This is a genomic window from Arthrobacter sp. CAN_A212 (assembly GCF_015752345.1).
GTDB lineage: Bacteria > Actinomycetota > Actinomycetes > Actinomycetales > Micrococcaceae > Arthrobacter_D.
In genome coordinates, this window is sequence record NZ_JADOUT010000018.1 from 1 (window position 1) to 56569 (window position 56569).

Annotated in this window: 57 protein-coding genes and 2 pseudogenes; 26 read left to right on the top strand and 33 right to left on the bottom strand. The window is 60.4% G+C overall.

All coding sequences use genetic code 11. The features are described 5' to 3' along the window. Positions 1 to 177: 177 nt before the first annotated feature. From IWX64_RS12960 to IWX64_RS12995, 9 genes and pseudogenes are all read right to left on the bottom strand, one after another. Positions 178 to 1749, bottom strand: coding sequence for a GmrSD restriction endonuclease domain-containing protein (locus IWX64_RS12960; protein ID WP_196867547.1), 1572 nt, complete (start codon positions 1747 to 1749; stop codon positions 178 to 180). Positions 1750 to 2148: 399 nt separating this feature from the next. Next, positions 2149 to 4125 (bottom strand): AAA family ATPase, encoded by a 1977-nt coding sequence (locus IWX64_RS12965; RefSeq protein WP_196867548.1) that lies wholly within the window; start codon positions 4123 to 4125, stop codon positions 2149 to 2151. Positions 4126 to 4388: 263 nt separating this feature from the next. Further along, positions 4389 to 5195 (bottom strand): annotated as a pseudogene (locus IWX64_RS12970) (AAA family ATPase). Continuing rightward, the gene (locus IWX64_RS12975) at positions 5195 to 6658 is read right to left on the bottom strand and encodes a Mu transposase C-terminal domain-containing protein (RefSeq protein WP_334683287.1); all 1464 of its coding nucleotides are present in this window, start codon (positions 6656 to 6658) and stop codon (positions 5195 to 5197) included. The pseudogene IWX64_RS12970 and the gene IWX64_RS12975 overlap by 1 nt, the downstream one beginning before the upstream one ends. 2 nt (positions 6659 to 6660) lie before the next feature. Next, positions 6661 to 7284, bottom strand: coding sequence for a recombinase family protein (locus IWX64_RS12980; protein WP_196867549.1), 624 nt, complete (start codon positions 7282 to 7284; stop codon positions 6661 to 6663). Between the two features lie 208 nt (positions 7285 to 7492). Next, positions 7493 to 7957 carry a helix-turn-helix transcriptional regulator gene (locus IWX64_RS12985; RefSeq protein ID WP_334683288.1) on the bottom strand — a complete coding sequence of 155 codons (465 nt, stop codon included), beginning with the start codon at positions 7955 to 7957 and terminating at the stop codon, positions 7493 to 7495. Positions 7958 to 8017: 60 nt separating this feature from the next. Further along, positions 8018 to 8185: pseudogene (locus tag IWX64_RS17310) on the bottom strand (HTH domain-containing protein); the annotation flags it as partial. Further along, on the bottom strand, positions 8182 to 8559 hold the full coding sequence (locus IWX64_RS12990; RefSeq protein ID WP_196867551.1) for an MmcQ/YjbR family DNA-binding protein: 378 nt from the start codon (positions 8557 to 8559) through the stop codon (positions 8182 to 8184). The pseudogene IWX64_RS17310 and the gene IWX64_RS12990, both read right to left, overlap by 4 nt. Continuing rightward, the gene (locus IWX64_RS12995) at positions 8556 to 8948 is read right to left on the bottom strand and encodes a VOC family protein (protein ID WP_196867552.1); all 393 of its coding nucleotides are present in this window, start codon (positions 8946 to 8948) and stop codon (positions 8556 to 8558) included. The genes IWX64_RS12990 and IWX64_RS12995 overlap by 4 nt, the downstream gene beginning before the upstream one ends. A gap of 1322 nt (positions 8949 to 10270) precedes the next feature. On the opposite strand from IWX64_RS12995, the gene IWX64_RS13000 reads away from it, so the two are divergent. Further along, the gene (locus IWX64_RS13000; protein WP_196867553.1) at positions 10271 to 10771 is read left to right on the top strand and encodes a DinB family protein; all 501 of its coding nucleotides are present in this window, start codon (positions 10271 to 10273) and stop codon (positions 10769 to 10771) included. A 107-nt stretch (positions 10772 to 10878) separates the two neighbouring features. Then, positions 10879 to 11481, top strand: a complete 603-nt coding sequence (locus tag IWX64_RS13005) for a class I SAM-dependent methyltransferase (RefSeq protein ID WP_196867554.1) — start codon at positions 10879 to 10881, stop codon at positions 11479 to 11481. Between the two features lie 39 nt (positions 11482 to 11520). Here the strand turns inward: IWX64_RS13005 and IWX64_RS13010 are convergent, their stop codons facing one another. Then, positions 11521 to 11934: an ASCH domain-containing protein gene (locus IWX64_RS13010; RefSeq protein WP_196867555.1), complete on the bottom strand. Its 414-nt coding sequence runs from the start codon at positions 11932 to 11934 to the stop codon at positions 11521 to 11523. A 110-nt stretch (positions 11935 to 12044) separates the two neighbouring features. Between IWX64_RS13010 and IWX64_RS13015 the strand changes: the two genes are divergently transcribed. The 5 genes from IWX64_RS13015 (at position 12045) to IWX64_RS13035 (ending at position 15792) form a co-directional block, all read left to right on the top strand. Next, on the top strand, positions 12045 to 12557 hold the full coding sequence (locus tag IWX64_RS13015) for an RES family NAD+ phosphorylase (RefSeq protein ID WP_334683289.1): 513 nt from the start codon (positions 12045 to 12047) through the stop codon (positions 12555 to 12557). 135 nt (positions 12558 to 12692) lie between these two features. Beyond that, positions 12693 to 13109, top strand: coding sequence for an NUDIX hydrolase (locus IWX64_RS13020; protein WP_334683290.1), 417 nt, complete (start codon positions 12693 to 12695; stop codon positions 13107 to 13109). Positions 13110 to 13160: 51 nt separating this feature from the next. Further along, a complete protein-coding gene (locus IWX64_RS13025; RefSeq protein ID WP_334683303.1) occupies positions 13161 to 13901 on the top strand; it encodes a tyrosine-protein phosphatase in 741 nt (246 codons plus the stop codon). Beyond that, the gene (locus IWX64_RS17315) at positions 13898 to 14080 is read left to right on the top strand and encodes a helix-turn-helix domain-containing protein (RefSeq protein WP_442859058.1); all 183 of its coding nucleotides are present in this window, start codon (positions 13898 to 13900) and stop codon (positions 14078 to 14080) included. The genes IWX64_RS13025 and IWX64_RS17315 overlap by 4 nt, the downstream gene beginning before the upstream one ends. Then, on the top strand, positions 14077 to 15792 hold the full coding sequence (locus IWX64_RS13035) for a hypothetical protein (RefSeq protein ID WP_196867559.1): 1716 nt from the start codon (positions 14077 to 14079) through the stop codon (positions 15790 to 15792). The genes IWX64_RS17315 and IWX64_RS13035 overlap by 4 nt, the downstream gene beginning before the upstream one ends. A gap of 23 nt (positions 15793 to 15815) precedes the next feature. Here the strand turns inward: IWX64_RS13035 and IWX64_RS13040 are convergent, their stop codons facing one another. Genes IWX64_RS13040 through IWX64_RS13055 form a run of 4 tightly spaced genes read right to left on the bottom strand, consistent with a single transcriptional unit; the run spans position 15816 to position 17720 of the window. Next, the gene (locus IWX64_RS13040) at positions 15816 to 16631 is read right to left on the bottom strand and encodes a sterol carrier protein domain-containing protein (RefSeq protein ID WP_196867560.1); all 816 of its coding nucleotides are present in this window, start codon (positions 16629 to 16631) and stop codon (positions 15816 to 15818) included. Further along, positions 16553 to 17110, bottom strand: coding sequence for a GNAT family N-acetyltransferase (locus tag IWX64_RS17320; protein ID WP_442859059.1), 558 nt, complete (start codon positions 17108 to 17110; stop codon positions 16553 to 16555). The genes IWX64_RS13040 and IWX64_RS17320 overlap by 79 nt, the downstream gene beginning before the upstream one ends. Before the next feature lie 42 nt (positions 17111 to 17152). Then, the gene (locus IWX64_RS13050) at positions 17153 to 17464 is read right to left on the bottom strand and encodes a hypothetical protein (RefSeq protein WP_196867562.1); all 312 of its coding nucleotides are present in this window, start codon (positions 17462 to 17464) and stop codon (positions 17153 to 17155) included. A gap of 34 nt (positions 17465 to 17498) precedes the next feature. After that, a complete protein-coding gene (locus IWX64_RS13055) occupies positions 17499 to 17720 on the bottom strand; it encodes a hypothetical protein (RefSeq protein ID WP_196867563.1) in 222 nt (73 codons plus the stop codon). Between the two features lie 438 nt (positions 17721 to 18158). Here IWX64_RS13055 and IWX64_RS13060 point away from each other — a divergent pair, with 438 nt between their 5' ends. The 4 genes from IWX64_RS13060 (at position 18159) to IWX64_RS13075 (ending at position 21938) form a co-directional block, all read left to right on the top strand. Continuing rightward, positions 18159 to 18554 (top strand): plasmid mobilization protein, encoded by a 396-nt coding sequence (locus tag IWX64_RS13060; RefSeq protein WP_196867564.1) that lies wholly within the window; start codon positions 18159 to 18161, stop codon positions 18552 to 18554. A gap of 40 nt (positions 18555 to 18594) precedes the next feature. Further along, positions 18595 to 20169: a relaxase/mobilization nuclease domain-containing protein gene (locus tag IWX64_RS13065; RefSeq protein ID WP_334683291.1), complete on the top strand. Its 1575-nt coding sequence runs from the start codon at positions 18595 to 18597 to the stop codon at positions 20167 to 20169. 10 nt (positions 20170 to 20179) lie between these two features. Continuing rightward, positions 20180 to 20935 (top strand): hypothetical protein, encoded by a 756-nt coding sequence (locus IWX64_RS13070; protein WP_196867566.1) that lies wholly within the window; start codon positions 20180 to 20182, stop codon positions 20933 to 20935. 214 nt (positions 20936 to 21149) lie between these two features. Continuing rightward, on the top strand, positions 21150 to 21938 hold the full coding sequence (locus IWX64_RS13075; RefSeq protein WP_196867567.1) for a hypothetical protein: 789 nt from the start codon (positions 21150 to 21152) through the stop codon (positions 21936 to 21938). 47 nt (positions 21939 to 21985) lie between these two features. On the opposite strand, the gene IWX64_RS13080 is transcribed toward IWX64_RS13075, so the two are convergent. From IWX64_RS13080 to IWX64_RS13120, 9 genes are all read right to left on the bottom strand, one after another. Further along, positions 21986 to 22474: a hypothetical protein gene (locus IWX64_RS13080; RefSeq protein ID WP_196867568.1), complete on the bottom strand. Its 489-nt coding sequence runs from the start codon at positions 22472 to 22474 to the stop codon at positions 21986 to 21988. Between the two features lie 59 nt (positions 22475 to 22533). Further along, the gene (locus tag IWX64_RS13085) at positions 22534 to 22824 is read right to left on the bottom strand and encodes a hypothetical protein (protein ID WP_196867569.1); all 291 of its coding nucleotides are present in this window, start codon (positions 22822 to 22824) and stop codon (positions 22534 to 22536) included. Between the two features lie 557 nt (positions 22825 to 23381). After that, positions 23382 to 23798, bottom strand: a complete 417-nt coding sequence (locus tag IWX64_RS13090; RefSeq protein ID WP_196867570.1) for a hypothetical protein — start codon at positions 23796 to 23798, stop codon at positions 23382 to 23384. Positions 23799 to 24085: 287 nt separating this feature from the next. After that, positions 24086 to 24532 carry a DUF4913 domain-containing protein gene (locus IWX64_RS13095; protein WP_196867571.1) on the bottom strand — a complete coding sequence of 149 codons (447 nt, stop codon included), beginning with the start codon at positions 24530 to 24532 and terminating at the stop codon, positions 24086 to 24088. After that, positions 24529 to 26217 carry a type IV secretory system conjugative DNA transfer family protein gene (locus IWX64_RS13100; RefSeq protein ID WP_334683292.1) on the bottom strand — a complete coding sequence of 563 codons (1689 nt, stop codon included), beginning with the start codon at positions 26215 to 26217 and terminating at the stop codon, positions 24529 to 24531. Before IWX64_RS13100 ends, IWX64_RS13095 begins: the two co-directional genes overlap by 4 nt. Before the next feature lie 109 nt (positions 26218 to 26326). After that, positions 26327 to 27499 (bottom strand): ATP-binding protein, encoded by a 1173-nt coding sequence (locus tag IWX64_RS13105; protein ID WP_196867573.1) that lies wholly within the window; start codon positions 27497 to 27499, stop codon positions 26327 to 26329. A 652-nt stretch (positions 27500 to 28151) separates the two neighbouring features. Next, positions 28152 to 29018 (bottom strand): phytanoyl-CoA dioxygenase family protein, encoded by an 867-nt coding sequence (locus IWX64_RS13110; RefSeq protein ID WP_196867574.1) that lies wholly within the window; start codon positions 29016 to 29018, stop codon positions 28152 to 28154. Continuing rightward, a complete protein-coding gene (locus IWX64_RS13115) occupies positions 29011 to 30846 on the bottom strand; it encodes a glycoside hydrolase family 2 protein (RefSeq protein ID WP_196867575.1) in 1836 nt (611 codons plus the stop codon). The genes IWX64_RS13110 and IWX64_RS13115 overlap by 8 nt, the downstream gene beginning before the upstream one ends. A 42-nt stretch (positions 30847 to 30888) precedes the next feature. Beyond that, positions 30889 to 31917, bottom strand: coding sequence for a LacI family DNA-binding transcriptional regulator (locus tag IWX64_RS13120; RefSeq protein WP_196867576.1), 1029 nt, complete (start codon positions 31915 to 31917; stop codon positions 30889 to 30891). 169 nt (positions 31918 to 32086) lie between these two features. Between IWX64_RS13120 and IWX64_RS13125 the strand changes: the two genes are divergently transcribed. The 6 genes from IWX64_RS13125 (at position 32087) to IWX64_RS17075 (ending at position 37067) form a co-directional block, all read left to right on the top strand. Then, the gene (locus IWX64_RS13125; protein ID WP_196867577.1) at positions 32087 to 33400 is read left to right on the top strand and encodes an ABC transporter substrate-binding protein; all 1314 of its coding nucleotides are present in this window, start codon (positions 32087 to 32089) and stop codon (positions 33398 to 33400) included. A 5-nt stretch (positions 33401 to 33405) separates the two neighbouring features. Beyond that, entirely contained in the window at positions 33406 to 34383 is a 978-nt protein-coding gene (locus IWX64_RS13130) for a carbohydrate ABC transporter permease (RefSeq protein WP_196867578.1), read from the top strand. Further along, complete coding sequence (locus IWX64_RS13135; RefSeq protein ID WP_196867579.1) at positions 34380 to 35270, top strand: carbohydrate ABC transporter permease; 891 nt, start codon at positions 34380 to 34382, stop codon at positions 35268 to 35270. The genes IWX64_RS13130 and IWX64_RS13135 overlap by 4 nt, the downstream gene beginning before the upstream one ends. Continuing rightward, complete coding sequence (locus IWX64_RS13140; RefSeq protein ID WP_334683293.1) at positions 35267 to 36265, top strand: glycoside hydrolase family 43 protein; 999 nt, start codon at positions 35267 to 35269, stop codon at positions 36263 to 36265. Before IWX64_RS13135 ends, IWX64_RS13140 begins: the two co-directional genes overlap by 4 nt. 172 nt (positions 36266 to 36437) lie before the next feature. Further along, positions 36438 to 36671: a hypothetical protein gene (locus IWX64_RS17070; RefSeq protein ID WP_334683294.1), complete on the top strand. Its 234-nt coding sequence runs from the start codon at positions 36438 to 36440 to the stop codon at positions 36669 to 36671. 207 nt (positions 36672 to 36878) lie between these two features. Further along, positions 36879 to 37067, top strand: coding sequence for a hypothetical protein (locus IWX64_RS17075; protein WP_334683295.1), 189 nt, complete (start codon positions 36879 to 36881; stop codon positions 37065 to 37067). A gap of 59 nt (positions 37068 to 37126) precedes the next feature. On the opposite strand, the gene IWX64_RS13150 is transcribed toward IWX64_RS17075, so the two are convergent. The 6 genes from IWX64_RS13150 to IWX64_RS13175 form a co-directional block, all read right to left on the bottom strand. Further along, complete coding sequence (locus IWX64_RS13150; RefSeq protein WP_196867580.1) at positions 37127 to 38680, bottom strand: ATP/GTP-binding protein; 1554 nt, start codon at positions 38678 to 38680, stop codon at positions 37127 to 37129. Then, a complete protein-coding gene (locus tag IWX64_RS13155) occupies positions 38681 to 40189 on the bottom strand; it encodes an SCO6880 family protein (RefSeq protein WP_196867581.1) in 1509 nt (502 codons plus the stop codon). It lies immediately after the preceding gene. Further along, the gene (locus IWX64_RS13160) at positions 40173 to 41429 is read right to left on the bottom strand and encodes a hypothetical protein (protein ID WP_334683296.1); all 1257 of its coding nucleotides are present in this window, start codon (positions 41427 to 41429) and stop codon (positions 40173 to 40175) included. Before IWX64_RS13160 ends, IWX64_RS13155 begins: the two co-directional genes overlap by 17 nt. Before the next feature lie 221 nt (positions 41430 to 41650). Further along, positions 41651 to 42397, bottom strand: coding sequence for a hypothetical protein (locus IWX64_RS13165; protein ID WP_196867583.1), 747 nt, complete (start codon positions 42395 to 42397; stop codon positions 41651 to 41653). Between the two features lie 20 nt (positions 42398 to 42417). Beyond that, the gene (locus tag IWX64_RS13170; protein WP_196867584.1) at positions 42418 to 42714 is read right to left on the bottom strand and encodes a hypothetical protein; all 297 of its coding nucleotides are present in this window, start codon (positions 42712 to 42714) and stop codon (positions 42418 to 42420) included. A gap of 40 nt (positions 42715 to 42754) precedes the next feature. Then, positions 42755 to 43354, bottom strand: a complete 600-nt coding sequence (locus tag IWX64_RS13175) for a DUF6668 family protein (protein WP_334683297.1) — start codon at positions 43352 to 43354, stop codon at positions 42755 to 42757. A gap of 96 nt (positions 43355 to 43450) precedes the next feature. Between IWX64_RS13175 and IWX64_RS13180 the strand changes: the two genes are divergently transcribed. Further along, positions 43451 to 44059 (top strand): phosphatase PAP2 family protein, encoded by a 609-nt coding sequence (locus IWX64_RS13180; protein ID WP_196867586.1) that lies wholly within the window; start codon positions 43451 to 43453, stop codon positions 44057 to 44059. A 101-nt stretch (positions 44060 to 44160) separates the two neighbouring features. On the opposite strand, the gene IWX64_RS13185 is transcribed toward IWX64_RS13180, so the two are convergent. Then, the gene (locus tag IWX64_RS13185; protein WP_196867587.1) at positions 44161 to 44889 is read right to left on the bottom strand and encodes a hypothetical protein; all 729 of its coding nucleotides are present in this window, start codon (positions 44887 to 44889) and stop codon (positions 44161 to 44163) included. Further along, positions 44886 to 45608 carry a helix-turn-helix domain-containing protein gene (locus IWX64_RS13190; protein ID WP_196867588.1) on the bottom strand — a complete coding sequence of 241 codons (723 nt, stop codon included), beginning with the start codon at positions 45606 to 45608 and terminating at the stop codon, positions 44886 to 44888. The genes IWX64_RS13185 and IWX64_RS13190 overlap by 4 nt, the downstream gene beginning before the upstream one ends. A gap of 132 nt (positions 45609 to 45740) precedes the next feature. Here IWX64_RS13190 and IWX64_RS13195 point away from each other — a divergent pair, with 132 nt between their 5' ends. Continuing rightward, positions 45741 to 46838 carry a CHAP domain-containing protein gene (locus tag IWX64_RS13195; RefSeq protein WP_196867589.1) on the top strand — a complete coding sequence of 366 codons (1098 nt, stop codon included), beginning with the start codon at positions 45741 to 45743 and terminating at the stop codon, positions 46836 to 46838. A 12-nt stretch (positions 46839 to 46850) separates the two neighbouring features. Next, a complete protein-coding gene (locus tag IWX64_RS13200; RefSeq protein ID WP_196867590.1) occupies positions 46851 to 47414 on the top strand; it encodes a hypothetical protein in 564 nt (187 codons plus the stop codon). Between the two features lie 168 nt (positions 47415 to 47582). On the opposite strand, the gene IWX64_RS17080 is transcribed toward IWX64_RS13200, so the two are convergent. Further along, the gene (locus tag IWX64_RS17080) at positions 47583 to 47828 is read right to left on the bottom strand and encodes a hypothetical protein (RefSeq protein ID WP_334683298.1); all 246 of its coding nucleotides are present in this window, start codon (positions 47826 to 47828) and stop codon (positions 47583 to 47585) included. Positions 47829 to 48209: 381 nt separating this feature from the next. Between IWX64_RS17080 and IWX64_RS17085 the strand changes: the two genes are divergently transcribed. The 5 genes from IWX64_RS17085 (at position 48210) to IWX64_RS13225 (ending at position 54373) form a co-directional block, all read left to right on the top strand. Continuing rightward, positions 48210 to 49031 carry a hypothetical protein gene (locus tag IWX64_RS17085; RefSeq protein ID WP_334683299.1) on the top strand — a complete coding sequence of 274 codons (822 nt, stop codon included), beginning with the start codon at positions 48210 to 48212 and terminating at the stop codon, positions 49029 to 49031. Between the two features lie 418 nt (positions 49032 to 49449). Continuing rightward, on the top strand, positions 49450 to 49680 hold the full coding sequence (locus IWX64_RS13210) for a hypothetical protein (RefSeq protein ID WP_024477298.1): 231 nt from the start codon (positions 49450 to 49452) through the stop codon (positions 49678 to 49680). Positions 49681 to 50233: 553 nt separating this feature from the next. After that, positions 50234 to 51883 carry a MarR family transcriptional regulator gene (locus IWX64_RS13215; protein WP_334683300.1) on the top strand — a complete coding sequence of 550 codons (1650 nt, stop codon included), beginning with the start codon at positions 50234 to 50236 and terminating at the stop codon, positions 51881 to 51883. 1108 nt (positions 51884 to 52991) lie between these two features. Beyond that, positions 52992 to 53819: a ParA family protein gene (locus IWX64_RS13220; RefSeq protein ID WP_196867592.1), complete on the top strand. Its 828-nt coding sequence runs from the start codon at positions 52992 to 52994 to the stop codon at positions 53817 to 53819. A 50-nt stretch (positions 53820 to 53869) separates the two neighbouring features. Then, entirely contained in the window at positions 53870 to 54373 is a 504-nt protein-coding gene (locus IWX64_RS13225; protein WP_196867593.1) for a hypothetical protein, read from the top strand. Here the strand turns inward: IWX64_RS13225 and IWX64_RS13230 are convergent. Next, entirely contained in the window at positions 54370 to 54549 is a 180-nt protein-coding gene (locus tag IWX64_RS13230; RefSeq protein WP_196867594.1) for a hypothetical protein, read from the bottom strand. The two genes, IWX64_RS13225 and IWX64_RS13230, sit on opposite strands and share 4 nt — an antisense overlap. 591 nt (positions 54550 to 55140) lie before the next feature. On the opposite strand from IWX64_RS13230, the gene IWX64_RS13235 reads away from it, so the two are divergent. Continuing rightward, positions 55141 to 56538: a ParB/RepB/Spo0J family partition protein gene (locus tag IWX64_RS13235; protein WP_196867595.1), complete on the top strand. Its 1398-nt coding sequence runs from the start codon at positions 55141 to 55143 to the stop codon at positions 56536 to 56538. Positions 56539 to 56569: the final 31 nt, after the last annotated feature.

Genomic DNA, 56569 nt, shown 5'->3' on the forward strand with positions numbered 1-56569 from the left:
CCTCGGCTTCACAAACATCACCAACTATGTCGCCAGATCACTACTCGAATCCGGCGGATTCAGACCGAAACTACACTCTCAATTCTGAAGAGCCGCATAAGCGGCAAAGTAGATCGCAGAAGGCTCGCCCCTTGGGGGCATCAAATCGCGCTTTCTTCCGCTGCCACCCGTTGCTTGCTAGTTGACTAAGCTATTTGCTTTGGCTGCCAGCACCTGGGCTCTTGCGCTGATAAACGAGTCGTAGTCATCATCGAACAACGAATTTGGGCAGAGGGCGGCAGCCAAGATCGCTGGGATTTTTGTTTCGGGCATTCGGGTTCTGTAGACGCTCGGTGCGACACCTCCCAGAGTCTTGTTGTCACTCGCTGAGATCATGGCAAAGTTCGCAAGGGCGTTCACCTTTTCCGTCGGAAACGCGCGACCGCCAAGGAATGCCCGGGGCAGTAGGTGATGAAACTCCGACCGGTTGTACGACTGCAGGACGTTCTTCAGTGAAACTGGTGAACCTGACACAAAGCTCAGGGGAGACGCCTGGACCAGCATGAGAATGAATGTCTTCGAGTCGACGGCACTGATGGAGAACTGTCGTTCTGTGAAATGTTCAGCATCGATCTTGACGGAAAAGTTGCTCAATGAATTCTCAGCGCCAGCCCGGAGTTTGGCTATCTCATCTATGTCTCGTTTCAAATTACGTAGAACGCCCGCGCTGAATCTTCTCGAGAAGCACGCACGCCAGAACCACCTCACGAGCGTTTCCCTCTGAAAATCGGTGACTTTCAAAGACTTTCCATTCATGGATGCAAAAAAGACCGTGAGGGGAACAAGTAGCGCGGGATATGGGAGGTTGACTAGGCGTTCAACGTGGAAATGTGTGCGAACGAAGTCAATCGCTCCCTTGATTCCGTTCTCGATACGTTCAAAGTTCTCGCGGACTTCAGCTCCGTTCAGTCTAATAAGTGTGGCGGGAGAAGCGTCACCTGCAACAACTGCGGCACAGCAGCGAAGTAATAGATTCGAGTCATCGCCTACGTCACCGAAACCGAATGGTGCCAGTTCTTGTGCTAGGTCAGAGAACCTGGACTGGAGATCGAAGTCTTCGCTCCAAGTCCAAGCGGTCAGTAGTTGCAGAACGTCCAGTTCTACTCCGAGACGGTTCACTCGTTCGAAGACGATGGCGACTTTGGCTCGGTTATCGGTAACGATGTCTTGAGTAGGTATGAGCGCTTCTTTAAAAACGGACTGAACAGAATCGATCAATTCCGCCTGGTCAGTAGTGAGGTTCTCCGTAGCCTTGCGGTAGCCGGTGACGTCAAAGAAAGTGCTGATCGGGAAGTGACGAGCGGGATCGACGTCAGAAGGGTCTAGAGCGAGGAACTGACTCTCTTGAAAGTCATCTGCAGCGGAGAGGTCGAAGAAGATCTGGGTCCAACTATCGTCACCATCCGGTACTAGGTCTGACTGAAATACACCGAAGATCGATGTGAGGCGCTGTTGCCCGTCCAATACGTATTGGATGGGAAACTCTGCTTGTGATTCAGGCAGCTTGAAAGGGCCTAGCTTTCTCTCCGCGGTTAGGCGGTTTTTCGTTTGCCAGAGGATGAGGGATCCGAATGGATAGCTCTTATAGATGGAGTCCATTAGGAAGGCGACTCGCTCGGCATCCCAGACAAAGCCTCGTTGGAACGCTGGGATTCGAATCTGGCCTTGGCTCACGTGCTCGATGACACGCCTGATTGAGATATTTCCCATCGTCTTCCCCATTTGCCGAGCGGTTTTTCAACTGATGCTACAGGTAGGTGACCGGGCCCGGGTTAGATGCCGATGCCGTTAGCCCATTGAGCACGATCAAGGCGAGCAGGCCTCTCGCCCCGCTCTTAATTGACGGATTCCGAGACTCGACGACCGAGACTGGACACGCCCGTTAGATTCTGTGTCGTTTCCCGTGCCCGTTTGACCTATCTAAGCATCAAAGTTTATGTTCGTGCGGGCATTTCTGGGTTCACTACAACGCCGTAGCGAACCCATGCGCCAGCACAAGCTGTGGGCAAGTCTCGTTGGCTGAGAATCCTGAAAGCTATTCTGTAGTGCACACTCAGAACTGAATCTTGTTTGACTGTAGTTTCTTGGGCCATCTGGGTTTCGGTGAAGTTAGGTGGCCGTTCCTATCTGAGACGCAAGTCGTCCGAGGTCTCGCTTCTCAACCTCGGCAAGACCTCGTGAGAAGTTAAATATGTCGTTGCGTAGCTCTTGCCGGCCCGCTGCATTTGGACGACCGGCTGCCCATTCCTCTGCGAAGATTTGCGATCTGTCCGCAAGTTTGTCCCCCTCTGTCGAATGGAGAACGCGAAGTTGGTTGGAAAGGGCAGTCGGAAAGAACAGGGCGATTTGATTAAGCGCCGGTGTGGCCAGGAGGGCGGCCCTCTCAGCTGAGCGCGGGTGCGCTGACAACATGAGGGCAAATGCGGTATGCCCCACACCTGCCTGTTGAACGGCAAGCTCCTTATGGAGCTCACGGATCATTTTCTTTCCATGAAAGCGGTCCAGCTCAGTCGAGTTGGAAACTATCCCCTCTACTTCCGCGCGGGCTGCCTCAGTCAACTTTCCGATATCAAGCCTCGCGATGGTCTGCATCCACCGGGTTGTTTCTTTTCCGACGACGTCCTCGATCGTGTCCAATTCGTCGGGGCGAATTGAGAGCCGTCCGATCGGAAGCTGCCGCTGGACTCGGATGCGGATTTCATCTTCGTAGAGTGAAGTCGAGATCCGTCGAAGGGCGTCCTGCACCTCCGACACGGAACCGGCTTTGACCTGACTTCCAAAGGGACCAAGTGTTTCGAAGATCGCTTCTGCATCCAGCAGGAAGTTCTCAACCATCGTCACGGGCCAGGCCACCATGTGAGGACTATCCGGCTGCAAATCGGTATCGGAATCGACAATCCCGAAGACAGGCATCCCGGGCAACTCCAACTCAGCACCGCGCAGACGGGCTACGGCTCCGATGACTTCCTTTTTTGAACGGCCGGGCACCAGGGCCCACGACTTTGTTTTTCCCAGCAAGTTGGTGATTAGGCGGGTATCGCTGCTAAGGCCCGAACGTTCCTCTTCACCTTCGATAAAGACAATTGGCTTCGACCGAGTAAGTAAATGTGTCGACCCTGTCAGTTCTCTGGCGGCTTCGAGACGTTCATGCATCGTCGTGAGTCGGCTGAGCTGGTTGCTCGGACTGATCGAGGCCGGACTAATAAGGTAGAGCTCATCGTCCGTCAGGGCGTCAAGGATGGTCGGAGAGTGAGTGGTGAGGATGAACTGTGCCTGGTTGGAAGAAGCCAGGTCGCGCAAATATTCTAGAACTTGGAGTTGTAGGAGCGGATGGAGATGAATCTCTGGCTCGTCGAGCAACATAGTCAAAGGCACAATCGAGGACTCGGTTTGATCCGGATGAATGAGCTGATCCGCTTGTCGCTCGACGAGGGGCAGCAATAGGGCGACTGCCGCCTTCTCGCCACTAGATAGCTGGTCTATGTCGAAAAGGGGGCCCTGCCCCCCAATGTCTCGGAAGTTGATGAGGATATTATTGGTGTCCGTCTCATCGACACCGACAAAATCGAGGTGCGGGAGAAGCGTGGCCACAAGCCGCCGGAACGGAGCGAACAAGTCTGGAACTTCCCCAGCTCCTACTTGCCCCGAGTTCTGCTCCCATACCTTCCCAAGGATCGCTTGTTGCTTAGCCCGGAGATTTGCCAAGGAGGTCTTCACAAACGCAGGGCTGTCTTCCGCGCTGTTCGCATCCCGGAATGCACCTTGAAGGCCCTGCATGCCTTGGGGCACCATGAACTGGAAGTTGGGGAGAGTGTCACTCTCCAAAAGTGCTCCGTAAGAGTCCAAGGGAAATCCGAGAAGGGATACTCGGTTCAGCGCCGAGGATCTCCATGTTCGATGAGGACCAACGAACATAACCTTGGTCCCGGGTTCTGCGATGTCGTGACGGTTCTGGCGAAGCAGTTCCAACAGGCTCGATTTGCCTGACCCATTCGGTCCTGAAAGAACCACCAAGTTACCGAGGTCGTGAGCTTCCGCATGCTGGAGACCTCGAAGTGGGCCGAGAGAGAACGCGCGAATTGCCATGCCTCATTCTGACGGACGACCTGTCCCTAGTAGGGATCGCAACGCATAGATGTCTCCTATCCTTTGGCGGTGAGGTCTTGTTCGTTGGTGGAGACGCGTGCGTATCCGATGATGTGTCCGGCCATAGGGTTCACTGTAGCGCTTGAGCTACCTGAGCGAGACAGTTTTGCGGGCGGGGTATACGCGAATCTGAGAACCAGGGTTTTATATGGGTGTGACTTTTAGTCTTGGTTGGCGGTTTTTTGACAGTTTGGGTTGGCGGTTTAGCTGATGCCGATGACGAGGGTTGATCGTGCGGCTTCGACGACGTCGTCGGTGATGGTGGTGAGTTCGTTGATTTTCATGATTCTGTCCATTTGGGTGAAGAGCCGGTCTACGAGGCGGAAGTTCCCGCGGGTGATGCGGGCTATGGATGCGATGGCTTGGGCGTCGGTGAAGTCCTCGGGGTCCAGGGTTTAGTTGAGCTTGTGCCAGCGGCGTTGAAGGACGAAGTGCAGTTCCTCCTCGCCGAGTGGTCGGTATTCGTGGGCGAATCCGACTCTGCTGTAGAGCTGGGGGTAGCGGCTGAACTGTTTCTCGATGCCGGGCATGCCGATGAGGATCAGCGCGGTGTTGTCCCTGTCGTAGCGGTCGCGCAGCAGTTCGAGGGACACTGCGCTGAGTCGTTCTGCTTCATCGACGATGAGCAGTTCCACGTTTCTGGAGCGCATGGTTTTCGGTTTCTTCCCGATTTTGTAGAGGTGCTCATCGATGGACAGGGAGACGCGGATGGTGATGTGGTCCAGGTCTGACTTGATGTCTTTGGTGGTGGTGAGGACCGTCGGGGTGTAGAAGACCGTCCTGGTCCTTGCCAGGGCGGCGTGGATCTTTTCGTCGGATTCTTTTCGGGGACCCCAGTCTTCGAGGTAGTCCTGGGCTTGATGCCAGTTTGCGTAGCGTCGGGCTGAGAGTGTCTTTCCGATCCCGGCTTGGCCGTAGCAGATGCCGATGGTGTTTTGACGTCGGACGGCGTCGGCGAATTCGACGAACCGGCGGTGCTCTTTCGTGGCGATGAAGTTTCGTGGTGTCATCAGTCATCCTCGAGGTAGGTGCGCAGCAAGGCGCGTTTTCTGACGGGCGGTGGCGGTGTTGGGGCAGGATCGGATCGAGGTGGGATCACCTCCGGCAGGTGTTGTGCAACGACGGTGATCCGCTCGTTGATCTGTCCACGGAGTTCACGCCGGCGTGCTGAGCGGGCGGCTTGAATGTCTTTGAGGGTGATGGTGGCGGTCTCGTGGGCGGGGTCGACGGCTTTGCAGATGTACTGGTTTTTGTGGAAGATGCGGATTTCGGTGATGTCGCGTGGGTCGTACCGGAGGAGGACGGGTTCGCCGACGTAGGCAGCGAGCAGCGGTGAGATGTATCGCAGGCCCTGGAAGTGGACGCCGTCGCGGTGCACGATCCGGTGTTTGATTTCGGTCAGGAGCAGAAGGTTGAGCTCGTCCATGGTGGCGGGTAGCCGTGGAAGCCATCCCTGACCAAGCCAAGCCTGGGCCGGAGTCTTCCTTATTTCTGGGTGCACGCGTTGGTGATAGTCATTGATGATGAAGCGCCCGATGACCGCGTCGAGTTCGTGAAGGGTCCGTGTCGGTGCTGGTGGTGGGAAGCCCGGGGTCAGATGCCCGGGGAGTCCACTGAGCAGTTCGGTATTGACGGTGCCGAAGAACCGTTCGATCTTTCCCCTGCCCTGGGGTCTTGCCACGGTGGAGAAGGTGATGGTGAAGTGCAGGTCTTTGGCTGTCTGGCTGAGGTGGGTGCTGGTGAAGTCCGAGCCATGATCCACGTAAAGCACATCCGGGATTCCGCACATCCTCCAGTCGGGTTGGGTCTTCGGTGAGATTGCTTGCCGTAATGCCAGGGCCGTGTTCATCGCCGACGGGGCGCCGAGGAAGACCGTGTAGCCGCAGATGGCTCGGGAGAAATCATCCATGATGGTCGTCAACCAGGGCCGGACGGGTCTGCGGTTTGCGTCCAGGACCAGAATGTCGAGCATCGTATGGTCCGCCTGCCAGAGCGCGTTTGGATGTTCCGCGCGGTGACGCCAGATGAGTTCGTATTGATCCCGGTACGCCGCCGGCCCGGCACGGGCGAGGGTCATCATTCCTGGGTCCAGTCCGGCGATGATCGAGCGGACCGTGCCATAGGAGACGGCCGGCCAGTTTTGTTCCTCTGCTGCCCGGTTGGCTTTACGGGTGATGACGGACGGGGACAGGGGCGGCTTCACCAGGGCCAGGCCTTCAATCAATGCGATGAGGCCAGGTTCGGTCGTCCGTTGCCGCACGGGGGCGGCGCGGGGAGCAAGGTCGGCCATTCCGCCGCGCTTGTAGGCTGCATGCCAGCGCTGCAGGGTCCGGAGGCCGACGCCTTCACTCATGGCCAGTGCCCTGAGGGACACACCGTCTTCAACATGGTGGCGCAGGATCTCCCACCGCGCAGCGGTCGTGCTGTCAGGAGTGGAGGCAGGGTACCCGTTGACGGGTTGGCTGCCTCCCATGATCACAGCGCCGTGGTGGCCGTCGTCGTCGCGGCCGCGGCCTTACCGCGTCGGGCCGGAGGCGTGTCCGGTGCCTTGCGCAGGGCCCGGTAAATGGTGGTCCGACTGACTCCCAGCACCTTGCCGATCTGTTCAACAGTCATGTCCTGCTGCTCATACAGCCGGCGCGCGGTCCGGAGTTTATCCTTGGTCAGCAACGCAGGCCTTCCTCCGGAGCGTCCACGCGCACGGGCCGCTTGCAGGCCGGCATGCGTCCGTTCCCGGATCAGATCTCGCTCGAACTCCGCCAATGCGGCGAAGACATGAAACACGAGTCGCCCGCCCGAGGACGTCGTGTCAATGTTCTCCTGCAAGGAGCGGAACCCGATTCCACGCTCCTGCAGGCCAGCCAACTGATCAATCAGATGCCGGATGGACCTGCCCAAACGATCCAACCGCCACACCACCAACGTGTCGCCGGGCCGCAGCTGGTCCAGCACCTTTGACAGTTCCGGACGTGTTTCCAGCAAACCCGATGCGGTGTCGGTGAAGATTCGGTAGCATCCCGCGGCCTTCAATGCGTCCTCTTGAAGAGCGGCGTCCTGGTCGCCGGTCGATACACGGGCATAGCCCAACTGGTGTCCCATGCCCTCTAATGTATCAATATCCGTAAACAGCAGGGGCAAACAACACATAGAATACGGCACTGTATTCCGCTACAGAATCTCGGTACTTCACGTCACTTCGAGGACGCTGGCCGGGTTTGTAGCAAATACGACCGATTCTGAGACGTAAAGGAGCGTGCCGCCACTCTGGGCCATTCACACCACCAATGACCATCGGGGAAGTCCTGAACTACGGGGTAGCCACTTCGTCGGGCACCCAGCCGAGCACCTCGTCGAGATCTCGTGTCGGCACGGGCCGTGTTGTGAGACGAGCAGATTGGATGCGATCGATTCTGAAGATGCGTCCTGCGTCTGTCAGTTGGCACCAACCGATCAGATACCAGCCCTGGTCTCCGTTGTAGAACCCGCAGGCCTCCACCGCGCGATCCGTCACATTGCCAGCCGCATCGGCGTAAGCGATGTTGAGCACTCGCTGCGTTCGGACCGCCTCCTCAACGGCGCGTCGGATACTGGCCGTCACTGAGCCGCCCACGTTGACGCGAGTCCGGATTCGCGACCGGAGATGGGCAACCTGAACTCTCGTAACATCCGGAACTGCTTCAAGGAGCCGCTCGGTGGCTCGCGTCGCCGCGTCACCGTAGGGCATCTCGCCCGCAGCGGCGACGGCGATCAGCAATGCTGAGACCTCACTCACGCTGAGGTTGAACACGATGTGCTTGGCTTCCTGCAAACTGCGCTGCCCACCTGATCTCCCATGCTCCGCAAACAGCGGGAGCCCAGCCGCCCGCAAGGAGGAGAGATCACGCTCAATCGTTCGACGAGACACTTCGAACTCACGCGCAAGCGCGGCGGCACTCACCGGACCGGGCGAGCTGCGCCGAATGCGCTCATGCAGGGCGTAGAGCCTCTCCAACCGGTTCACGCCGAGCGAATCTCCGCCTGGGCCTTCTTGGGGAGCGCCTCCAGCACCAGCCGGTAGGACTCACCAACGAGTTCGAGCACCTCACCGACCGGAACTCCCTCCACCAAATCCAGCGTGACCCAGTGGCGCTTGTTCATGTAGTACCCGGGTCGAGCAAACTCATGCTGCTCGAGGAGTGCGCGAACCTCCTCCGGCGGCGCCTTGAGGGTGGCGAAACCGCGACCCTCAGTGTTGACGAGGGCAAACATCTTGTTCCCCACCCGATAGACATCGCTGTCCTCACCGAAGGTGTGATCCAGCGTCGCACCGGGCAACCCTGCACAATGACCACAGACGGCAGCCAGGGCTTCCTCATCCACGGTATCCGCGCTCATCCGTCCATCCCACTGGCGATGCTCACAAGTGTTCCCACGTGGTCGCGCACGTAGGAGACGGTTTGGCCCCACTCGGTGTCATGGGGTTCAGCCAACGGAACAGCCCCGGCTGACACTGCCTTGGCAAAACCGGCGGCGACGTCGTCTGTGATGAGCGTCAGCTCGACCCCTGCAGGGGTCTGACCTGGATCGAAGGCCGTGTAGGCCACGGGCACCGCGGTGGCTCCAAGGGCATGCGAGGTGAAGGCCAGCTTTGTCTCTCCCGTGGACATCTGTGCGTAGTCGCCAGCCTTGTGAACAAACTCGCGCTCGATCCCGAAGGCCCTCTCGTAGAAGTCGACGGCTTCAGCGACGTCGTCGACAAAGATGATGGTGTATCCAAGCTTCATTGCGATTTCCTCTGCCCTGTTCCTACGACTATCGGTCGCTCATGAAACTATGACACTCCTGCGACACCCCAATGTCGGATATTTGTGGAGAGCCGTGACCAAGACCGCGCACTTCGACAGGAGCTTGAGTGCTGTACCCACGGGGGCGTCGGAGCAACGACGTCCGAACCCATGGCAACTGACCAGCTCAGTCTTGGGGTGGTGAGCGCCAACAGCACTGCCAGCCACAGAGGTAGAAGGACACCGCGCTGCCTACGACGATAGATATCTGGAGTTCTCGCCGCTGTCAGAACGGGCAGGAAAGGGTTAGGCCAGTCTTCGTCGGTCTGGAGACACCGGCTTAACCACACAAAGTCGGCGCGGCGATTCTTCACTAGTCATATGATCCGGTGTGCCGGCACGCCGTGGTGCCTCTGTTCACTGTGCGACCAGTTACAGGTAATCGCTCTTGTCCAGAATCGACCGATTTAGGCACTGGCGCGCATCGTTACATCCGTCATCAGGGGACGTCTTGTCACAGACGGAAAAACGGTGCGCCCGAGCGAGGCCGAGGACCCTGCGAGTTACTCGGCATCTATCATCGGGAAGGTAGCTGTCACCTATAGGCGCCATCTAAATAGTCGTTCCCGTCAACGCTGGTGCCTACGTATGGGCGAGGTGGCGTGGTCATGGCATTGTCTAGTTATGACCCGCAAACAGAAGCATTGAATCGTCATGCTGGCGGTCCTTGCCGCCACGCTCCTGCTTTTTTACCTCTGGAGGGGGACCGACGGTCTCTACCTCTGGGTAATAACGTTGGTTGTCGGAATTGGAATCAACGCGCCACTGCAGGCCTATAAAGCACGGGACACCCGGCGCGCAGCCGTGCTGGAAGAGCAGAGACAGGAAAAGGCGCGGGCTGCGGCGGACATCCGTGATGACTAACCCCTCAGAACCGACAAGGAATCAAGCCGGGCGCCGCATCGCTGGTCGGCTCGAACACGTTTCCCCGGACATTGAATCGTCAGGGTCCGCCACCAGGCTGGAAGTGCCCCGACGGGCCTGCCCTGGACCCCAAGGGCGGACTCAAGGGATGCAAGATAGAGGCAAGGAAGGCCGACGCCTGATCCGCTTGGCTAAAGCCGCCAATCGAAGCTGTCAAAAAGCCGCCAACTTACCCTGAAAGTCACATATATGGGATTTTTATCGTCGGGGGAGTGGCTAAAGGTGTCGCGGTGAAGGATCGGCCTGTGGGACTCTTTCTCGAGCAATTCTGCAAGTCCCCGTTTGTCATGTTCGGCGCGGCTGCGCTGCGGCTCGACTCCCCGTACTAGGTTGGTCGGATGGAAAATGACAGCCGGACGGAACCACCTGCAGCGGCCGGAGAGCGGGAGACGCTGACCGGCTTCCTGGATTACTTCCGGGCGACGGTAGTGATGAAGGCCAGTGGCCTCAGCGATGCCGACGGCGCCAAGCGGCTCGTGCCCTCGCTGACAACGGTGTCAGGGTTGGTGCAACACCTGACAGACGTTGAGCGGTTCTGGTTTCCGGATCGCATCGACGGGCAGCAGGATGTGCCCACCCGATGGTCCGCGGAGGATCCCGACGGCGAATTCCGGGTGAGCGAAGAGGACAGCCTGGTGAACATCATCAAGGACTACGAGGCTGCCTGCCGCCAGTCCCGCGAAGTGCTGGAGCGGTATGGGATAGAGGATCGCTGCCGCGGTGGCGACGGCGGACAGAGCGTGCGGTGGGTTCTGGTGCACATGATCGAGGAAACGGGCAGACACTGCGGCCATCTGGATATTCTGCGCGAGCTGCTGGACGGATCTATCGGGGATTAGGCAGGGAATCTCAGGGCCCACCCGCAACACCTCGAATGCGTCGGCAGCGTGGGCGCACGAGGATCGGCCTGCGGACGCGTGCTCGGCCCGCGCCTAGACTCGGGTACATGCTTGATGAGGTTGGCAACGCATACTTACGTCGTGCAACCGAGTACACCGAGCTCCTCGGTTCAATGGATGCAGTGCACCCTTTGGACCGTCAGCTCGTTTCGTCTTGGGCTGATGGTATCGACGGCCAGATAATCGACGCGGGCTGCGGGCCAGGCCACTGGACGAACTTCCTTCGTGAGTGCGGAGCTGCCGCAAGCGGTGTGGATCTGGTACCCGAATTCATCGACAGAGCGCGCAGCGCATATCCCGATGTGCGGTTCGGTGTGGGCAGTCTCGAGACCCTTGATGCAGCACCAGGAACAGTGAGCGGGATTCTGTCGTGGTACTCGCTCATCCACCACGAGCCCAGCACGATCAGGATCCCCCTCCTGGAGTTCGCCCGCGCGCTTCGCCCTGGCGGCGCGTTGCTCCTCGGCTTCTTCGAAAGCGCCGTTATTAAAGAGTTCGCCCACGCTGTGACCCCGGCATACCAATGGCCGGTCAATGACCTCACCAAAGAACTGACCTCGGCCGGCTTTGATGTAATCGAAACCCACATGAGGACAACAATCGGTCAGCGGCCCCACGCGGCGATCGTCGCGCAGCGCAAAAGTGTCTAGTGATCGATCCCTCCGCGGGACGCTGCAGAACCGTCTTTCTCAGCTGATGAGTCGGAAGCGCTCGAGAATCACTACGGTCTCGTTGCGGACCGTGAACGTGGGGTCTCCTAGGTAGGACCGCATCTCTTCGCTATGCCAGAACCGCTCGTGATCTGCACGCCATTGAGCGACGGTGGCGTGCCCTTCTCCTTCATCGATGACATGGGTGAGCGTTACTTGATCCAACTGCGCCTGGTCGACCTGCACCGTTTCGATAACCGCGATCGGTCGTTCCGTCGAGTCGATGACTGATTGTCGTCTGCCTACTGCAGGTAGCTCTTCACCTTCGACGGCGTACTCGACCAGCAGCGATGTCGTCGTGGTCTTTCGGCCTGAAAGGATCGACGCGATCAGTGAATCGCGGAGCGGCCCAGGAAAGGCGAATTCGGCGTGAGGCAGGGATGTTTCGGTCATGCTCCACTGTTGCACTTCACCCCAGTCGCTTTCACCGCGCTCTGAAGGATCGTCAACGGCACATGTGAAACTGGCGATGTGAATCGATAGCAGGGGCACGGAGTGTTGTCATGGAGCGAGAAGAACCGGCTGTCACGTGGGACAGTGCCGTGATGCGCACGGTGAAGGGCTTGTTCTACCGTGCTGTGGACCCCGCGCACCGCGGCACGGCTCTGACGGGATCTCGATCTGCAGGCAGGTATTCACCGCCGGACGTGCCCACGCTGTACCTCAGCTCATCGCCTGAAGGGGTCGCCGCCGCAATGATCGCCCACACCGATAACCGGACCCCTGGTCTTGAGGTGCTTCGCTTCGAGGTAGAGGCGCATCAGATCGTTGATCTTCGTGATCACGAAGCCCTGAAGTCCGTGGGGGTCAGCCCCGCGGACGCGGCGGCAGACTGGCAGGGAGCTGTTGCAGCGGGTGACACACCTCCGTCGTGGAGGGTCCGAGAAGCGCTACAGAGCCTGGGCGCCAAAGGGCTGATAGACCCTTCACGCAAACGGCCGGGCCTCTGGCACCTAACGCTCTTCAACTGGAACACCGATGGTGCTCCAACTGTCCGGGAGGTCGCTATTCAGTGAAGGATCCTTGGGTTCTTGCGGTGATTGCAACACTTAGCGGATGGGTGGTGGGACATCTTGGACGTCCAGGGGGCGCTGACAGGTGACACATTTCGCAGGGGCGCTGAGGGGTGGCCATCTGGACACTTTCATCTGGTGGTTGCGGTTTGCGTGCAACGTGAGGATGGAGCGGTTTTGCTTACCCAGCGCGCCGCCGATAAGGAGTTTGCGTTTGGGTGGGAATTTCCAGGCGGCAGCGCTTTAGCCGGGGAATCGAGTCGCAATGCGGCAAGCCGGGAACTGCGGGAGGAATCCGGTCTAGATGTGCTGCCCTCCACACTGACACTGATTGACAGGTTTGTTGAAACCTCAGCAGTCCTGGACTTCTACGTCGTACGCGCGACGTCCAACGCGGAGGTGACTCTGCAGCAGAGTGAAGTCATGGCAGCCGAATGGGTGCCACCTGCGGAGGTACTACGACGGCTGAATGCGGGCGCGATGGCGGATCCTTGGATCGCCCGACTGGACTCACTTTGGCCATCGACCACGCTGGCGCTCAGTATCGTCCCTTAAAGGACCGGCATAGGGACAGCAGGAAGATGGCGTGGAGCCCTCATTGACATGATGGCCATACTTGATTCTGTGGGTCATAACTTGGTGGGATTCAAAAATGCTCGCGACATCGGTGGGATGCTTTCAAGCCGTGGTGGAGCGACGGTTCGGGGATCGGTCATAAGGTCGGATACGCCCACCACTTCCGATTCGCAGGGCACGGCTGTCTTGATGCAAACACTCGCGCGTGTGATCGATCTTCGATCAGTTACGGAAGCGGATGCGTTGGCTCACCCAATGGCGACCAATGAGGGCTATAGATTGAGGCCTTTGATAGACCCACGTGCTGAGGCTAGACGGGATCCCGATTCCGAAGCGACCTTAGGTGCCGTCTACTCGGGAAGTCTTGGGCGGAACGCGGCCACAATCGCAGCAATCATGGTAGAGATTGCCGACGCCCCGGATGGCACCATCTGGATCTCATGCGCTTCTGGCAAAGACCGAACCGGGATGATCATTGCGATGCTGCTGCGTTTGGCAGGTGTTTCAGATGAGGCTATCGCCGAGGACTATTCACGCACTGAACACAGTATGCGCGAGGTCTTCGCTAGGGAACTGGAGGAAGCTCCGGACGATGCATCCCGTAGGGACCGGGCGTACCTCCATGGCGCGAAAGCCGAGAATATCCTTCAGATGCTGGAGCACATTGATGGGGTCTACGGGGGAGTCGACCTGTACCTGTTTACCATTGGTTTGAACCAGTCTCAGGTAGATCGGCTTCGTACTCGGCTGCTCAAGCCAGCGAAGACTTGACGCCCCGAGGAAGGACAGGAGGACGCAAGCTGGGTCTGAGTCCTATGCGGATCGTGCAAGCAAAGAAGATGATTGCAGCAGGAAGCTATACCAAGCAGGAGATAGCAGGCACATTCGGTGTCTCATGGGAAACGCTATACAGGCATATTGGCGGCGAAGGAATTGGGGGAGCCGTATGAAACGGAGCAACGCCCTGCATCGTGGACGTATCGACTGGGAAACCATCAAAGAACCTGATTTCAACCGCGTAATCGAGGCACTGTTACGTCGAATCTATGACAAACCACCCTGCACGGTGGACGTAGTTCGCGGAGCAGGAGGAGACAAAGGCATAGACGTCGTTGTCTGGAACGAGAAACGCGAAGCCAGGATCATTTTTCAGCTCAAACACTTTCTCGGTGGCGCCAGCGGGGCGCACGTCCGCAGGCGAGACCAGATCAAGAAATCATTCAACAGAGCCTGGGACAACTATCAGCCTCACCAGTGGATCCTGGTCATGCCTCCTAATGGAAGGATCGAAGAACACGAGTACATCCAGAAACTCGCACTGGGTAAAGAGGTTGCTGTCACCATATGGGGGCAGAGTGCTTTCGACGACGAATTGGCTATACACGACGACATTGAACGCGCTTGTTTGAGGAATGAAGTCCAAGACCTACTGATCGAAATGGCGCACGAGAAGGCAGCTCTTGTCGGCAGTGACGATCTATCGAACCGGGTAGTTGGCCTGTCGGAGATTGCGGAAGGGCGAAGCCTTTACTGGAGAACGAATTTCAGCCACTACAACGGCGAGTACATCGAGACCTACACAGAGAAGCATCCCGATGCGATGAAGGTCGAGCCCATCCGCACGCAGGTATCCTTCAACTTCAGCGACCGCGATCAAGATATCGCGGACCGGGTGAAGGACACACTTGATTGGGGATCGTTTGACGCAATTGATCTTCCAGCAAGGGCCGCTACCTTCGAACGTAGCGGCCCAGAATGGGTCAAGCCCTTCCCCAATCTCAACGGGCCCCTAAGCATCGTCGCCCCAAGGGCAACAGTGGACCTCGGCGAAACCGCCACCTTCAATTTCATCGATGAAGCAGGCTATTCTCAGGGGCGGTTTGACGGGAAGATCGCTGGCCGGACCGGGGGGCGCAAAGGAACGTCGGTGAGGATGAACTTCGCCAACATCGTAGATGTCACCATTCGTAGACCCCACGACACGGCGTCCGAAGGCGGAGGGCTGCAAGTCTCCTACGACATGTTCGGTGCTAGCGTCTACGACGGTGCTAGGGCAATGGCTTTGCAGGCTGCGCTGCGGCCGGACGGGGTGATGGAGGTATTTCATAATGGCCGTCTGGCGCAAAAGGTTCAGCTGCACTCCAGCAACTCTGATGATCGCCTAGAGGACCCTTATACGGAAGAACTGCTGGATGATCTGTCGGCCCTACAGGAACACCTAAGAACATCGTTCACTGTGCCCAGAACGATGACCAATCGAGACCGGGCAATGATCAGGGTTGGCCGGCTCCTGTTGGACGGTTATCTGACAGTGATGCCGCTGGGGACAGACCTCACTGCGACACTTAGTGGTGAGTACAGTGACCAGCTCTTGCAGTTCATCCGTGATGGTGGATCGTTTGCTAGCCGCCCAGATGCATTTGTTCTTGATGTAATGGGGAGCAAGTTCAACTTAGGGCCAACAACTCTGTTTCACCGAAACCTCGAAGTCGTCGATGGGCCAGAAGTCATAGCAGCTCTCGAAAGCGAGAACGACGATGCTATTCCTATTCAGATGCGCCCCCAGGGCGCGGAGCCGGTGCAAGTCTGGCTGGGCATCGGTACCGATCAAATACCAGAGTTCCGGCCATGGAACTTGAGCAAATTCGATTCCTTCCGATAGAACCGCGCGGGAGGGCTGTTCATCTAGAATCCGAATGAGTTGTGGGGTTCTGGATCGGTTCTGAACATCCGGGAGAGTGTCTCTACGGATGTTGGGCTTTCTGGGCGTATCCTCCCCGCAGCGGCTAGCAAATGAGCGGACATTCCCCCGAGGTAGAGCGCGCCGAGGGCTTGAATGTCGATTGCGAGATCTGGAGTTGTATCGGTGCGAACGCATGAAGCACCAACCGCGTCTGCTTCTAAACGCCAGACGCCGACATTTCGAGGAACCATTTCGTCGGTTTCGACGGCAAAAGTTATAGCTTCGGGTCCAGCATAGGTGCGGGTTTCTAACGCGCTGGGAACGTCCAACAGGCGCATCCATAGGTTGTCTGCCTGGCGGGTGATGCGCATTGCGCGAGGGTTACTTAGCATTTGACGAAGTGGCTCATCTCGCGGGCGTGAGTGAGCAATGACTTTGCGCGTCAGATCGAAATCGAGCAGGATCTGCCACAGCGCCCGATAGGCCTGAGGATTGGTGGCCTCTAAGGATTCCACAATCAATGTGCCAACATCGTCAACCGTTCGGGACCAGGGAAGCTTGAAGTTGGCAATGCCATCCACGGCTCCGTGATCATCCCAGTGAACGAGATAGCGAAGCGTGCTGTCCGCTCCGGTAGCGGTGTCAGAAAGTCCGTTCCACCTACCCGGTTGGGCGGATAGCTCGCCTACACGAGAGCGCCGTATACGCTCGTGTAATGCTGGCCAATGTTTGCGGGCTTCTAAAGCACCAATGAGTTCGACTGACCCGGTTGGCTTCTCTGCTGGGAGAAGTTCTGCCCAGTCCGTTCGATCTCCCATCTGGTGCGGTACGTCGCAGGGGAGAATCCGAACCTTCCATAAATGCTGCCTTCGCTGGCGCTGAGCATCGAGACAGGTTCGTCCCGTTCGATTGCCGCGTCAAACATCGTCTGCATCATTCCGCGAAGTAGGCCCCGCCGGCGGTGCGTAGCGAGGACTCCCGTGGCAGTTACTCCTGCCATGGGTAGCTGGCGTAGGCCGGGCACCGTAACCTCAAATGAGATCGTGGCCGATGCACCTACTAGCCGCCTACCCGCGAACGCTGCTACCGGATGAAAGTTTGGGTTCTGTTGACTGTTATCGGCCCATGTTTCCAACTGTTCAGCAGTGGCAGGATGGCGAGGTTGAGGCCAAGGCTCACTACCTCCATGCCAGGCCGCTGGCGCTGGTTCCCAGCTAGGTAGACCGTTCCCACTAGGAAGGGCTTTGTAATAGTCGGGCATCTCAACACGGGAGGGATAGCGAAAGTTAATTTGCATCTGCTCAGTCGAATAGAACGTCTCCTATGTCGAAAGTAATCTTTAGGATTCTGTATCCGAGGCCGAAGCAATTACTGGTGGAAGCGCGCCTTCTGAGGACGAAGAACGTTTGACGCTGCGCCGCCGGCTGGCTGCACTGTTCTCTAGGCCGAGTGTCTTTAGCTGGTCGGTGGTCCAGCCGTCTTTAGTTGCGCGCACGTAGGCGCGTTTGTCGTCTTTCTCGGCTTGGGCCAGATGCTCCCGCAGATCCGATACCCGTTGCCTCGCCTTAACGAGAGCTGTCACTGACTCAATCTTGGAGTCGAGGAGTTTACGTGCTTGGTCTTGGGTCTGTTCAACGCTGATATTTGCCATGCCCTCAGCCTAACCATGTGACTACTAGGCGTCACTACACCAGACAGAGATTGGGCGATGCCCTTATTGGGAAGTCGTGTAGGTGTTCGCTCGCTGGATCATGGAACCACTTGTCTAAGTCGTCGGTCCCGTACCGGACCACGCGGGCAGAGATCCGGTAGAACTGTGGCCTTATCCCAGCCTGCCGCCACTGGCTTAGCTCTGCGGTGTTCGCACCGTAGATCTTCTCCACATTCTTAGGTGAGATAAGGGCCATTGTTGCGTCCTCCTGTTTGTCATCCTTGCCACCGTTTCTTTCGGCAACGCCGTCATCAATTGGCTGCGAAGTGAATTGGCCAGTTGAAGCTGGGGGACCGTGGAATACCGGAGGGAGTTTGCGAGTGAGGATATGCCGCGAAAGCTCCCAGTGGAAACTTGCCAAGAGAAGGGCAGACAGTACATTCACAAGCCGAAACGGAACGGCGCAGCCGGTCAATGGATTGCAGGCGCGAAGCGTACCGCATGGTTCTAAACCCCAACCGAAGCCACACCGCCGGCTGAAAAGCACAGGACGACTCAGACGGAGCAAGCTGGTAACTTAGGTGCCCTAAGTTGGATTCCGCCTCGACGTGCTGCGTCGGGTGCGGCACACTGGTGGGTGTGGTCCCCGGATTTGCCGGGTTCGCTGCGCTGGCATTGAAGGGCGGTAGGACGGATGAGCGAGACCAACGGTTTAGCCGGTTGGAAGTCGCGCCGTCGTCGCGCCAATGTCGAGGGCGGCAGGATGCACCGCCACGTCATCAGAGTCACGCCCGAGGAAGAGGCCCGGCTTGTACAGATCGCGGAGAAGCACCGAGTAACGGTTGCCAGGCTGTTAGTTGAATCAGCGTTGAGCGAGGGCGGGGAAACCCCGTCAGAGCGCCGCAATCAGTTCATGGAGCTTTCCAATCTTGCCCGGCTTGTCGGAACTGTTGCGAACAACATCAACCAGGTTGCACGGCACGCCAACAGCACCAGTGAGATCCCGGCGGACGCGGCAGAGTCGATCACCCACGCGAAGAGTGTCATTCACCGGGTAGACCGTTTCCTAGCCGATATGGCCGGACGGTAGAGGATCTGCTGTGATACCGAACATCACCCAGGGTGATCGGATGAGCGGGCTAATGGTCTATCTTGCAGGACCGGGCCGGGCCAATGAGCACGAAGAACCGCACCTTGTGGCCGGTGATGCGGCAATCATGGCTTGGTATGACGACAACGAGCTAAACCGGGATTCAGCACTCGATATTGCCAACAGCCTTGATAGGGCGAAGCAGTTTTACGGCACCGACGTTGACGGTGGACACGTGTTCCATTGCTCGCTGAGTTTGAGCGCTGAGGAAGGCAAGCTCACAGATCAGCAGTGGGGAGATATCACCAACGACTATATGAAGTCGATGGGGTTCACTGAGGACAGCGGCAAAGCCCCGGCACGATGGGCAGCAGTACGTCACGGCGTCAGTAAGAACGGCAACGACCACGTTCACATTGTCGCTTCAATGATCCGTGACGACGGAACGAAGTGGAACGACTGGAAATCCAAGTACAAGTCGCAGCAGGTATCGCGTGAGCTGGAAAAGAAGTATGGACTTAACGAGCTTGGTTCCATTCGTGCCGAGCGAGGTTTTACCCCCGCTGAGCAGGAGAAAGCTCGACGTCAGGGCAAACCAGAAGTAGAGCGCCATAGCACTGCTCGCACCGTTCGGAGCTGCGCGACAGCATCCGTCAGTGAGGCAGAGTTTGTTCGCCGCGCACGGCAGGAAGGTCTATTAGTTCGGCCACGCTTCGCGGCAGGCCGTTCCGACGTAGTGACTGGCTACTCAGTAGCCGAAAGGCCAGCCAAAGGGGAGCGCGCCGTTTGGTACGGCGGTAACTCGATGGGCCGGGATCTGAGCTTGCCGAAGCTACGCGAAGGATGGGAGAGCACCCCGGAGAACGCCACCGAGGCCGTGAACGAGTGGACTGCGGCCTCACGGAACAAACGGGTCGTCTCACCGGGTAGGGAGACGGAAACCCCGAGCGCCGAGCTGTGGGAGAAGCATGCCAACGAAGTTGGAGCGCTGCGCGAGAAACTAGCGTCCACCCCGTACACCGACCACCAGGCGTGGGCGGTTGCTGCGCGGGAAACCTCAGCAGCGTTCGGTGCCTGGTCAAAGCGGATTGAAACTACGCCCGGACCATTGGCCGACGCCTCACGAGAGCTAGCGAAGTCAGCCCAGCTGCGCCGGTACCCGCCAACGACGCCGAAGGCCGGGGCAGTCTCAGCCAGGGGAGCCAGCATGATCTTGCTGGCTGCGACTTCCAAGAGCGACCGGGCCGCTTATGCGCTGATGTTCCGCCAGCTCGCGGCCACCGCTAAAGCCATTCACGATATGCACAAAGCCACCGCAGACCTCAATCGGGTCAGGGGCTTATCAGCGTCAGTGATCGCAGCGACGAAGGCCGTCGAAGCCAGCGCACCCGCGCAGACCATGAAGCCCGGAAAGCCCGAACGGATGACCATCGAGAAGCTACGCGAACAGCATCCAGGCCTCGATGAGGAAACACTGAGGGCACGATTGTTTGTTGAACGTGCCCGCGAAGGCGCACCGATACCGGCGACGCTGACACGCGGCCAGAAGCCAACCGAACACGCCGCGCCACCACGCGGACCAGAACAAGACAGTCAACGAGGGATCGAGAGATAGGGGATAGCTCATGAGCGAATCGGACGGAATTGATGACGCAGTAGACGGCGGGTTTCGTGCGGGCCTCATGGCAGCGGCACGAATCGGAGAACAGCTAGCGAGGATGCGCAAAGAACAACAGCGCAGCATCCAACAAGCTGAGGAAACGCGGGCCAGGGAACTCCAGGACCGTTTCAATGCCTCCCAAGCCGCTGCCCGCGCCCAGCTCGACCCGGTAAGCCGGGATGACTGGTGGGACAAGGCCACCCCCGACATGATCGAACGCGCCCACGAGACAGCAGAAGCGTGGAAAGGCCATGACCCAGTTGCAGCCGAGCATGCCGACACAATCAGGGACCAGGTACAGCAGCGCTACCGGATCGACGTCAACGACACCGGAGCCACCGAGCAGGAGATTTCCGCAGCCGTCGCCCAAGCCCAAGCGGCACGCCGGGACGCAGAGAATGAACGATCCAACGCTGCTGCAGAGCGCGGCGACGAAGTAATAGCCGGTGCAGCCATGGCAGGCGCGAACCGGGAGGACCGAGCACGCGCCAACGATTCGGCAGAGCCAGCCTATGACTCCCCGGAGAGGCGTCAGCAACTCGCTAAGAGCCTAGAGAACCATCCCGACCGCGAGGCCGTCAACGCCCGCCTAGCGGCCGACAGGCACCAAGCCACACCGCCAAGCGCAGCCGTGAACTCCAAACCCACAGTGGGCAAGACCTCCAAAATGAAAAGTCCGTCCAGAGGCAGAACCATCGAACGAGGCGGGTTAGAACGCTAACCAACAACTGACGACAGAGAAGGGGAGGACCGCCGACGACGGCGGGCCTCCCCTTCCTTTAGTGTTAGCCAGGAATGGCCGTTAATTGCAGCTTCTACTGGCGGTCCTACTGTTCCGTAAGCGGATCGTCTACCGGACGCGGGCTGTCGCCGTGGCCGGGCCTCTGAGCACGTCCTTCCCGCGCCGAGGAGGCCAGTGCTGCCATCATGGGCTGGTGACCACACACGAATCACTGGCCGCGATACGCGCCACCTACGACGATCTCGATGGCTGGCATGCACGTGGTCAAAAGATGCCACCGGAGCAGCCCGAGCGCGGGAGTCTTCTCGCTGCCGACGATGCCATCTTCTACTGGCACAACATCAGTGAGACCGCACGTTTTTCGCTTCTCACTTCGGGCGAACACCTGCGGCTAGCGAAGACAGCGATCGAAGCACACCAGGTCTATCCGAGTGCTCACTTCACAGTGATGCGCACAGCGCTCGTGTGCGCCGCTCAGGCGGTATGGATTTTAGCTCCCCCAGACGCCCGCGATCGACAAGAGCGCGGGCTCACCCTGATTGGGGAGATGTACGACCAGCTGGGCAAGCACGACGCCGAACAGTTGACTCTGCCCCTCAACTCAGCCGACCAGAAGGACCTTCGAGATCACGTCGACTGGTGCGAGATGCGCCAGGACCAAGTGAAGGCGGCGCGGCGCACCAAAGCTCAGTTCAACCAGACAGCCACCATCGCCTGGGCGCTCGATCACCGCTTTCCAGACAGCCGTCGCCGCGGAGCTGGGCGACTGCTGTGGCGGCAGATGAGCTCGGATGCTCATGGGCTCGGGTGGGGCGTGTACCAGCGGGGCTCGACTCTCAAGGGGGACCGAAGGACTGGGCTCGGCGTCGGCATGTCCGGCGGGGGTCTCGAGTTCATCGCTGAGCCCTTCGTTGCCATCCACCAAGTGCTAAAAGAGGGATGGTCGTTATTCGACCGACTGTGCGAAGCACCCAGAAACTGAGCGATCGGAAGCGCAGGGTGATCCCTCACCGGACACTGTTCCTTGACCTAGATCTGGGCTTGCGCCTCGCGCAGAACGGAGTCGTGTTGCTCGCGGTCGAAGGTATAGGTGAGGGCGGGAGGAAACAGGAATCCCTGCACGTCCGGACCCGGTTGGTGGGCCTGGAATCGCCCCCAGGTCACAACGTCGTCCTGACGATCGATAATGGCACTGATCACGGCGCATTCGACATGCAGACATTGCCCGATGAGGAGTGGAACACGGCCGGGAAATTCCTTCCACTCATCCTGACCGAGCAGGAACCGTAGCGCGTCGCGGCCGGCGTCCCCATAGAAATCTTTGCGTCGCTGCACCACGGAGTAGTAGAGGTCAGCTGTGAGGTGGCGCCCTTCCTTTGGAAGTAACGGTCTGGCCTCTTGGAGGGTGAGAGCTAAAGGTTTGTCGTCGATGGTCCACTGCTGCCCTTCCAGCTGAATGGCACCACGCTTCCAGCGTCGGCGGTATGCGACACCGCGCTCCAGTGTCAGCTTCGACATACAGTCATTCATCGTTGTCCTAGATTTTTGGGAACCGAGAAGGCGTTATCACCGAAAGCTCACGGCTGCTCGGCTCGTTCGATGAGCGCGTTGAGACGAGCAGTGAACCGTTCGGCGCGCGTAGCACCGACGGCGACGCTGAGGGGTTCGGAGAACTCCTTCTGCCAGATCGCGTCTATCTGGTCGATGGTGATGGATCCCGCGTTGATGAGCAGGCTTGCCATCGGGTGTGCCTCGCTGACGTACTCGTCCCACGGCGCACCATCCGGGTCGCCAGGTTCAACCCCGTTCGGGTCCAATTGGTTGAGCAGCACGATGACGTCATCAATGATGCTTTTTTGTTCCTGCATACTCAATTACATCCCATCAGGATGCATCAAAACGTAAATGTCAGTAGCGCTCGTCGTGCTCTTTCTCGGGCGGGGCTACCCGAGTTCTCGTCGCCGCCATGCTCTGACCCCTATGAGGCTGAATGATCCGGCAGCTAGCTTTGAGGGATGACAAGACTCTCGTGGAGGACCATCGTCGTTGGCTCGGTTGCCCTCATCGTTTTGGCCGCTCTTGCAGGAGCCCTCCTATCCCGATTCATACCCTCCGGATCGCAACTATGGATACTTCCGACGACCGTGGCTGTAGTGGTGATTGTGGCGTTAGTTGTGAGAAAACATGCAGAACGAGGACGTCGATGACATCAGCGAGATCCTGAAAGGTGTGGCGAAGCTGATCCACCAGCGACCATTCGAAAACCGCTCGACTGCGGCTACCGCCGGACCACAAACGCCGACCCATAGAGCGGGCCGGTCAGGAAGGCGGGGTTACTTAGGCAAAGTCGTGCGGTGCTTACCTAACCGTCGTCCTTGTTCTTGCACAGCAAGGAACCCAACCGCCCTTGATCTGCGGCACCGCTCTATTGGCCGGGCCCCGAGGAAAGGTACCGACCGATGCTCCATTTGAAACCGTCCACTTCAATCTTCAAGACCGGGACCGTGCCCCGGCGGAGAAACCGGCGCCGCCACTCAACGCGGCCTTCCCCTCGAAGGTAGGCGCGCATGGCGCGGCAGAGCTTTCGCAGCTCGTCCTCTTTCTCCGCCTCCACATCGTCGTAGTCGAAAAGAGATGTCTGAACATTCAGCTCTGGAACGAAAGCATCGAACCACTCGTAGCTGGCTCGGATGATGGCTGTGCGGTCCTTATCGGCGCTGCAGCTCACGTGAACACCGTGCAACCAGGAAGCGTCGCTGTATTCGACGTCCTCCACGACGTAGCTGTTGTCGAATACTTCGGCTACGACACGGTGGAGCATGGCTTTGATGTCGATGGTCACGACGACAGTCTCTCAGGTCGACTCACTGGTGAAGCCATAGGCTGTGGCTACCGCCGGACCACAACGCCGACCCAGAGAGCGGGCCGGGCACAGGGGCGCGGGTGTTGGCGGGTGGTCGGTTGCGGCGACCGCCGGGTCAGATGGCGAACGCTCACCGGTCACACCCCGCCCTGACCTGCTCTGTTGAAGTGGCGCTCCACGCAGCGTTCCGTATAGGTAGACCGGTGAAGGGGCCATATGTGGAACACTGATTGGCATGTCTGAACTGATGTTTAGCGGCGGATCTCCTACGGGTACAGAGATTCGTCAGGTTCAACGTGAGGCAGTGAAAGCATCTCGGGGCGATCTCGTGGTGAGTGACCGTCATACACGCACTTCTTGAAAGGCCCGTTAGGTGCCATGAGGATCCTCATATGTGGGTCGGCGTGGTTCAGCCACCAGGTGCTCAGTCCAAGGGCACCTTCACCGCGCAGGTGTTCCCAGGCGCGCCATACCGTTTCCACGCGGGAGAGCGCTTCAACGTGTTTGTACCACTGAGGGCACCACACGAACTCTGAGCCGCCGTTGACCTCACGGACGTAGGACGGGCCTAGCACGTTGATGAAGAACTCCAGCGGATTCGTGTACAGCAGTTCCGCCGGTTCATCGTGGGTAGGTTCGGTATCCGTCCCTGACTCGTCGGCGTCGGAACCGCCGTCGGAACCATCATCGAATTCACTGGTGAAATCACTCACGGCGCTTTATCCCCCTCAGGAGGTATAGGCGGATCTAGGTGGCTGCGCTGCACTTGGCCGTGAGACTCCAGTGACTTTTTGACCTTTTCAGCGTGCTGGCCGTTCATCCAGGGAATTGTCTCTATCATCGTGGCCGGAGCACCGGAGGCCAACAGCACCGCCCGGAAGCGCGGCAACGAGGTGAGGTCAGAGACGGAGAGTATTTCGTCCTTGTTCTCCTGCCGCGAGCTGGAGCGCCCGGACTTCCCCGAGCTGCGCGAAACGTTGATGTAGCTGTACTGGCCGATCAGCCGGGACAGCTCATCGAGGTACTGGACTTCGGAGACACCACCGCCGTAGATCTTCACGTTCGACGCTGACCAGAGTTTGCGCATCCCTTCCACGTTCCAGACCTCCACACCCTGTGACCAGGACTGCAAAATGGTCATGAGGATGATTCCACGGGAACCGTAGTGGCTGTACTGATCGGGCAGGTTCTTCCACCGGCACACGTTCGCCGCTTCATCGAGGACACCGAGCAGAGGACGTTGTAGCCGCCCTCCCGGCTGGGAGGTGGCATATTGTTCTGCTGCTTCCACCACGGCCACCGTCAGAGCGGTAACCAGCGGCCCTGCTGTGCCTTCCCCTTCACGGGAAAGGCTATAGAGGGTGCCACTGCCACGTACGAACATATCCGGTTCAAACTCAGGACGGCGAGGGCCAGGCCCTGGCGTGATCCACTTCCCAACGTTGCGATCAGTGAGGGAAGAAACCATTTCCAGGGCGGTACCGAACACACCGGCCCGCTGCTTTTCCGGCTCCCGCAGCCGGGCCACCACCGTGTCGGAGAGCATTTCGTAGTCATGCTCGCGCAGAATCTGAGCGGGCCGGTCATCGGCTTGTTTGGTCAGCCAGGTGTAAACTTGTGTGATCGGCTTTTCATCCAGCGCCGCGGCCAGCAGGTACGCCTTGAGCAGGTTTCGGCCAGCAGTATCGAAATACGCATCTGGTTTAGCTCCCGGCTCCCTGGACCCAGCAGAGAAATGGGTTGCCAGTTTCGCGGCGGTCGCTTCATCCTTGACGTAGCTCAGCGGATTCCACCACCAGGTGGGTTGTTCCTCAGCGACACCCTGAGGGTCGAATACCCACACGTCGCCAACCTCACTACGGAGCGAGCGGGTCACATCAACAATGTCGCGTTTGTTCGACGTTGCTATGACAGCACCAGGTGCCTCCACAATCGCCGGTACAGCGTAGGACGTGGTTTTCATCGTCCGAGGCCCAGCAATGAGAATCAGCATGTCCTCCCAGGACGCCCACATAGGCCGTTTCCCGGCCACTGTGCGCCCCAGCGGGACACCAACCGAATCGACGACGCCCAGCCGGTCAGCGGTAGCTTTCGCGCCTTTGGTGGACAAGTGGTTCAGATCCTTACCCCGGCCCATGTGGACAGCAGCTTTATCGACCCGAGTCTTGTTTTTCCCGGATCGAGTCGCCAGTAGGGCCACCATCACGCCGAGGATCACCACGAGCACACCGATACCCGCGGCGATAAATGTTGCCTGTATCGGCCACGGGATCTCTTGCTTGAAAAGCCCGGAAATCAGCTCTATCGGATGAGCCGGCGGTGCAGCGATACCGGCCAACGATGAGCCCCAATGCGCTGACACCCACGCCCCACCCAAGAGTGCTGCGGCCAGGCCCATGACCGAGAACAAGAGAATGCCCTCGGTGTAGCTTCCGGAAGTGCTTCTGCGATTTGGTGCACTCATTTACTGCTCTCCTGTTCCCCGGCAGGTCGGCCGAAAATAGTCTCTAAAGATGGTGTTGGCGCTGTATGTAGTCATCCATTCCCGGAACGGTGAAGGCTACTCGTCCGAGTGAGGGGGCGTAGATGACGCCCTTACTAATGAGTGAGGCCCGGGTCATGGTCATTGAGCTCTGTTTCCGTCCACTTCGCTCAGCAAGTTCAGCGGTACCAGAACCGCCGTCCCCGTCGATCGCCATGAGTCGTAAAAAGTCCTTTTCTCCCCTGGACGCACGTATCCATCGTGACGGGAAAAACCCTTGGTCGAGTTGCGATCGTCCTATGGTGACGGCGATCTTGGCGTCCTGAACGGTGATGAGCTTTTCGGGTGCCGTTTCCCAGGCTGCATACCCGTATTCCTGGATAAAGTAGGGATACCCTCCGGAGACTTCGAGAAGGAGGTCTCGAGCCTGCGTTTCATAGCGTGCCCCATGTTTGGCCGCTGGGGCGGCTAGGGCCGAGATTGCGGCGTCGCGGGGGAGGGCATCGATATGCCGGTAGGTGAACAGCCGTTCAGCATAAGAGCGTGCTTCCGCGAGGACCGAAGGCAGGTTGGGTAAACCCGCGCCAACAATATAGAAGGGCCACTCTCGCTGGCCCGCCAAATGCTGTGTGCTGAGCAGGGCGGAGAGGAGTGCATCGTCGAGATCCTGCATTTCATCGATGATGAAGACCAGGGCAAGGCGTTGATCAGCCAATGCGATGCAGAGGTCTTCGACCATCTCCTCTAGGTCAACTTCGATAGAACCGGAGTCCGCGCGACCAGCAGCAAGGTTAACGCCGATGTCTATGCCAGTGACGCCCAGCTTCGCAGAGAAGGACACGATGCTTCCAAGGGCCTCCCGAAGGTTAGAAGTGATTCCGCGTCGGTTCGCCCTTCTCCCAGCTTGCAGGAGCCCGCGGGCCAGTTTGGCTCGAACAGCTTCAGAACCCCCTTCTGCGTCCCTGCCCTCAATTGAAACAATCATCAAACCTGCACGTTCAGCTTGCTGCCGGAACTCGTTAAGCAGAACGGTCTTCCCGACCCCACGTAGACCGTGCAGCGCAATGCCCCGATCTGGGCGTCTTTGCTTCGTTTTGGCGATGAGCAGGTCAAACGCCTCGATCTCCTTCGCTCGACCAACCAGTTCGAAAGGGCGACGCCCCGAGCCAGGGGAGTAAGGATTTAGATCACTGTGCATACAACATTATAAACATGTATCCAAATATATGGATATATCTGTATAGCTATTGATGGTGCCCCCAATGAAGGCGTGGGACGAGTAGGCAGTGAGTCCACTGAGATGACTACGAGGACTATTCTGGCGGATTCGATTCACCGATCACGACGGCACTTGAACACTGGCTTCTTACTGGACGGGTTTCATGACCTAGCTCATGTAGGTTCGCGCGAGGTGATCGCAAAGATTACTCAGAGGCTGAAGGCAGCCGCGAAAGCTACAGAACGTCCATAAAAGTGCTTCTGACAAGGCGTTTTGTAACGCCGATAATTTACCTTATGTCAACTAGAAGTGATCCCTTTGTAGAATTTGCCGAAGGGCACCGAGTGATACGGCTCCCCGTTGTCGAGTGTGTCCGGGCTGAATCATGCTCCGTTTCAAGGAACTGGGACGTTGCATGGTCTGCTGGGGCGACGCCTGGAGAGTGGAACAGTCGACGGATTGGAAGGCCGCGATGGCTGATGATTCCGTAAATCCTCGGGATTTCCATAACGAGCGTCCGCATTCTGGATGAAGTGTCTATAGAGGTATTGAATGCTCTCGTGGACCTGTTAAAGGGTCAGTTGATCAGGCTTTCGCAGGTTTTTCCCGTCGCTGCGGATGACAGCGGGGCTCAGGCCGCGCCCATCATGAGGCCTTCGATCGAATGCTTCTGCGTGATCGGGATGAGTTCATCGACCACCGGGCACACCACGTGGCGCCGTACACGCTCCGACAGAGAGTCGTAAAAAGCCTTCGTGACCTGCATCGCGTGATGCTCCGCGTTCCCGGCTCCCGGCGCGTCGATCCCGAGCACCAGAACCGGACGTGACTTCTGCGAGCCGTTCTTCGTGCCCCGATGAATTGTCAGCGCCGACCGCGCGGAGATGTCGCCCAGCTGTGGATACTTGCGTTCCGCGAGGGCCTCGAAGCGCGGGTATGCCGACGTCGGCGGGAACATCCCGTGATCGAAGCCCTCGGGCAAATCCCACTGTGTCCCCGGCGCAATTTCGAAGGGCCCCATGTCCTCTTCGGTGTCCACGGCCGTGAGGTTGAAGGCCAACGATGTGAGCCGTCCTCCCTCCCTGGTCTCTGCCGGCATGGGAAAGTCGCGATGCCACGGCTGGTTGACCGCGCCGGGCCCCGGGACGTCGAAGCCCAGTTCCACGATTTCGTAGTCCGGACCGAGCACCGACTCGCTGACCATTCGCACCCAGGGATGGTCCACAAGATCCACCCAGCCCCGCAGCTGTTCCGGATGGATCTCAACGTAGTACCGCTTTGGTCCACGCCCGACGGCGCCGTCGGGCCGTGCAAGCGCTTCGACGAAGGCCACGTCGATGTCCTCGCGCATGCGCGTAGCCCAGGCTCGGCTGAAGGCGCCCTGCCGGGCGATGACGCCCCGGGTGTACAGGCCCTCGACCGCTTCGACGACGTCCGGGCCCGCACCCTCGGGGACGTGGATCCCCTGTCCCAGGTTCCCTGCTGTGCTCTCACTCATCGTGTTCCCGCGACGAGCGTCCCATTACGATCTTTCGGATATTCGCCACGGGGAGCTTCGGCTTCCGGTTCTCGTCCGTCAGTCCGTTGGCCTCCTGAAGGGTGTCGGTCAGCTGCGTGTAGCAGAACCCGGACAGCACCGGGCTGGCGTGCAGGGCCGAGAACAGCGCCTCCAGACGGCGGGCGAAGTCCTCGTCGGAATCGGCGGTCGAATAGCCCCAGGTGTCGATCGGGCTGTTCGGCGCATAGAGGATCCCGCCGAATTCGGACACCATGACCGGCTCGGTCCGGGGCAGGTCCGGCAGCACACTGAGGCGCCTGCCGGCGGGCCCCACGCCGGTGGTCAGGGCCTCGAACGCGGCGTCGTCCCTGTAATTCGCGTGCAGCTCCTCGTGGGTGGTGGCGTAGTCGTGCACCGTGAAGAGATCCGACTCCACGTGCTCCCAGCCGTCGTTGGAGATCACCGGTCGCGACCCGTCGAGCGCCTTGGTTAAGTGGTACATGGCCTGCGCGAAGTGACGCTGCTCGGCACTGTGGGCGATCTGCTGCACACCCCAGCTCTCGTTGAGCGGTACCCAGGTCACGATGCAGGGGTGCGACCGGTCCCGCTGGACCACGCTGGCCCACTCACGCGACACCCGTTCCATCGCGATGGGCGAGAACTCGAATGTGCTGCCCATCTCGCCCCACACGAGGAGACCGAGCCGATCCGCCCAGTAGAGGAAACGCGGGTCCTCGACCTTCTCATGAAGGCGCGCCGCATTGAAGCCCAGGTCCTTGATGAGCTGCACCTCCTCACGGAGGGCTGTCGCGTCGGGAGCGGCGAGGAGGGATTCGGGCCAGTACCCCTGCTCCAGGACGGAGCGCACGTAGTAGGGGCGGTCGTTGAGCAGGAAGTGCCGGCCCGCCGTGCCGACGCTGCGGAGGCCGAAGTAGGACCAGACCTCGTCGACGACCGACCCGGCCTCGTCGAGCAGAGCCACGCTCGCGTCGATGAGCCGTGGGTGCTCGGGTGACCACAGCAGCGACTCGTAGGCCTGGCCGTTGGCCTGGTGCGGAATGACACAGTCGAGCACGACGCGGGGCTGGGAGGCCGAGGCCGTGTAGCTACCGAGCGGATGCCCAGCGTAGCTCAGGTCCACGCGCACGGTCCGCGCGCTGTCGCGCTGGGACGAGAGCTCGAGTTCGAGGCGTGCGGAACCCCTCGGAACGTCCGGCTCCCAGACAGCGGTGCTGATGAAGGCGGCCGGGACGGACTCGAGCCAGACCGGCTGCCAGATGCCGGTGGTTCGGTGGTACCAAATTACGTGTGGGTCCTCCATCCAGTCCTGCTTGCCGCGGGGCTGGGCCACGTCGTGCGGATCGTCTTCTGCCCGGACCACTAGCGAGAGTTCGCCGGCGGCCGAGTGGCCGGTGATGTCGAAGCTGAACGGGGTCTGGCCCCCTTCGTGGGAACCGACGAGGTGGCCGTTGATCCAGACGGTGGCACGGTAGTCCACCGCACCGAAGTGCAGCATCAGGCGATCGTCCGCGGCGGACCGGCCGCTTTCGGCGACGTCGGACGCCGTGATGGTGCGCCGGTACCAGACCACGGGGTGGAAGGTCGTGTCGTTCACGCCCGAGCGGACCGATTCCGGCGGGTACGGGACGGTGATCGCCAAGGGAAAGGGAGTTGCACCTGCGAACCAGTCCTCGGTCACACCGGCGTCGTCGTCGTCGTACCTAAACTCCCACTGCCCCCCGAGGTCGGTCCACTGGCGGCGGACGAACTGGGGGCGAGGGTACGTCCCGTCTTGGACGCTGGCTGTCAACACATCTGAATTCCGCATGCCGACATCCTGCCGCACATTTTTAGCGCTGTAAAGGAGCGCTCATGATGCTGGGACGTCGGCCACGACCGGAGCGCTCTCGCGCACGATCAGCGAGTGCGAGACGATGCGGTGGCGGCCGATGCCCTGGTACCCGTCGATCCGCTCGCCGAGGAGCTGGAGCGCAGTCGCGGCGAGCTCCCGCTTGTCGGGTGCTATCGAGGTGAGGGTGGGCGTGGCCCACCGTCCGAGCTCGGTATCGTCCCACCCGACGACGGCGACATCCTGCGGGACCCGTGCTCCCGCGGTCCGGAGCGCGAAGAGCGCGCCCGTCGCGAAGCGGTCGTCGCGGCAGATCAGGCCGTCGAACACGAGCCCCGACTCCCGTGCCTCGCGGACGGCGCGGGCACTCTCTTCGGGCGTGAAGTCCGTCACAGACAGGACTAGGCGAGGGTCGGGGATCATCTTCGCGTCGAGCAGACCCTGCTGGTAGCCGAGGAGCCGCTGGTCGGTGGACCCGGTGAGGTCTCCTTCCACGACACCGAGGAATGCAATGCGCCGTCGGCCCTGCGCCAGGAGGTGGGCCACACCCTCCTGAGCCGCGACCACGTTGTCGATCATGACGTGGTCAGTCGTGACAGGCATGGTCGACTCCCCCAGCAGCACCACGGGGACGTCCCGCTTGAGCCGCGCGACCTCCGTGGAATCCATGCTGACGGGATGGAAGATCACCCCGTCCACCACGCCGGCCTCGCGATCGTTAAGTACCGCTCGCTCGGCGGCCGGGCTGCTCAGCGTCTGTTCGACGAGCACCCGGTATCCCCGCGCACTAGCCTCCTCGGCGATGTAGCGCGAGAGTTCGGAGAAGTAGGGGTGGTCGATCTCGGGGATAGCCAGGGCAATCATGCCGGTCTTCCCCGTCGCTAGTCGGCGGGCCGTGAGGTTGGGCTTGTAGCCGAGCTCGTCGATGGCCTGCTGCACCTTGCGCCGCATCTCGGGCGCGACATGGGGATAGTCGTGGACGACATTCGACACAGTCTTCATCGAAACGCCGGCGACTGCCGCCACGTCGGCAAGTCGAACATTCCTCATCTGCAACTCCTTCGGTCTCTACCCAAGTCTAGATCGGGTGTAGACCTCACTGCCCTGGCTTACCCTCCCAAGCCGCCGACTCTAGACAGGTCATTTACAGCGCTGTAAGCTCGGTCACACGCCGCGCAAATCACCACACGGCGTGCACGTTTTCAACGAGGAGGACACCATGATCCATACCAAGCGATCCCTGGGCAGGCGCCTGAGGGCTGCCACAGCCATCGGCGCCGTCGCACTGCTCGGACTGACCGCCTGCGGCGGTTCCGGTGGCGACCAGGTTGCCAGCGAATTCACCGGCGAGTACACCGGTCCCGAGGTGGAACTCTCCTTCTGGAACGGTTTCACGGGTGGCGACGGCCCCTTCATGGAGCAGATGATCGACGACTTCAACAGCGAGCACGAAAACATCAACGTGGTCTCGAACACCATGCAGTGGGCGGATTTCTACCAGCGCCTTCCAGCGGCCGTGACAGCTGGTGAAGGGCCCGACGTCGGGGTCATGCACCTCGACCAGTTGTCCACGATGGCTGCCCGCAACGTGATTGTCCCGGTGGACGATCTCGCCACGACGCTCGAACTCACGGCGGAGGACTTCACCGAGGAGGTCTGGGACGCAGGCGTGTACCAGGAAGAGCGCTTCGGCATACCCTTGGACGTCCACTCCTTGGCCATGTACTACAACACGGAGCACTTCGAGAAGGCCGGCATCACCGAAGCTCCGACGGATGCGGCGTCCTTCGCGGATGCGCTTGAGAAGCTCAAGGCAGCAGGGTACGAGACCCCCTTCTGGATGCCCTCGCTCTGGCCGAGCCACCTCATGAACCTGTCCCTGCAGTGGCAGAACGGTGGGACGCCGTACGACGCCGACGAGTCGAAGGCCAACTTCGCCAGCCCCGAGGGCCTCGAGGCCATCCAGTGGCAGCGGGACATCGTGGACGAGGGCTTCAGCCCCTCCAACGTCGCCATCGACTCCCAGTACGTCGCGTTCAAGAACGGCGAGACCTCGATCACTTGGGACGGTATCTGGCAGCTAAACGACCTCCAGGAATCGGGCCTGGCCTACGCGGCCGCCCCGATCCCCACCATCGGGGCCGAGAAGGCGGTCTGGGCCAACTCGCACAACTTCTTCCTCCCCCGGCAGACGCAGCCCGATCCGGACAAGCAGAACGCCGCCAAGGTCTTCATCGCCTGGATAAGCGAGAACTCGGCCACCTGGGCAGGCTCGGGCATGATCCCCGCGCGTGAATCCGTGCGTGCCGCCGGCGCCCTCGACGGAATGCCGCAGGAGGCCATCGCCGCGGACATCGACTCCATGCGCTTCCTCCCGCCGATCCCCGGGATCGGGACCGTTCAGACGGAGACCCTCGAGGTTGGCGTGAACAAGGCGATCCTCGGCGAGGAATCACCGGAAGACGCCATGACCGAGGCGGCGGACAACGCGTCGACGCTCATGGAAGAGAACAAAGCCTCGTTCGGGGAGTAGGAACCATGACCACGCTGAAGGAAAGGAACGGGGGTGCCTCCTCACGGAAGGGGGCACCCCGCCCGTCGGCGACGGCGTCGTCGCCCCGCGAGATCCGCAAGCAGGCCGCCGCGACGCCGTGGCTGTTCCTGGCCCCGTATCTCGTCCTGTTCATCACATTCGTCCTGGTACCGGTCGTCTTCGGCGCATGGATCAGCCTCCATACCTGGGACTACACAAGGCCCCTCAAGCCCTTCGTGGGCCTCGAGAACTATGCGGCACTCTTCCAGTCAGGAACGGCACAGTTCACGAACTTCTGGGGGTCGATGCGCGCCACGGGGATCTTCACCGTCTTCAGCGTGCCGCTGCTCCTGATCATCCCCCTCGCCGTGGCCCTGCTGATGGCGAAGAAATTCCCCGGCCGCAATTTCTTCCGCGCCGTGTACTTCGCCCCCTACGTCCTCGGCGTGGCCGTGGTGGCCATAATGTGGCGCTACCTCCTAGACAACAACATAGGCCTGGTGAACTACTACCTCGGTCTGCTCGGGCTGCCGGACGACATCGCGTGGACCACCTCGACCCCAGCCGCCTGGGTGGCCCTCGTGGGCGTAACGGTCTGGTGGACGCTCGGCTTCAATGCCGTCATCTACCTGGCCGCCCTGCAGGACATCCCGGTGGAGCTCTACGAGGCAGCCCGTATGGATGGTGCCAGCCCGTGGCAGCAGTTCGTCAACGTCACTCTCCCGGGACTCAGGCCGGTCCTGTCCTTCGTGACCATCGTGACGTTGATCGCGTCCGTCAACATGTTCGGACAGTCCTACCTCATCACCCAGGGCGGGCCGGGCAGGGAGACGCGCACCGTGATCTACCAGATCGCGGACACCGGCCTCCGCAACTTCCAGATGGGCAGTGCCGCCGCCATGAGCTATGTCCTGACCGTCTTCCTGATCGCCCTCAGCCTCCTGGTCTTCTGGCTGTTCCGTGAACGAAAGGATGTCCGATGAGCCAGGCCGTCGAAGCCCGTACCTCCAACCCGAGAAGCACGCCAGGGACGCCGCGGCGCAGGATTCGCCCGCGCACCGTCGTCAAGGTGGTACTCCTGACGCTGGTGGCACTCCTCTTCATCAGCCCGATGGTCTTCATGATCGTGACCTCCTTCAAGACGCGCGGAGACGCGACGGCCATCCCGCCGTCGTGGATACCGATGCCCTTCTCCCTCGACGCCTACAAGGAGATCCTTGCGCCCGGCACGAACACGCCGGTCCTGCGATGGTTCTTCAACAGCATCCTGGCGGCCGTGCTTCACTCGGCCCTCGTCGTCGTCACCGCGTCCCTGGCCGCCTATCCACTGGCACGGATGAACTTCCGCGGCAAGAAGATCGTCTTCGCGGTCATCGTGGCCACGCTGCTGGTCCCGCCGGTGATCCTCGTGATCCCGAACTATCTGCTCGTCAGCGACCTCGGCTGGCTGAACTCGCTCGTGGCGATCATCGTGCCGACGGCGGCCTCGGCCTTCGGTGTGTTCTTCATGCGGCAGTTCTTCGTCTCCCTCCCCGATGATCTCGAGGAGGCCGCCCGGATCGACGGGGCGAACCGACTCCAGATGTTCACCCGCATCATCCTGCCGCTCGCCAAACCCGCCATGGCGACCCTCGCCCTGCTGGCGTTCCTCGGCAACTGGAACGACTTCCTCTGGCCGGTCTACGTGCTCTTCACCCCCGAGGTGCAGACACTCCCGCCCGGCCTGTCCACACTGCAGTCGGCCAACGCGGTTCGGTACGACCTCCTGATGGCAGGTGCTGTGGTGGCGAGCGTGCCGGTCCTCGCTCTCTTCGTGTTCCTCCAGCGCTTCATCATCGAGGGCGTCTCTCGGTCCGGGGTCAAGGGGTGAAACGCTCTCGCCCGAGCCGACTCCTCGGCATGCTGGCGGTCGGCGCCCTCGCCGCCGTGACTGCTGGTTGCTCGCCATCCGAGACGCCCAACGCCGTTCCGACGGACGAGGGGAACCAGACCCAAGTCCTCGACGAGGAGTTCGCCGATCCGGACATCCTGCAGGTCGGGGACACCTACTACGCTTACGCTTCCGCCGGGAACCGCAAGAACGTCCAGGTCGCAACGTCGTCGGACCTCCTCGCATGGGAGATACTCGACGACGACGCCCTGCCGAAGCTCCCATCGTGGACCATTCCCGGCAAGACCTGGGCGCCGGAGGTGACGCAGATCGCGGAGGGTAGTTTCGTCCTCTATTTCACGGCAACCAATTTCGACCCGGCCCTCCAGTGCATCGGTGTGGCCACGGCAACCGATCCTGCGGGACCGTTCACCGTGGTCGGGGACGAGATGCTGGTGTGTCCTGAGGACGAGGGCGGAGCGATCGATGCCAGCACCTTCACCACGGACGCGGGACTGAACCTCGTATGGAAAAACGATGGCAACTGCTGCGACAAGGACACCTGGATCCAGGCGGCGCCGCTCTCGACCGATGGACTCGAGCTGGCCGGACCGACGACGAAGCTCGTCAAGCAGACTCTCGAGTGGGAGGGCCTGCTGGTCGAGGCACCCACCGTCGTCCCGCGGGACGGCGGGTTCGTCCTCCTGTATTCCAGCAACTACTTCGGCGACGCGTCGTACAACGTCGGCTACGCGAGTGCTCCCGCACTCGACGGACCGTGGGACAAGGCACCCGAGCCGCTGCTGTCCTCGGACTCCTTCGGCGGGGACCGCTATGTGGGGCCGGGCGGCCAGGACCTCGCGACGGCGCCCGACGGGCAGACCTACCTGCTGTTCCACAGTTGGGACACCGCAGTCACCTACCGGTCCATGTACGCGGAACCCGTGGAATGGCAAGGGACGGGGCTGCGTTTCCTCGAGGAAGAGAACGGATGATCAGGAGTTTACAAAGGGGCCTGCGGTACTGCTGCTTCTATAGTGCAGGGCGGCACTGTTACAGAAGGGACTGCTGAAAGTTCGGTTTCCATCTAGCTTGTGAGGACTTCGTCCTCGGGCCGAAGCGGGCATTCAATCCTTCTCCGAGCTCACCAGCGCCGACATCACAGGCGTGCTGGGCGAAACAAAAGCCCGCCGCCACATCGCCGGGAACGGGCTCAAGTCGCTCTTCACGGCCCTCAAAGGACGTCGGCTCATCTTCGCCAACCCCACCCGCGGGATGAAGGCGTCCCCGAAGGCCACCACCATCCCGCTCGCCCTGGACGCCGCCGTCAGCCCGGGGGCAGCTGAACTCCTCGGACCAAGTGGTCGCTCTCGCGGTTGCCTTCCACGCTCTGACCGGTAAACAGGTCCGACACCTGTGACTCACGGACCTCAGCGACGGACATCTGGTACTGGGTAACCGCGACATCCCGCTGGCCGCGCCCGTGCGAACCCGTCTGGCAGCCTGGCTCGTCCACCGCAACCGGACCTGGCCAGGCAGCGCCAACCCGCACCTGATCATCAACCGAAGCGCGCCAGGCTCATCCCTGTCGGCCCGGAGTTCCCCTGGGTGGGCCACTCGCCGCGCCCCCAAGCGCTGCGCGAGGACCGCATCCTGCACGAGATCCACGCCACCGGCAGCGACATCCGCCGCATTTGCGACCTGTTCGGGCTCAGCGTCGAAGGCGCCACCCGCTACCTCAACACCGTCGAGCACCCCGACCTCACCATCCAGGGTGAACAAGTTCCCCGAACCTAAGTACCCACATAGGGTCCAACATCCGAGCATGCTCAAGTTCAGGCCACAAGCATCAAAATTCAAGCGAACTTCCCACTTTTGTCATGCCAACGCTTATTGGTGTCGTTGAGTTTCGCTTCAACGCTGGTTAACCCGATGTGGACGGGGATGCCGGGGCGTCCGCCTACTTTGATGAGGAACTTTCCCCGTCCGGGTGGTTCAACGTCGAGGCCGCGTGAGTCCCACGCGGGCGGGTCTTGCCAGGACACGAGTTTTTGCTGTTCCTGCCGGGAGAGTGGAATCGCTTTGGTCAGCAACGCCATTTCCGAGGCGGGGAGGCCACCACAGATGACCATGCCCGAGCGCTCCACAAAGCCTTGCGCTTTCATCCGATCTTCTTCCGCGGGCAGGGCCAGCAGGTCACTCATGGTGTGCGAGATCATCACCTGTCCCACACCGACCGAGCGGTTCAGGCGCGTGAGCGCGTCCACCCGGTCCACCATGCCTTTACCGGCCCGTAGTGCCCGCCACAGCTCATCGAGGACGACGAAGTAGTGACGGCGAGGCTCTAGCCCGGCGTCCGCTAGGGCGTTGGCGACGTTGACCGTGCCGAAGCCGTAGGACCAGCACGCTAACAGCACAGCGGCTTGGAGGTCTGTTTCTGTTTCGTCGATGGAGGACACATCGAACACCACGGCCCTGTCCCGTTGCATGGGGTTAGTGGTGTGATGGGAGAAGATTTCGCCTAACTTGCCGCCACCGGTGAGGCCCAGCAGGGTTGCCTCCAGTGCCCGAGTTTCAGCTTGGTAAACCTCCCAGTCGCCGCGGTCGAGGGCGACCTGGCGCAGCTCATCCGGCCCAGCTTGGATGACTTTGAGCAGATCCCCGAGGACGGGGATGCCGTCAAAGTGTTCATCGAGCCACCGCAATCCACGGTCGAGAATGGTTTGTTCCTGATCGGTAGGAGGCTGATTCCGGCTAATCGTGATGAGTGCGACGACCATGTTCAGGCGCCGCCCGTGAGCGTCGGCCCGGACCCGCACAGCAGCATCCTCGTGGCCTTGACCCTCGAGGAGCTGCGCCACTTCAATAGCCTGCCCAGGATCGAGGATATTCAAGTATCCGCGGCCTCGGCCGAGAGAGATCACTTGCCCGCCGGCAGCTCTCACCAGGTCAACGTGTTCACCCTTCAAATCCCCGAGAACCAACGGGTTAGTGCCCTGCCCGGCGAGGCCGAGCATCATCCGGCGGACCAGCGTGGACTTCCCCAGCCCCGGCTTTCCGAGGATGAATCCTGAGGGGTTAGAGATCAGTTGTGCTCGCTGGAACCAGCTGATCGGATCGCAGCAGACCGTGGCCTGAGTTTCCTCATGCCGCCCAATCGGGACACCAATCATGGGTGAGGACGTACCGGAGGAAAACGGCCACAGTCCGCACACCTGCACTGTCGTCCCCCGGTATTCGCGCACCGAGGGAACCAACGCGGCAGCGCCGCCGCCACGGCCACGCCACCCACGGGCACCAGGTATCTTCTCCCGGATCAGGGTGGGCTTCTTTTCCTTCTTCTTTTTTGGCTCCACCGGAGCCGCTTTGTGCTGGTTCTTCTGGACCTTCTGGATCTTCATTCGCGCCATTTAGAGCGCCTCCCTGATCTCTGAGGGCAAGAGGACGTGTTTCGGGAGGACCAAACCAATCGGCAGGGACGCAGCGAACGCCGTGTCTTGTGACCCGTAAGCGCGGCGTAGGAGTAGCCGTGCTGCACCGGAGGTTTGTTCAATCGCGGCCACCGCATCCGGTAGCCGGTCCAGGCCGTTGACCGTGGCCGTGACGACGAGGCCGAAGCTCACCAGCCCAGCCCCTTGTGCTTCTTCGGAGGCGGTTTGAGCAGCGGAGCGGGCATCGACCAGGGCGCGAGCTGAGGGCCGGTTACCGGAGGTAATGCGAACGTTGGCATTGTTCTGATCTCGTTCGACCAACTGCGCTGCACGGGCCGAGTCCATCGGGCGGTACAGCAGGGTGACGCGTTTGCGGTCCACATCGCCGTGCGGGGCGAGAAGTTTGGAGAGTACGTCAGCGTGGACCGATCCACGCGGGGCACTGGTCATGGTCCAGGACGCCGAGTACGCGCCTTCGTGGCGGTAGCTGTCCCAGTTCGTTTGAGCGCCGGAAGGCCCAACCTCGCCCCAGGTGAGTTCTACCGGGTGCCCGGCAGCGTGAGCCTCATCAATGACCAAAGCGGCGGGCGGATCGTAGGCAACCCGTACGACCTCGCAGAGTTCCTGTGCCGCCATGGGCCGGGCAATACCGGCACCCGTGGCTTGCAAGCGCTGAGAGAGACCGGGGAGCCGGGAGGCGAGATCCTTGGCGACTTCGGCTGGTTCGCGTTTGCGTGAACCGGAGCGCATGGTGGCATTGAAGGTGAGGGTGATCCACGCCCGGACTGTTGCGGAGCCTTCCGGGTAGGTGTCGATGACCTCGCGCAGCATCTGCTTGGCGATCTCTGGTGCGTTGTCGTCAATGTTCATGGTCACTTCGTTGCGGAGCCGGTACCCCGAATCCGGGGCCGTCTCGATCGTGACCGAGGCCGCTTCAATGCCGGCCTCATCGCCTAGAGCGGAGATCCAGCCGCCCCAGTTCGATACCCAGGCGTCTACCTGTTCAGGATCGACCAGGGAAGCGCCGTCTGGTTCGGTGGAAAAGATCACCGTGTAGTGGCTGGTGGTCGGCATGTGGAGCATGGCGAACGGGCGATTGTAGGAGTCCTTGAACTCATACAACCGCGACTTAGCGGCAATACCGGGGAGCTGATACATGCCCCACGAGGTGACGCCGAGAGGACCGGAACGGTAAAGGTTCGTTCCTTTACGGCGGGAGCGTTTGAACGCAGCCCGACCGCCTGCCCGGTCCACAATCGTCATGCCGTGCTTGTCCTTGATCGTGAGCAACACCAGGCCGATACCAAAGACGCCCATCACGCCGAGGCCAACAAAGAGGTTCCAGATAGCGAACGAGATAATCCCGAACACCAGGCCGACGAGGATTAGCCCCGTGCCGATAGCACCGAAGTTACCCAGCCCGGCTGAGCGGGGAACCCGCCAGTTTCCGTAGGTCGGTTGCTTGTAATCGTTAACTGTTGCTGCCACTTGGACCATCCCCCGCTGCTTCCTCTGAAACTTGCTTTACTGCTTGTGCGCCCTTTGACGCGGCGGCTACCGTTGCACCCGCAGCCGCACCCGCTGGACCTGCCGCAGCGCCAGCCTTAGCGCCCGCCGCTGCACCGGAAGCACCACCACCGGCTGCTGCACCACTACTGGCTGCTGGTCCGCCGCCCGTAGGGCTACTGCCGCTGCTAGGGGCTGGAGCGCTACCGCCACCGCCACCACCACTGCCGCTGCTGCTGCCTGCTGCTTTGCTTGCTCCACTAGAGGCCGCTGCTACCAATGCTGGAGCGCCGCCTGCTGCACTACCGGCTTTGCCGCCGCCGCTTGTCCCAGGCGTAGGCGCTGCCCCACCGGAGCTGCTACCCATGGCTGAGCTTCCCGTTGGGGAAGACTTACTGCCACCTCCACCGCCGGAGCTTTGCCCGCCGCCACTTGAGTTGCTGCTCGCTGGTGTGGGAGAGGCATTACTGCTCCCACGACCGGCTGCACCCAGCGACCGAGCGCCGGACGGCATTGCAGCCATGGCCGCTGCACCGGCTCCCGCAGCCATGCCACCGCCACCACCGCCGCTGGCGACAGCTCCTACCAACGGGGTCACGAACCGCATCAGGGCTGGCAGCGCGAACAAGGCAACCACCATCAGGGCGAGGCCGGTAATGGAGTTCAAGATGCCGGTGAAACCGGACATTTCCCCGCCGCTGACCAGGCGGAACGCCACCGCGTACACGATGGCCGCAGCTGGTTTGTAGAGGATGAAAGCGAGCGTCCAGCCAATGGTTTTCTGGAACCACTGTTTACCCATTTCGGTGTTGGTGAAAGCTGCCGTGGTCGGGAGAATCCCGGCCAGCACCACCAACATTCCGCTACGGACGACCATCAGAACGATCTGAACTATCGACGTGACGATTCCGATCAGGCCCAGGATGATGACCATGAAAATGGCGGTATCTGCCTGCCCCGTTATTAACATGCCCTGAATAGCGTTGGCGAACCCTTCACCGTCGGTGGCCTGGTCGATGATCCACTTCGAAAAACTGTCAGAAGCAACGATGAGGAACGCGATCACAGCCAAACCCATACCCGAAACAAGGGTCAAAGTCAGCAGGGAACGGATCAGCTCACGGACATGTGAGCCGCGCTGCTCCCACACCATCCGGGTACCACCGACAATCACACCGAGAACGGCCAGTGCCGCCGTCCAGTACCAAAGACCGCCCTGCAAAAAAGCAACCGTAGGCGAAGCTTCGCCACCAGCCATAGTGAGGTTACTCGTCGGCATATCCACCCAAAACGTAGCCAGAGACAAAACGATCTGCGCCAGTGCCTCAGAAATAGCCGCCGCCAGATCCTCAATCGCGCCGCCTACCGCACCACTGATCCAGCCACCAGCGGTTTGACCTCCCCGGCACAGAAGATCCCATGGCGCGCATTCTTCTTCCTCCATCAGACACCGTTCCAGCTGATGTAATCACTGAGATCATCGAGCTGTCGGAACCCTGTATCTCCGGTGGAAGGGAGATCAATCTTCCAATCGCCTTCCTCCCATACCAGCGGGGTAGGAAGCGAGCCGACAGCACCAGTTTGAGTCTCTACCCCAATATCTACGACGGCTTCCTGATCGGTGTAGCTTCGCAAGATGAAACCCTTTATCTGCATACCCGGAGCATCCTGAGCGCCGACTTCTTCACCATTGGCTATGGCTTCAAGCGCTTGATCCTTTATTGGTCCGTCCGCTGTCAGTTTTTCGTAGAGATTTGCGGGGTCTCCGAAGAATCCGGTTGCCCAAATGTTTGAAGCAGCGTAAAGAGCCCCTGTTGGTGTCTGAGCGAAACAGGTGCGGAGTCCGCTGTCGTCAACCACCCCCGGCCCGGCAGTCTCGGGGGCCACGGGCACTGCCATGGTCCCTACTAGTTCCCAGTCGCTTTCAGGAGCAGCGCCGAGGGCTGTGTCGTCGCTGGCCGGTAGCCCGCAGACGCTTTCCTCGGCTCCGTCCGCTGTGGCTGCCGGTGCTGAGGTTGTTTCAGAGGTCGCTGGTTCAGTGGTTTCGGCGTCTGGTTCGTCTCCCCCGCGAGGGAGGAAAGCAATCACGATTACTGCGGCGATCAGCACCAGGACTAGTGCGGCGGAGAGGATGAAGCCGGGCCGGGTGAAAGGGTTTTGGTGGTTCTCGTCGGGTGATACGTCACTCATGGGTGATCTCCTGACCTGGTTTAGACGAACGCGGTGACGAGTCCGGAGGCCCCGGCGACGACGACGCAACCGGCGAGGGTCCAGCCGAGTTTGGAGAGTCCTTCGCCGCCTTCACCGCGGCGTACCTGGATCATCATGGTGATACCGGCGATGATGACGCCGAGAACACCGAGGGCGAGGGCGATCCATGCGGCCCAACTGAGGATGGTGAGCAATCCTTCGGAGCCGGGAGGGGCCGATCCCCCACCAGGGTTAGGAATCGTTGACAGTACGTCTACGGCGGACAGTTGAAGGTTGAGAGCTGCTGTGTGAAGCATGGTGAGACCTTTCAATGAGAGGCGACGCTGCTGCCCAGGTTCAGAGCAGGAGTGAATTGATTTCGGTAATGAATTTGCGGGCTTCTCGTGGCAGGTGTTCTGGTGCCACGTTCCCTGTCCGCCAGGCGTCTACCCACGGCAGATGCCATAGGCGTGGTGCTCCCCCGGCGACGATGGTTGCGAAGTCGCGGAGTTCTCGCGGGAGTTTCCCCGGAGCGTCGGCCAACACGGCCAGCCCGAGTAGTTCCACTTCTGGAGGTTGCGGTGAAGTCCACTCAATGAGTGCCCGCTGCGCTGCTTCCAGCCCGTTCATGTTGGATCGGCAGACCAGCAGAACACGGGGAGGCATCCCCGGATTCTCAAATGCTGGCCAGGTGTGTTGCGTGGAGCGGGACCCGTCGATCAAGCGCGTTACCGTGCTCTCTCCCGCTCCCCCGTGCACACCTACGATCCATAACGACGCGGTGCCGGCCACGTACCGCCGGGGTAGCCGGTCAGCGGCGTCAGGTTCAGGGATGCCCTTCTGAGGTAGTGCAGCACCAGTCACCGGTGGCACGGTGACTGCAGGTGATGGTGCTGTATCTGGTTTACTTGACGGCGGTAGAACTGAAGCGACCCAAAGATTACTCACGCATGTCACGTTATCAAGCTTTCGTGAATAACGTGAACACCTTTGGAGGGTAATGCGGGTAGTACGGTGTGGCGATGGGAAACAGGTCAGGGCAGGATGCAGGGCATGACATCACTGGAGGCAGTGCCGCAGCGTCGATCAGTTCGTGACCGGACCGCGAGGATTTTCACTGAGGTGTTCGCGCCCGCTGTGTTGGTCACGGTGCTGATCCTTGTGAGCAGCGTCATCCCGTATGGGCTGCCGGGTCTGCCTTCCGGATTACTGGCGGTTTTCTTCATCACCGCGCTGCCTTTCGCGGTGGTCCTGTTGTTGACCCGCAGGGGCACACTCACTGATCATCACCTCGGCCAGCGCTCCCAGCGGGCTCCGGTGCTGGGAGGGGCGATTCTCTCTGTGCTGCTCGGGCTGGGCATTCTTGCCGTGACCGGTGCACCCTCCGGGCTGATGACCATGATCCTCAGTGTCCTGGCGGGAATCGTGGCGGTTTTAGTGGTGAATCTGGTCTGGAAGCTCTCAGCACACACCGCCGTCGCGGTGTTCTTCGCCGTCGCGCTGGTGATCTATTTCGGCCCGTGGGCTCTGATCGCGGCCGCGGTGCCCGCCGGCGTCGGATGGTCGAGAATACATTTGGGTGCGCACACGCCCGCGCAGGTCCTCGCAGGTGGAACCGTCGGGTTGCTCATCGGTGCTGGGTTCGCCCTGGTCACCGCGTAAACGAACCAGGATCACCGCCCAGAACAGGTGAGTATGTACCCGGTTCAGGGCTGCTGCGCGAAATGAGACTATTGCGCGGATGAGGAACCTTGGTCAGCGGGTCAGCGGGTCGCGGTGATGAGGGTTTTTTCTTTGTTGGCGTAGTGGCGTCTTGAGGCCCAGGTAATGGTCGGCGCGATAGCGACGACTGCCAGCGCCGTGTAGACCACGACGTCCACTACCAGGTGAACATCGATCCACATGTCGACCAGAAGGATGACCGGGAGGATGGAGACCAGTCCGAATCCGGTCGCAAACAAGCCCGACGCGACGCGCAGCACGGGAAGAGCTGTTTTCTCCAGTGCTGCCCGGAAAGTCCACGGGACCAGCAATACTGCGATGAAGGCCGGGTAGACCCGGCTCGCCAGCCGGTACATTTCGACCCAGAACTGATCGGCGTAGGCGTTGAGCCCCATCGACGAGACAGGGACATCGGCGTACCAGAACATGGCAATGATGGCCAGTGAGGTGCCCGCGAAGACGCGCCGCCCCCATGCCCCGGTGATTGCCTTGCGCACGGGGCGGCAGGCCAGGGCATCGGCTACCCGCAGTCCGACGAGGACGAAGACCACGTTCAGGGTCAGCCGTGAAATCAGGTTGGCGGCGTTGACCCCGCCGAGGGCTTGATCGACGGGAAGATAGATTCCCGGGATGGCCAGGGCGATGACCACACTGACCAAGACGAACGCGGCGAGGGTGGCCCGGTTCTTGCCTTTGAGCGCCGCCGGAACGCGAAGGACGGCCAGGACCAGGCACAGGATGAGAAGGGCTGCTGCGGTGAGTTCACTCATCCGAGGTTCTCCCACATCTCCTTGGCCCGGGATCGGTCGTGGTCCCGCCCCCAGTATTTGCGGTTTTGTACGGAAAGTTTTTGGGTGGCCACGGTCAAGAGGTCACTATCGGTCAAGGCTTGTAAGCCCCCGAGGCGGGCATCCGGTGGCCAGCCGCCCTCGCTCTCGGTCAGTAACCCGGTGACGACCAATCCGCTCGCCAGGGACACTCCTGCGTACCGGGCGACGTCGACGGCAATCTCGGCAGGGAGATTTCGTTTCAGCCGGGAAGAGAACGTTGAGGAGGTGACTCCGAGGCGGGCTGCCATCGCTGTGCGCAGATCCCCTGGATCAATGGCGTCGATCCAGGCCCGGGTCGAATCTGTGTGGGGGAAAGCTCTGAGGTCACCGGGCATGAACGGCAGCAGCTCATCGGCCCGGACGAGAACTTCGCGCAGGACATCCAGGTAGTGGATTTGGCTGATCAGCTCGGCATTGGTTGGCGGTTTCACGCCCGAGGCGAGGTCGGCGTACAGCTCAAAGTCAGATAACGCGGACAGCGGCGCCATCTCATATGCGCGGGCCACTGCCACGACCGTGGCCTCGGCTACTTTTCCCCGCACGATCTGCTGATGCAAGGTAGTCCACTTAATTCCCGTGGCCTGGGAGATCTCCCGGACGCTCTGCCCTGGAATCCGGGCATCAGACCACCGCTGAAACTCATGCGCGGCGAGGGGCATGCGATGGGCCTTCCGGACGGGGAGCTGACAGGTTCATCCTAACCAACCACCCATCCGGTACTTCACAAAAAGCACGTTATGATAAAAACTGTAAGAGTGTGAGTGCTGGTGAGTGGTGATGCGAGGTAGTGGATGCAGTCTAAAGGTCTCATGTATACGGCGCTGGCGCTGGTTTCAGCACTGTTTCTCGGCCTGATTCTCATCGTGGTGCTCCTCAACGGTAGCGAACAACCCGCGTCAGCGAGTGAGTGCACCCCCGCTACCCGTACAGACATCGACAGGTCAGAGGTAGGCAGGTCCGAGATAGACCCCGAGTATCTACCCACGGAAGCCATTGCGGGATATTCCGGTGAGCAGTTGGTCAACGCCGCCCTGATCGTCAGCGCAGGCGACGCACTGGATGTGAGCGTGAAAGCTCAGACCATCGGCGTCATGACCGCGATGGGCGAATCCAGCCTCCAGGTCCTTGACCGGGGCGACGGCCCCGGCCCGGATAGCCGAGGCCTCTTCCAGCAACGCGATAACGGTACGTGGGGATCCTACGAAGACCGGATGGATCCAACGACCAGCTCCACCAACTTTTTCACCGCCATCCAAGACGTGGACGGCTGGGAATCCCTGACCCCCAGCGAAGCCGCCCACCAGGTACAGCGCAACGCAGACCCCTTCCACTACCAACAACATTGGGTGGACGCTATCGACGTGGTTGCCGCCGTCGCTGACATTGAAGGACTCGATGCCTGCCTCACCGAGGGTCCGCAGCTCGCAGGCGTTGGCGACGATCTGCCCTGGCCGAACCCGCCCTACTGCGTGATCGGCGGAACCTGCCCACCAGGTGCTGTGTCCCCGCTGGGTATGTACAACAGGGAGTGCACTGACTTTGCCCTGTGGCGGCTGAACGCCATGGCCGGCGTTACTAGCGACCCGTGGAAGTTCCACAACTCAGACCTCACCCTTGGCAACGCCGAACAGTGGCTTAGCGCGTGGCACCGCCAAGGCTGGGATAGCGGGCAGGAACCCCAGGTCGGAGCCGTGGCCTACTACGCGGCCAACGTTGGCGGAGCCGGTTCGGTCGGTCACGTCGCTATCGTCGCCGGAATCAACAACGACGGCACCGTGGCGATCGAGGAATACAACGGCATGGCACCACCCAACGATCACCAATACAGCACCCGCAACATTCAGCCCGACGAGGTTAGCACTTACCTCTACTTCCCCGGCGACGACTAAGGAGAACACCTGATGAACCGCTCTCGCACCAAGCACTTTCGTCCCATTGCTCTAGGCCTCGCTGCCGCGACCGTGCTGCTCTGCACTGCGTGTTTCAGCGGCGACCAGACCAGCTCCGGCAGCGAGGAAACCACCACGCCTCAACCCACGCCAACCCCGAGGAGCACCTACACGCCCTCGCAGAGCGTCGGAGACGGCCCCCAGGCACCAGATACAGACCAGGTGCCCGAGAATCCCGAGTGGACTCCCGAGGACGAGGAAGCGGCCAAACAAGTAGCTGAGGACGCGTTAGCGGACTTCGCCCGCCCCGACGTGGAGGAAACCCAGTGGGCTAACGATTTCGCCCGCTGGCTCACCCCCGACGCCACCACCTCCTATTCCGCGGTGGACCCGGCGAACGTGCCCGTGACCGAAGTGACCGGTCCCGCGACCCTAGACATTGATGAAACCAACGGGTTCGGAGTGATTGCCACTGTGCCGACGGACATAGGCGACTACGGGGTTCAGCTCTTGCGCCAAGGTCAGGATGAGCCGTGGAAAGTGAACCGGCTCTACCCGCCCGAAGGCACCAAATAGCCCAACTAAGTTCCGAACGACTTACCGCTTGACCGAACGAATCCGCTCTTACCGATACGCCTCTGACGTAAGGAAACCAGCACCATGACCATTGACCAGGTTGAAGTCTCGACCTTCCCCCATGTACGAGCCATTGTCCGGGCCAACGGCACCGGAGAGGTCGTGATATCAGGGAACTCCCGGCCCATCGACGCCCCCGACGAAACCACGCTGCGGCGCGAGGCTATGACGATCGTCATTGATCTGGCCGGTGTCCTCAGTCGCCCGGTGCGCGTCTACACCGAAGGCCCAGAGGGAGACGGTGAACTCGTGGTCCACCCGGACGGGGATATCGATGAAATCGCCGCTGAAACCAAAGGCCGCAGACGCCGGGCTGAAACGCCCGTCACCACTACGGCCCCTCCAGTCATCCACGTAGACGACACGGTTAGTGAGGACACGATCAAGAGGCCGCTGCCTCCTATCGAGCCCGCCGCCCCGGAACCAACGGCACCAGCCGTACCGGCTCAGGAGGCTCCCAGTGCCCCTGTGCCACCGATAACCTCAGTGCCGTCCTCATTACCCGCGCCAGCGGTACAGGAGCCACAGTCAGCAGCTACGCAGCTCCCGCAGGCTGTCAGCCCGGACACAGCCCCAACGTCCGCCGTACCAAGCGCCTCGGAAGCGCCGGCCCTTTCAGTTTCCGAGGTTCCTACCCGCCGCACCCTCAAAGACACATCTTTTCTGGTCAGTGATCCTGTGGTGCAGCCAGCTACTCAGGGATTCCGTGGTGCTATGAGCCGGATGGGTTTGCGTATGGGCCCGTCTGAGTCGGAAATGGCCGAACGCGCCGATATTCACGCTGTCTCTCAGCACTGGCCGGGACCGCGCACTATTGCCGTCGTGAACCGTAAAGGTGGGGCGAACAAGACGCCGACTGTTGCAGCCTTGGCGGCAGTGTTCGCCCGCTATGGCGGCGGCGGTGTCCTCGCGTGGGATAACAACGAGAACCAAGGCACTCTAGGCTGGCGGACCGAGCAAGGCCCGCACACGTCAAGCGTGTTGGATCTGCTGCGCGATAAAGAGCAGCTGCTCTCCCCCACCGCCCACAACGCTCTGCTGGCGCACTATGTTCACCACCAGACCGAGGACAAGTACGATGTGCTGCGCTCAGATGAGAACGACGAAGGAGATCACGAGATCTCCGCCGACGAAGTGGACGCCGTTCACTCCGTGGCCGCTAAGTACTACCGGATGATCGTCATGGACTCAGGGAACACCGCGAGGGCCGCGAACTGGCGGGCCATGATTGGGTACACCAACCAGCTCGTGATCCCCACAACAACGATGGAGGACCGGGCCGAGGCCGCGAAACTCACCCTGCAAACCCTCGCGGCGCGGGATGAGCACTCAGCGCAGTTGGCCGCTAACGCGGTAGTCATCATTTCCCAGTGGAAGGCCGAGGACGGCGCCGAAGCCCGCCGTATCGCTGACGGATTCGCACCGCTGGTGCGCCGCGTCGTCACAGTCCCCTACGACCAGGCACTCAAAGCCGGACGCATCCGATACGCCGCTCTGAAACCACCCTCGCAGCGTGCCTGGCTCGCCGCCGCCGCGGCTGTAGCGCAAGGACTGTGATGAAGCCACACGGTCGCGTGACATCCCTCTCATCAAATGGAAACAAGCGCACATGCGCAGAGGCTTGTTTGCGCCACACTCCTCCGCCGCGCCGTATGCGACACGCCGAAGAGTTTTATTTAACGACCCCAACGTCGCGGGTGCGGCAAATAGGGGCATTAGTCCCATTGGGCGGTGGCGCCAGAAACTCCGCGTGGAATAAGGGATTGACCAAAATGACGCGAATGCCCCTATTTTTCGGGCATCGGAAGGAGGTGTGCCGGAAAAATTTGGAAACTGCATCCGGTCCCAGAGTTCGGCTGCCTTGCGTGATAGCTTCATGTCAACTGGAAACAGCAACACATCTCACACGGTCAGCATGGCAGCTGAGGTAAACCGCCCAGTCGGTCCCCCGGCACGAGATTAAAAGGACAAGACGATGACAGCAACAGGAAACCGCGGGGGCGGGCAGCGCAGCAAAGGCGACCGGATTTTCGTTGGGACCCGCCTTCCCCGAGAACGCCGCGACCTAGTCGTTGCCATCGCCAAGGCCGAAGGCATCACCGTCAGCGATCTGCTTGCGGAGATGGTTGACCGTGATCTACAAAAGCGTGACTGCAGCAATCTGGACATTCAACAGCCCCTTCCATTAGGGCGAATGGCCTCTTAAACAAGTGAAGGCCCGCACGAAGCGGGCCTTCCAAGCTTGTGGCTCGTATCCGGCAAGTTTTGCCGGCTAGACGGATACAGCCAATCTCAACTCAACAAACAAAAGAAAGGAAAGGTGATTCATAAGTAAGCGAACCGAAGCTCTATTTACTTAGGGCCCAACCAAACTCCGGAGAGCTGGTACTTCAGATCTCCTACGAGTTACCGCAGGAGGGCCAGGTTCCTCTTTTGCCCGCCATCACGACGGAAGGTCCTAGACCTATCCCCCTGAAGGGATTATTGCCATAGTACATCAGCGCTCAATCGCGTTTCCAGACCATCACGGCAACACTCTGCCGCGTGTCGCGCCCGTCAACGGGACCCCAGCCGAAGCTTGGAACGCTCTTGCCCGCCCGTTAGCCGGTCAGGCACGGGTAAAAATTTCCCGTGACCGCGGTAAGTCCTACCCGGCGAACAGCGAACGCGACCTCACCGACCAGCTGCCCTCATCCCCAGCTGCCGTAAGGATTTTCGGCCCTGACGGTACCTGTGCAGCCATCTTCCTGGACTTCGATGTGGCACCCGCAGGGCAGGCCCAAGTAGACGCTGACGTCCGGCATGTGACCACCTGGCTGCACCGCCACGGGGCACGCTGGATCGCGGACCACTCTCCCAGTGGTGGACGCCATATTTATGTCCCGCTGGCTCGGCGTGTCGGATTCTCGGAGGCCCGCGACCTGGTTGAAGCCCTCGGAGCCTCCTGCCCGAGCCTCGATAAATCCCAGCACCAGAACCTCAAGCAAGGTTGTATGCGCGTGCCCGGATCCCGGCACAAGACCGGCGGCTACCAGGAACTGGATATGAGCCTGAACCTGGCCTACGACGTCGTCCGCCGGCCGAATAGTGCTGGCGTGTGGGAAGCCCTCATTGGGGACCTGGGTGCGGAGATCAACGCCGTCCGGCAGATGCGCATCGTTGAGCCGTACACGAGTGCCATCACCGGGGAGAAGGAAGACCGCTCCCTGGACACGTCTCCGGTCGCTGGGCTATCTCACCGGATCCTCGACATCGCCCAACACGGCGTGTACGACACCGCACGCTATTCGTCAGCGTCCGAAGCCCGAATGGCTGTCATCACCGCGGCCGCCGCATCCGGGATGAAACTCACCGACGTCGAACTGCGGGTCCGCACAGGGATCTGGCCGGGCCTCGCCCAGTTCTATAGCCGCTACCGAGGACCGTCCCGGTTCAAATCCATGAAAGCGGACTGGGATAACGTCCTCAGGTTCATCCAGACCCAACGGAAGCTCGACAAGAAACAGGCCAATCAACCAGCAAAGAGCAATACCCATAAGTCCCCCACAAGCCGGCTACCTTCACACGGGGCAGGGTTACAGGGTGGTAATTCTCTTGCCGCCAATTCAAATGAAAGTCCCGCCGAACACCAGTTCATCCTCAACTGGCGCAATGCCCTCACAATCGCTGAACATCGCTATCACGGGTCCAGGTCAGGACTGGTTCGTCGGATGCTGCTCCGGGCCATGGGCGCCGCCGCCAGGATGACCGGAAGCAGGTTCATTGAATTCGGTTCCCGCTCCTACGCCGTCGCCACCGGCCAAGATCATACGACCGTCGCTGCCCACCTCCGGGAACTTAGAACTGAGTCAGATGCCCTGGTCACCCTGATCGAGCGTGGCAAGGGAACTCACGGCGACCAGTACATGCTCACCATTCCCGAGGACCTTATCGAACCAGCGAGCAGCCTGGCATGGAGGAAAGGCAAGATCCACGCGCTGCGGGCCGCCTTTCGTGAACTCGGACTGCCAGCCGCGTACGTGTATGAGGAACTGGAACGGGCCCCACTCCCCCGCAGTACCGCCGAGCTGGTTCGGGCCACCGGGTTGAGCCGCACAGCCGTTAGCGAAGCGCTTGAGATCCTGGCAGCCTGGAACCTTACTACCCGCTCCCCCGCCGGCGTATGGTCAGTGAACACCACTACCAATTTGGACCTGATCGCTGAGCAGCTAGGTGTCATGGACCAAGTACACGCACAGATAGCCCGCCACCGAGCCGAACGAGCTCGGTGGCGTCAATGGCTGGGCTCCCGAATCCTAGCCACCTTGGAGCCCCTCTCCCCCGGCGAGGATTACCCCTGGGACGCCTACGAACGACCACCCGACGACTGGGAGCTCGCGGACCTGGCCTTCTCTGCCCGTGCCGGCTAGGCACTCCCCCGTCATTCTGCCTTGGTACTAACAAACCCAACAGAACTAATACCCCTATTAGGGATGAAGAACCCAACGGTTCCATTAGGACCTTCTAACGGACCATAAAGGTTCATCGCCAATGCCCCACTGGGGGTGATGCCCTGAGCCGAAGCTCCACTTTTTTATCACTACGCCGTAGAACGACGCAATGACTTCAGATGGCCATCCAGAATCATTGCGACCGATCCCGCTCCCTAACTTCGTAGACCCTTTGGTGGCAACAGAGGCAAGGGAACCATCAGCTCTAATGCCCCTATTAGATCTAACGGTGCCAATGTGGGTGTTCCCGCCCATCCAAGTAATCAGCTTTCCTGCATCTTTTAATGGTGGCGTTAACCCTAGAAAGCACTAACAGAACTATTGGAAGTAACAGGAGACAACATCCTTAACGGAAATAACACATGCGAGACCGCCAAAAAGTGAACAGAACTAACACCCGCAACGTACCTTACAGAAGTAACAGAACTAACACCCCCTTTCTTGGAAGCAATGGAACTAATAGGGGTATTAGGGCTGTGGACTTCATCGGCAGTGGATGGGCTTCACTGATCTGGCGACGGAATCTACTGCTGATCACCGGGGAGCCCAGGGAAGCAGTCCCGCTCGCCAAGCGTCTAGTCGGCCGAGCAGCACAGGCGTCAGCAACCCCGATACAACCAACACCCCTATCAGTAGCATTGCCTCTAATAGGGGTGTTACTGCTTGAACCGGCAATGGGGTTAATGCCCCCATTAGGGGTGATGGCGCCGCTGATAGCTGATGGTCGATCTGGAGCATGGGGACCACGAACTGGCACCAATGCTTCTAATGCCCCTATTAGGTGGAATGCCTCTAACAGGAGCAATAGAACTAATGCCCCTAATACTTCTGATGACACGAACGGTTGTAATAGGGGCATTAGGGTTAGGGTTGCAATTGGAAATAGTTTCCAGTTGCACCGGGCGTGGCTCACACGGGGGAGTCACCCCGGCGCTACTCTGGTGAACATCGGTGCCGGCCGGTGGATTTTTGCTACCCGCTGGTTTGGTGCTGCAACGATCCATTTGGCTAAGAGAGGTTCCGGGACATGCCGGCACGAGTGATAGCGGTCTGCAACCAGAAAGGCGGGGTAGGTAAAACCACCCTCGTCACAGGTCTGGCCGAGGTCTTTGCGCAGAATCTGGGCAAGACCGTACTCGTAATCGATGCAGACCCTCAGCGGAACACCACCTCGGCCCTGGGAATCGACAACCCCGAGTTCACTCTCAACGACGTCCTATACGGTGACGCGGAACAGAACCAGAAAATCGCACCCGGCATAGCTGCCGACGCAATCATCTTCACCGGCGATGCTTGGCTGCCACGCACAGAGCAGGGGGAGGACTACCCACCTATCTCCCTGATTGCCTCCGAGCGTAACCTTGCATCCCGGGAGCGTGACTCCATGATGGCGAGAGAGCACCGGCTGAAGACCTCCCTCAAGGGTGTCTCCGACGTGTTCGACATCGTCCTCATCGACTGCCCTCCGTCGCTCGGACTCCTCACCATCAATGCACTCACCGCTGCCACCCACGCCCTGCTGGTGACCGAGCCGCGGGTTTCGTCCGTCGAAGGGCTGACCGAGATCGTCGCGACCATCGGTGAAGTTCAGGACAGCCTTAATGAGGACATCGAAGTCATCGGCGTGATCATCAACAAGGTCCGCAAGGGCCGCAGCGACCAGGTCCATTGGATCGACCGGGTAGAGAAGGATTTCGGCGACGCCGTTTTCTCGCCTCACCTGCCCGACCGGGAGCTTTTTGCGAGGGCACAGGCCGCAGCGCAGCCGTTGAGGAACTTCGGTTCAGCGACCCGGCCTCTCCGAGATGATCTGCAGCGCCTTGCCGAAGCAATTTGGAAAGAAAGCGAAGCATGAGGACCGATCCGGCCCCTAGCAGGGGAGGAGGCACAAACCCTCTCGATGCTTTGAAACGCGGACGCCTGGGGAAGGCTGCGCAGCGCGGCGTTGTCGAAGATATGACAGCAGAGCAGCAGGTATCACCTGAGCCTGCTGCGAAGCCGGCTCTTGCGCCGGTCGTGGATCCCACGCCCGCTGGGCAGCTCGCCCAGCAGCCAGAGCCGGTAGCGCAGGCCGCACCTGCCGTGGTCACTCCAGCACCCCAGGCGCCGGTGGCTGTTGCAGAGCCCTCGGTTGCTACACCTGCTGCTGAGGTTGTTGCTCCTCCCGTGACGAAGTCACCGGAGGATAAGCCCGTCAAGGATTCGTTCTACCATTCCAAGGAGAGCCATCGCAGGCTGCGCTCGACATACCTAGAGACACGACATCTGACCAAGTACAAGTCATTGTCTGACTTCATCTCATCGCTCATCGACCAGGAGTGCACCCGTTTGGAGGAGCTGTACAACGACGGAGAGCCGTTCAGTACTGATCCGAACGAAATGCCTCGCGGTAGGCCCGTCGACGGCTAGTTTCCGTTGTTGTCATCGGCTTCGGACGGGGTGTTAATGCCGTGGATGCTTTCAAGAGCCAGGGTTCCGCGCTTAATGCGCAACTCGTGCTCGATCGGCATCCCGTAGTATCCGCGGGCTGCAGCGAATGCCCCGGTAGAAATCGTGGCCGCGGCGTGCGCGATGGGCTTCTGCATCAGGTTCGAGCGGCGAACGGTAAATCACAGGGGTCACGAGCTGAAGGTCAGGCTCCCTCATGCGAGGTAGCCTGACCTTGTCCACTGACGGGAATACCTTGGACTGGCGTGCCGGATGATCGGGCATACCCAACTGGTGTTCGCAACAATCGCCGGAGGCAAGTTAGCTGCCTACTTTGGCAATTTCAGGACCACGTTTGCAGGCGATTCTGTATCTGTGAGACTCCAAATGGTCACGGTTTTGAGCCTCATCCGTTTCACCAGGCCAACCTAAGTGACCTCTCTGCGTTCGGGCTGTAAAGACCTAAACAATCGTCTTTTTGCTGCTGTCCTTCGGATCATAAGTACCTGCTCCACAGCGTCAACCGGCTGGCGCCGGCTACAGGCACATCAATCCTGTCCGGCGCTCCTACGTCGCTTATTTCCTTCCAGGATGGATCCACCCTTGCACCTACGGCGTTGAGCACTGCTCCGTCAGGAACAGCTACGCGATGCTCCGCCAGCAGGCAAAAACCAATGGGGAGAGGAACCCACACTGCTGGTCACCACCGGTTCCCCGCCCACACCCTGCGAACTAGGAGCACCACTACTATGTCTGTTCTCGAAATGATTGATCCCACTACCTTGACCATTGATGCCAACGTTCGCGCTGATGTGCAGCTCGACAAAGCATTCCTGGCCTCCATCAAAGAACACGGAGTAATCCAGCCAGTCGTCGCCCACCGCACCGAAAGCGGGGGAGTGCACGTCCTGTACGGACAGAGGCGCACCCTCGCCGCCGTAGAAGCGAAGCTCGACCTCATGCCCGTCTACGTAGTCGAAAGCCTCACAGAAGCCGACAGATTAGCTAAGCAGGTCGTGGAAAACGACCAGCGCCAAGGACTCACCGACAACGACCGCGCCGAAGCGTTCCACCAGCTTTCCCTACTCGGAGTCTCAGCTACCCAGATCGCGAAAAAGACCGGCGCGAAAAAGACCACCGTGGACGCGGCACTGAAAGTCCGGGCCGACGACACCGCCAGCGCAGCACTCGCCCAAGGCATGACACTGGACAAGGCCGCAGTTATCGAAGAATTCAGCGGCGACGCAGAAGCAATCACCAAACTCGAAACCACCGCCGCGCACAACCCGCAGAGCTTTGACCACACCGCCCAACGGCTCCGCGACGACCGCACCCGCGCCGCGCTCATGGCCGAAGCAGCGGCCACCGCCACCACTCAGGGACTCAAAATAGTTGCCGAGGATCTGAACTACTACGACTACAAAGGTCCCATGGCGAATATCCGCGACCTGCGCACCATCGACGGTGAACCACTCACCGACGACGACGCGGACGCCGCGCACATAGGAATCAGCTACAACGGCGAAGTACGGATAACCCTCATCAACACCGACTGGAAAGCAGCAGGATTCACCAAACCCGGCGCCACCCGGACAGGGCCAATGACCGAGGACGAGAAAGCAGAACGCCGCCGCGTGATCGAAAACAATAAAGCATGGGACGCCGCCGAAACGGTCCGCGTGGACTTCCTCAAAACCCTACTCAAGCCCAAGACGGCCCCGAAGAACGCCCTACGCTTTATCGCCCAGTCAATGGGAGCGCACTCCTACACCGTTGCTGACGGCCTCTCCAAGCACACCGGATTCGCCGCCGAACTACTCGGAGGCAAAGACGGTTACGGCGAGCTGGCGAAGATCACCGCCAAGCCCACCGGACGCCACGAAACCAACACCCTCGCCGTCGTCCTCGCAGGATTCGAGAAGAGCCTCACCCGCCAGTCATGGCGCAACCCGAGCGGCACCGCTAAGCACTACCTGACCCAGCTCACCACATGGGGCTACACCCTCAGCGACGTTGAAACCATCATCACCAACCACGGAAGCGCGGAAACCAGCCCAGTGGAGGAGCCGGGGGAAACGCTCGCACAGGTGCAAGCCGAAGAGGAAGAACTCACCGCCGAGGAAGCCGACCACGCCGACGAAGCCTAAACCGGGGAAGTAGTGCCCCCGCCGAAAACCG

What these genes read in the sequence shown, in the direction of transcription:
- IWX64_RS13070 (WP_196867566.1), top strand. Translation starts at nt 20,180, where the DNA reads ATGAGCGAATCGGACGGAATTGATGACGCAGTAGACGGCGGGTTTCGT.
- IWX64_RS13085 (WP_196867569.1), bottom strand. Translation starts at nt 22,824, where the DNA reads ATGCAGGAACAAAAAAGCATCATTGATGACGTCATCGTGCTGCTCAAC.
- IWX64_RS13125 (WP_196867577.1), top strand. Translation starts at nt 32,087, where the DNA reads ATGATCCATACCAAGCGATCCCTGGGCAGGCGCCTGAGGGCTGCCACA.
- IWX64_RS13000 (WP_196867553.1), top strand. Translation starts at nt 10,271, where the DNA reads ATGGAAAATGACAGCCGGACGGAACCACCTGCAGCGGCCGGAGAGCGG.
- IWX64_RS13170 (WP_196867584.1), bottom strand. Translation starts at nt 42,714, where the DNA reads ATGCTTCACACAGCAGCTCTCAACCTTCAACTGTCCGCCGTAGACGTA.
- IWX64_RS13190 (WP_196867588.1), bottom strand. Translation starts at nt 45,608, where the DNA reads ATGCCCCTCGCCGCGCATGAGTTTCAGCGGTGGTCTGATGCCCGGATT.
- IWX64_RS13080 (WP_196867568.1), bottom strand. Translation starts at nt 22,474, where the DNA reads ATGTCGAAGCTGACACTGGAGCGCGGTGTCGCATACCGCCGACGCTGG.
- IWX64_RS13015 (WP_334683289.1), top strand. Translation starts at nt 12,045, where the DNA reads ATGGAGCGAGAAGAACCGGCTGTCACGTGGGACAGTGCCGTGATGCGC.
- IWX64_RS13115 (WP_196867575.1), bottom strand. Translation starts at nt 30,846, where the DNA reads ATGCGGAATTCAGATGTGTTGACAGCCAGCGTCCAAGACGGGACGTAC.
- IWX64_RS13050 (WP_196867562.1), bottom strand. Translation starts at nt 17,464, where the DNA reads ATGGCAAATATCAGCGTTGAACAGACCCAAGACCAAGCACGTAAACTC.
- IWX64_RS13065 (WP_334683291.1), top strand. Translation starts at nt 18,595, where the DNA reads ATGAGCGGGCTAATGGTCTATCTTGCAGGACCGGGCCGGGCCAATGAG.
- IWX64_RS13035 (WP_196867559.1), top strand. Translation starts at nt 14,077, where the DNA reads ATGAAACGGAGCAACGCCCTGCATCGTGGACGTATCGACTGGGAAACC.
- IWX64_RS13185 (WP_196867587.1), bottom strand. Translation starts at nt 44,889, where the DNA reads ATGAGTGAACTCACCGCAGCAGCCCTTCTCATCCTGTGCCTGGTCCTG.
- IWX64_RS13200 (WP_196867590.1), top strand. Translation starts at nt 46,851, where the DNA reads ATGAACCGCTCTCGCACCAAGCACTTTCGTCCCATTGCTCTAGGCCTC.
- IWX64_RS13165 (WP_196867583.1), bottom strand. Translation starts at nt 42,397, where the DNA reads ATGAGTGACGTATCACCCGACGAGAACCACCAAAACCCTTTCACCCGG.
- IWX64_RS13195 (WP_196867589.1), top strand. Translation starts at nt 45,741, where the DNA reads ATGCAGTCTAAAGGTCTCATGTATACGGCGCTGGCGCTGGTTTCAGCA.
- IWX64_RS13055 (WP_196867563.1), bottom strand. Translation starts at nt 17,720, where the DNA reads ATGGCCCTTATCTCACCTAAGAATGTGGAGAAGATCTACGGTGCGAAC.
- IWX64_RS13100 (WP_334683292.1), bottom strand. Translation starts at nt 26,217, where the DNA reads ATGGGCCTGGCCGCAGCACTCTTGGGTGGGGCGTGGGTGTCAGCGCAT.
- IWX64_RS17085 (WP_334683299.1), top strand. Translation starts at nt 48,210, where the DNA reads ATGGGCCCGTCTGAGTCGGAAATGGCCGAACGCGCCGATATTCACGCT.
- IWX64_RS17320 (WP_442859059.1), bottom strand. Translation starts at nt 17,110, where the DNA reads ATGCAAATTAACTTTCGCTATCCCTCCCGTGTTGAGATGCCCGACTAT.
- IWX64_RS12965 (WP_196867548.1), bottom strand. Translation starts at nt 4,125, where the DNA reads ATGGCAATTCGCGCGTTCTCTCTCGGCCCACTTCGAGGTCTCCAGCAT.
- IWX64_RS12995 (WP_196867552.1), bottom strand. Translation starts at nt 8,948, where the DNA reads ATGAAGCTTGGATACACCATCATCTTTGTCGACGACGTCGCTGAAGCC.
- IWX64_RS13010 (WP_196867555.1), bottom strand. Translation starts at nt 11,934, where the DNA reads ATGACCGAAACATCCCTGCCTCACGCCGAATTCGCCTTTCCTGGGCCG.
- IWX64_RS13040 (WP_196867560.1), bottom strand. Translation starts at nt 16,631, where the DNA reads ATGGGAGATCGAACGGACTGGGCAGAACTTCTCCCAGCAGAGAAGCCA.
- IWX64_RS13150 (WP_196867580.1), bottom strand. Translation starts at nt 38,680, where the DNA reads ATGGCGCGAATGAAGATCCAGAAGGTCCAGAAGAACCAGCACAAAGCG.
- IWX64_RS13135 (WP_196867579.1), top strand. Translation starts at nt 34,380, where the DNA reads ATGAGCCAGGCCGTCGAAGCCCGTACCTCCAACCCGAGAAGCACGCCA.
- IWX64_RS12980 (WP_196867549.1), bottom strand. Translation starts at nt 7,284, where the DNA reads ATGGGACACCAGTTGGGCTATGCCCGTGTATCGACCGGCGACCAGGAC.
- IWX64_RS12975 (WP_334683287.1), bottom strand. Translation starts at nt 6,658, where the DNA reads ATGGGAGGCAGCCAACCCGTCAACGGGTACCCTGCCTCCACTCCTGAC.
- IWX64_RS13060 (WP_196867564.1), top strand. Translation starts at nt 18,159, where the DNA reads ATGAGCGAGACCAACGGTTTAGCCGGTTGGAAGTCGCGCCGTCGTCGC.
- IWX64_RS13230 (WP_196867594.1), bottom strand. Translation starts at nt 54,549, where the DNA reads ATGCAGAAGCCCATCGCGCACGCCGCGGCCACGATTTCTACCGGGGCA.
- IWX64_RS13120 (WP_196867576.1), bottom strand. Translation starts at nt 31,917, where the DNA reads ATGAGGAATGTTCGACTTGCCGACGTGGCGGCAGTCGCCGGCGTTTCG.
- IWX64_RS13105 (WP_196867573.1), bottom strand. Translation starts at nt 27,499, where the DNA reads ATGCACAGTGATCTAAATCCTTACTCCCCTGGCTCGGGGCGTCGCCCT.
- IWX64_RS12990 (WP_196867551.1), bottom strand. Translation starts at nt 8,559, where the DNA reads ATGAGCGCGGATACCGTGGATGAGGAAGCCCTGGCTGCCGTCTGTGGT.
- IWX64_RS13025 (WP_334683303.1), top strand. Translation starts at nt 13,161, where the DNA reads ATGGCCATACTTGATTCTGTGGGTCATAACTTGGTGGGATTCAAAAAT.
- IWX64_RS13235 (WP_196867595.1), top strand. Translation starts at nt 55,141, where the DNA reads ATGTCTGTTCTCGAAATGATTGATCCCACTACCTTGACCATTGATGCC.
- IWX64_RS13180 (WP_196867586.1), top strand. Translation starts at nt 43,451, where the DNA reads ATGACATCACTGGAGGCAGTGCCGCAGCGTCGATCAGTTCGTGACCGG.
- IWX64_RS13130 (WP_196867578.1), top strand. Translation starts at nt 33,406, where the DNA reads ATGACCACGCTGAAGGAAAGGAACGGGGGTGCCTCCTCACGGAAGGGG.
- IWX64_RS13110 (WP_196867574.1), bottom strand. Translation starts at nt 29,018, where the DNA reads ATGAGTGAGAGCACAGCAGGGAACCTGGGACAGGGGATCCACGTCCCC.
- IWX64_RS13210 (WP_024477298.1), top strand. Translation starts at nt 49,450, where the DNA reads ATGACAGCAACAGGAAACCGCGGGGGCGGGCAGCGCAGCAAAGGCGAC.
- IWX64_RS12960 (WP_196867547.1), bottom strand. Translation starts at nt 1,749, where the DNA reads ATGGGAAATATCTCAATCAGGCGTGTCATCGAGCACGTGAGCCAAGGC.
- IWX64_RS13220 (WP_196867592.1), top strand. Translation starts at nt 52,992, where the DNA reads ATGCCGGCACGAGTGATAGCGGTCTGCAACCAGAAAGGCGGGGTAGGT.
- IWX64_RS13005 (WP_196867554.1), top strand. Translation starts at nt 10,879, where the DNA reads ATGCTTGATGAGGTTGGCAACGCATACTTACGTCGTGCAACCGAGTAC.